Origin of the sequence: Micromonospora sp. A3M-1-15, from assembly GCF_024213425.1 — a bacterium.
Lineage (GTDB): Bacteria > Actinomycetota > Actinomycetes > Mycobacteriales > Micromonosporaceae > Micromonospora > Micromonospora chersina.
Window position 1 is genome coordinate 1,716,604 of the sequence record NZ_JANAVK010000001.1, and the last position, 56,061, is coordinate 1,772,664.

Annotated in this window: 53 protein-coding genes, 1 tRNA gene and 1 pseudogene (1 of these 55 only partly in view); 14 read left to right on the forward strand and 41 right to left on the reverse strand. The window is 72.7% G+C overall.

Annotated elements, in window-relative coordinates:
• A partial coding sequence (locus NLX85_RS07910; RefSeq protein WP_254332847.1) for a nitrate- and nitrite sensing domain-containing protein occupies positions 1-2,641 on the reverse strand: 2,641 nt, incomplete at its 3' end.
• A 342-nt stretch (positions 2,642-2,983) separates the two neighbouring features.
• Between NLX85_RS07910 and NLX85_RS07915 the strand changes: the two genes are divergently transcribed.
• A complete protein-coding gene (locus NLX85_RS07915) occupies positions 2,984-3,439 on the forward strand; it encodes an ATP-binding protein (RefSeq protein ID WP_254332848.1) in 456 nt (151 codons plus the stop codon).
• Here the strand turns inward: NLX85_RS07915 and NLX85_RS07920 are convergent, their stop codons facing one another.
• Genes NLX85_RS07920 through NLX85_RS07935 form a run of 4 tightly spaced genes read right to left on the reverse strand, consistent with a single transcriptional unit; the run spans position 3,440 to position 6,161 of the window.
• Positions 3,440-4,513, reverse strand: coding sequence for an adenosine deaminase (locus NLX85_RS07920; RefSeq protein WP_254332850.1), 1,074 nt, complete (start codon positions 4,511-4,513; stop codon positions 3,440-3,442).
• A gap of 51 nt (positions 4,514-4,564) precedes the next feature.
• On the reverse strand, positions 4,565-4,978 hold the full coding sequence (locus NLX85_RS07925) for a PPOX class F420-dependent oxidoreductase (protein WP_254332852.1): 414 nt from the start codon (positions 4,976-4,978) through the stop codon (positions 4,565-4,567).
• On the reverse strand, positions 4,975-5,544 hold the full coding sequence (locus tag NLX85_RS07930; RefSeq protein WP_254332854.1) for an NADPH-dependent FMN reductase: 570 nt from the start codon (positions 5,542-5,544) through the stop codon (positions 4,975-4,977). Before NLX85_RS07930 ends, NLX85_RS07925 begins: the two co-directional genes overlap by 4 nt.
• A complete protein-coding gene (locus NLX85_RS07935) occupies positions 5,532-6,161 on the reverse strand; it encodes a YitT family protein (protein WP_254332856.1) in 630 nt (209 codons plus the stop codon). The genes NLX85_RS07930 and NLX85_RS07935 overlap by 13 nt, the downstream gene beginning before the upstream one ends.
• 57 nt (positions 6,162-6,218) lie before the next feature.
• Between NLX85_RS07935 and NLX85_RS07940 the strand changes: the two genes are divergently transcribed.
• Entirely contained in the window at positions 6,219-6,695 is a 477-nt protein-coding gene (locus NLX85_RS07940; RefSeq protein ID WP_254332858.1) for a MarR family winged helix-turn-helix transcriptional regulator, read from the forward strand.
• A gap of 1 nt (position 6,696) precedes the next feature.
• Positions 6,697-7,608: a putative RNA methyltransferase gene (locus NLX85_RS07945; RefSeq protein WP_254332859.1), complete on the forward strand. Its 912-nt coding sequence runs from the start codon at positions 6,697-6,699 to the stop codon at positions 7,606-7,608.
• 10 nt (positions 7,609-7,618) lie between these two features.
• Here the strand turns inward: NLX85_RS07945 and NLX85_RS07950 are convergent, their stop codons facing one another.
• The 9 genes from NLX85_RS07950 to NLX85_RS07990 all read right to left on the reverse strand — a co-directional run bounded on the left by NLX85_RS07950 (position 7,619) and on the right by NLX85_RS07990 (position 17,676).
• On the reverse strand, positions 7,619-8,299 hold the full coding sequence (locus NLX85_RS07950; RefSeq protein WP_254332861.1) for a DUF4272 domain-containing protein: 681 nt from the start codon (positions 8,297-8,299) through the stop codon (positions 7,619-7,621).
• Positions 8,300-8,400: 101 nt separating this feature from the next.
• Positions 8,401-9,681: a thymidine phosphorylase gene (locus NLX85_RS07955; protein ID WP_254332863.1), complete on the reverse strand. Its 1,281-nt coding sequence runs from the start codon at positions 9,679-9,681 to the stop codon at positions 8,401-8,403.
• 41 nt (positions 9,682-9,722) lie between these two features.
• Positions 9,723-10,442 (reverse strand): cytidine deaminase, encoded by a 720-nt coding sequence (locus NLX85_RS07960; RefSeq protein ID WP_254332865.1) that lies wholly within the window; start codon positions 10,440-10,442, stop codon positions 9,723-9,725.
• 92 nt (positions 10,443-10,534) lie between these two features.
• Positions 10,535-11,815 (reverse strand): ABC transporter permease, encoded by a 1,281-nt coding sequence (locus NLX85_RS07965; protein ID WP_254332867.1) that lies wholly within the window; start codon positions 11,813-11,815, stop codon positions 10,535-10,537.
• Between the two features lie 2 nt (positions 11,816-11,817).
• Positions 11,818-13,176 (reverse strand): ABC transporter permease, encoded by a 1,359-nt coding sequence (locus NLX85_RS07970; protein WP_254332874.1) that lies wholly within the window; start codon positions 13,174-13,176, stop codon positions 11,818-11,820.
• Complete coding sequence (locus NLX85_RS07975; protein ID WP_254333702.1) at positions 13,173-14,726, reverse strand: ABC transporter ATP-binding protein; 1,554 nt, start codon at positions 14,724-14,726, stop codon at positions 13,173-13,175. Before NLX85_RS07975 ends, NLX85_RS07970 begins: the two co-directional genes overlap by 4 nt.
• 207 nt (positions 14,727-14,933) lie before the next feature.
• Entirely contained in the window at positions 14,934-16,004 is a 1,071-nt protein-coding gene (locus NLX85_RS07980; RefSeq protein ID WP_212838862.1) for a BMP family protein, read from the reverse strand.
• 277 nt (positions 16,005-16,281) lie between these two features.
• A complete protein-coding gene (locus tag NLX85_RS07985; RefSeq protein ID WP_091322005.1) occupies positions 16,282-16,623 on the reverse strand; it encodes a hypothetical protein in 342 nt (113 codons plus the stop codon).
• A 57-nt stretch (positions 16,624-16,680) separates the two neighbouring features.
• Positions 16,681-17,676, reverse strand: a complete 996-nt coding sequence (locus tag NLX85_RS07990) for a hypothetical protein (RefSeq protein ID WP_254332876.1) — start codon at positions 17,674-17,676, stop codon at positions 16,681-16,683.
• A 98-nt stretch (positions 17,677-17,774) separates the two neighbouring features.
• On the opposite strand from NLX85_RS07990, the gene NLX85_RS07995 reads away from it, so the two are divergent.
• Complete coding sequence (locus NLX85_RS07995; RefSeq protein ID WP_254332878.1) at positions 17,775-18,377, forward strand: TetR/AcrR family transcriptional regulator; 603 nt, start codon at positions 17,775-17,777, stop codon at positions 18,375-18,377.
• Between the two features lie 2 nt (positions 18,378-18,379).
• Here the strand turns inward: NLX85_RS07995 and NLX85_RS08000 are convergent, their stop codons facing one another.
• The 4 genes from NLX85_RS08000 to NLX85_RS08015 form a co-directional block, all read right to left on the reverse strand.
• Complete coding sequence (locus tag NLX85_RS08000; protein ID WP_254332880.1) at positions 18,380-20,191, reverse strand: glycoside hydrolase family 13 protein; 1,812 nt, start codon at positions 20,189-20,191, stop codon at positions 18,380-18,382.
• 140 nt (positions 20,192-20,331) lie between these two features.
• Positions 20,332-21,231, reverse strand: a complete 900-nt coding sequence (locus NLX85_RS08005; RefSeq protein ID WP_254332882.1) for a sugar ABC transporter permease — start codon at positions 21,229-21,231, stop codon at positions 20,332-20,334.
• On the reverse strand, positions 21,228-22,871 hold the full coding sequence (locus NLX85_RS08010; protein ID WP_254332884.1) for an ABC transporter permease subunit: 1,644 nt from the start codon (positions 22,869-22,871) through the stop codon (positions 21,228-21,230). The genes NLX85_RS08005 and NLX85_RS08010 overlap by 4 nt, the downstream gene beginning before the upstream one ends.
• Entirely contained in the window at positions 22,871-24,121 is a 1,251-nt protein-coding gene (locus tag NLX85_RS08015) for a maltose ABC transporter substrate-binding protein (protein WP_254332886.1), read from the reverse strand. Before NLX85_RS08015 ends, NLX85_RS08010 begins: the two co-directional genes overlap by 1 nt.
• A gap of 198 nt (positions 24,122-24,319) precedes the next feature.
• Between NLX85_RS08015 and NLX85_RS08020 the strand changes: the two genes are divergently transcribed.
• The 3 genes from NLX85_RS08020 to NLX85_RS08030 all read left to right on the forward strand — a co-directional run bounded on the left by NLX85_RS08020 (position 24,320) and on the right by NLX85_RS08030 (position 27,457).
• Entirely contained in the window at positions 24,320-25,399 is a 1,080-nt protein-coding gene (locus NLX85_RS08020; protein WP_254332888.1) for a LacI family DNA-binding transcriptional regulator, read from the forward strand.
• 145 nt (positions 25,400-25,544) lie between these two features.
• Positions 25,545-27,179 (forward strand): glycoside hydrolase family 13 protein, encoded by a 1,635-nt coding sequence (locus NLX85_RS08025; RefSeq protein ID WP_254332891.1) that lies wholly within the window; start codon positions 25,545-25,547, stop codon positions 27,177-27,179.
• Between the two features lie 161 nt (positions 27,180-27,340).
• Complete coding sequence (locus NLX85_RS08030) at positions 27,341-27,457, forward strand: VOC family protein (protein ID WP_254332893.1); 117 nt, start codon at positions 27,341-27,343, stop codon at positions 27,455-27,457.
• A gap of 3 nt (positions 27,458-27,460) precedes the next feature.
• Here the strand turns inward: NLX85_RS08030 and NLX85_RS08035 are convergent, their stop codons facing one another.
• The 6 genes from NLX85_RS08035 to NLX85_RS08060 form a co-directional block, all read right to left on the reverse strand.
• Positions 27,461-27,904: a hypothetical protein gene (locus NLX85_RS08035; RefSeq protein WP_254332895.1), complete on the reverse strand. Its 444-nt coding sequence runs from the start codon at positions 27,902-27,904 to the stop codon at positions 27,461-27,463.
• 74 nt (positions 27,905-27,978) lie between these two features.
• Positions 27,979-28,353 carry a GntR family transcriptional regulator gene (locus NLX85_RS08040; RefSeq protein ID WP_254332908.1) on the reverse strand — a complete coding sequence of 125 codons (375 nt, stop codon included), beginning with the start codon at positions 28,351-28,353 and terminating at the stop codon, positions 27,979-27,981.
• Positions 28,350-29,285 carry a YihY/virulence factor BrkB family protein gene (locus tag NLX85_RS08045; RefSeq protein ID WP_212838114.1) on the reverse strand — a complete coding sequence of 312 codons (936 nt, stop codon included), beginning with the start codon at positions 29,283-29,285 and terminating at the stop codon, positions 28,350-28,352. The genes NLX85_RS08040 and NLX85_RS08045 overlap by 4 nt, the downstream gene beginning before the upstream one ends.
• 61 nt (positions 29,286-29,346) lie before the next feature.
• The gene (locus tag NLX85_RS08050; RefSeq protein WP_254332910.1) at positions 29,347-29,928 is read right to left on the reverse strand and encodes a 2'-5' RNA ligase family protein; all 582 of its coding nucleotides are present in this window, start codon (positions 29,926-29,928) and stop codon (positions 29,347-29,349) included.
• Between the two features lie 24 nt (positions 29,929-29,952).
• Positions 29,953-30,978 (reverse strand): tryptophan--tRNA ligase, encoded by a 1,026-nt coding sequence (gene trpS / locus NLX85_RS08055; RefSeq protein WP_254332912.1) that lies wholly within the window; start codon positions 30,976-30,978, stop codon positions 29,953-29,955.
• A 33-nt stretch (positions 30,979-31,011) separates the two neighbouring features.
• A complete protein-coding gene (locus NLX85_RS08060) occupies positions 31,012-32,037 on the reverse strand; it encodes a hemolysin family protein (RefSeq protein ID WP_254332914.1) in 1,026 nt (341 codons plus the stop codon).
• 230 nt (positions 32,038-32,267) lie between these two features.
• Between NLX85_RS08060 and galE the strand changes: the two genes are divergently transcribed.
• Together galE and galK are read left to right on the forward strand one after the other, a co-directional pair.
• Positions 32,268-33,197: a UDP-glucose 4-epimerase GalE gene (gene galE / locus NLX85_RS08065; RefSeq protein WP_254333704.1), complete on the forward strand. Its 930-nt coding sequence runs from the start codon at positions 32,268-32,270 to the stop codon at positions 33,195-33,197.
• On the forward strand, positions 33,194-34,360 hold the full coding sequence (gene galK / locus NLX85_RS08070; RefSeq protein WP_254332916.1) for a galactokinase: 1,167 nt from the start codon (positions 33,194-33,196) through the stop codon (positions 34,358-34,360). The genes galE and galK overlap by 4 nt, the downstream gene beginning before the upstream one ends.
• Positions 34,361-34,415: 55 nt before the next feature.
• On the opposite strand, the gene cysN is transcribed toward galK, so the two are convergent.
• The 9 genes and pseudogenes from cysN to NLX85_RS08115 all read right to left on the reverse strand — a co-directional run bounded on the left by cysN (position 34,416) and on the right by NLX85_RS08115 (position 42,938).
• On the reverse strand, positions 34,416-35,720 hold the full coding sequence (cysN, locus tag NLX85_RS08075) for a sulfate adenylyltransferase subunit CysN (protein ID WP_254332918.1): 1,305 nt from the start codon (positions 35,718-35,720) through the stop codon (positions 34,416-34,418).
• Entirely contained in the window at positions 35,720-36,631 is a 912-nt protein-coding gene (cysD, locus tag NLX85_RS08080) for a sulfate adenylyltransferase subunit CysD (RefSeq protein ID WP_254332920.1), read from the reverse strand. The genes cysN and cysD overlap by 1 nt, the downstream gene beginning before the upstream one ends.
• An 80-nt stretch (positions 36,632-36,711) precedes the next feature.
• The gene (locus tag NLX85_RS08085; RefSeq protein ID WP_148426485.1) at positions 36,712-37,545 is read right to left on the reverse strand and encodes an inositol monophosphatase family protein; all 834 of its coding nucleotides are present in this window, start codon (positions 37,543-37,545) and stop codon (positions 36,712-36,714) included.
• A gap of 92 nt (positions 37,546-37,637) precedes the next feature.
• Complete coding sequence (gene pth / locus NLX85_RS08090; RefSeq protein ID WP_254332922.1) at positions 37,638-38,228, reverse strand: aminoacyl-tRNA hydrolase; 591 nt, start codon at positions 38,226-38,228, stop codon at positions 37,638-37,640.
• 96 nt (positions 38,229-38,324) lie between these two features.
• A complete protein-coding gene (locus tag NLX85_RS08095; RefSeq protein WP_254332924.1) occupies positions 38,325-39,017 on the reverse strand; it encodes a 50S ribosomal protein L25/general stress protein Ctc in 693 nt (230 codons plus the stop codon).
• A 296-nt stretch (positions 39,018-39,313) separates the two neighbouring features.
• Positions 39,314-40,294, reverse strand: coding sequence for a ribose-phosphate diphosphokinase (locus NLX85_RS08100; protein WP_091314326.1), 981 nt, complete (start codon positions 40,292-40,294; stop codon positions 39,314-39,316).
• A 52-nt stretch (positions 40,295-40,346) separates the two neighbouring features.
• A pseudogene (gene glmU, locus NLX85_RS08105) lies at positions 40,347-41,873 on the reverse strand (bifunctional UDP-N-acetylglucosamine diphosphorylase/glucosamine-1-phosphate N-acetyltransferase GlmU).
• A 117-nt stretch (positions 41,874-41,990) separates the two neighbouring features.
• Positions 41,991-42,062 (reverse strand) — tRNA-Gln (locus NLX85_RS08110).
• Positions 42,063-42,077: 15 nt separating this feature from the next.
• Positions 42,078-42,938 carry a helix-turn-helix domain-containing protein gene (locus tag NLX85_RS08115; RefSeq protein ID WP_254332932.1) on the reverse strand — a complete coding sequence of 287 codons (861 nt, stop codon included), beginning with the start codon at positions 42,936-42,938 and terminating at the stop codon, positions 42,078-42,080.
• 119 nt (positions 42,939-43,057) lie between these two features.
• On the opposite strand from NLX85_RS08115, the gene NLX85_RS08120 reads away from it, so the two are divergent.
• Positions 43,058-44,029: an acyl-CoA desaturase gene (locus NLX85_RS08120; protein WP_254332934.1), complete on the forward strand. Its 972-nt coding sequence runs from the start codon at positions 43,058-43,060 to the stop codon at positions 44,027-44,029.
• A 41-nt stretch (positions 44,030-44,070) separates the two neighbouring features.
• Positions 44,071-44,754: a TetR/AcrR family transcriptional regulator gene (locus NLX85_RS08125; RefSeq protein WP_189193007.1), complete on the forward strand. Its 684-nt coding sequence runs from the start codon at positions 44,071-44,073 to the stop codon at positions 44,752-44,754.
• Positions 44,755-44,760: 6 nt separating this feature from the next.
• Here the strand turns inward: NLX85_RS08125 and NLX85_RS08130 are convergent, their stop codons facing one another.
• The 6 genes from NLX85_RS08130 to NLX85_RS08155 form a co-directional block, all read right to left on the reverse strand.
• Complete coding sequence (locus tag NLX85_RS08130) at positions 44,761-45,234, reverse strand: DUF4383 domain-containing protein (RefSeq protein ID WP_254332935.1); 474 nt, start codon at positions 45,232-45,234, stop codon at positions 44,761-44,763.
• Positions 45,235-45,350: 116 nt separating this feature from the next.
• A complete protein-coding gene (locus NLX85_RS08135; RefSeq protein ID WP_254332937.1) occupies positions 45,351-45,806 on the reverse strand; it encodes a DUF4383 domain-containing protein in 456 nt (151 codons plus the stop codon).
• A 92-nt stretch (positions 45,807-45,898) separates the two neighbouring features.
• Positions 45,899-47,698 carry an ABC-F family ATP-binding cassette domain-containing protein gene (locus NLX85_RS08140; protein WP_254332939.1) on the reverse strand — a complete coding sequence of 600 codons (1,800 nt, stop codon included), beginning with the start codon at positions 47,696-47,698 and terminating at the stop codon, positions 45,899-45,901.
• An 87-nt stretch (positions 47,699-47,785) separates the two neighbouring features.
• Positions 47,786-48,739, reverse strand: a complete 954-nt coding sequence (locus NLX85_RS08145; RefSeq protein ID WP_254332941.1) for a 4-(cytidine 5'-diphospho)-2-C-methyl-D-erythritol kinase — start codon at positions 48,737-48,739, stop codon at positions 47,786-47,788.
• 83 nt (positions 48,740-48,822) lie between these two features.
• Positions 48,823-49,692, reverse strand: coding sequence for a 16S rRNA (adenine(1518)-N(6)/adenine(1519)-N(6))-dimethyltransferase RsmA (rsmA, locus tag NLX85_RS08150; protein WP_254332943.1), 870 nt, complete (start codon positions 49,690-49,692; stop codon positions 48,823-48,825).
• Positions 49,693-49,705: 13 nt separating this feature from the next.
• On the reverse strand, positions 49,706-50,602 hold the full coding sequence (locus NLX85_RS08155; RefSeq protein ID WP_254332945.1) for a TatD family hydrolase: 897 nt from the start codon (positions 50,600-50,602) through the stop codon (positions 49,706-49,708).
• Between the two features lie 82 nt (positions 50,603-50,684).
• On the opposite strand from NLX85_RS08155, the gene NLX85_RS08160 reads away from it, so the two are divergent.
• Both NLX85_RS08160 and NLX85_RS08165 read left to right on the forward strand, forming a co-directional pair.
• On the forward strand, positions 50,685-51,923 hold the full coding sequence (locus NLX85_RS08160) for a hypothetical protein (RefSeq protein WP_254332948.1): 1,239 nt from the start codon (positions 50,685-50,687) through the stop codon (positions 51,921-51,923).
• A 59-nt stretch (positions 51,924-51,982) separates the two neighbouring features.
• On the forward strand, positions 51,983-52,834 hold the full coding sequence (locus NLX85_RS08165) for an alpha/beta fold hydrolase (RefSeq protein ID WP_254332950.1): 852 nt from the start codon (positions 51,983-51,985) through the stop codon (positions 52,832-52,834).
• 57 nt (positions 52,835-52,891) lie between these two features.
• Here the strand turns inward: NLX85_RS08165 and metG are convergent, their stop codons facing one another.
• Entirely contained in the window at positions 52,892-54,694 is a 1,803-nt protein-coding gene (metG, locus tag NLX85_RS08170; RefSeq protein ID WP_254332952.1) for a methionine--tRNA ligase, read from the reverse strand.
• Between the two features lie 138 nt (positions 54,695-54,832).
• Between metG and NLX85_RS08175 the strand changes: the two genes are divergently transcribed.
• Entirely contained in the window at positions 54,833-55,693 is an 861-nt protein-coding gene (locus tag NLX85_RS08175) for a hypothetical protein (protein ID WP_254332954.1), read from the forward strand.
• Positions 55,694-55,700: 7 nt separating this feature from the next.
• Here NLX85_RS08175 and rsmI read toward each other — a convergent pair whose 3' ends face one another.
• Positions 55,701-56,061, reverse strand: partial view of a 16S rRNA (cytidine(1402)-2'-O)-methyltransferase gene (rsmI, locus tag NLX85_RS08180; protein WP_256566578.1) — the end only. 479 nt of this gene lie beyond the right edge of the window; the window shows 361 of its 840 coding nt (coding positions 480-840); its start codon lies off the right edge, out of view; it ends in the stop codon at positions 55,701-55,703.

Consider the following 56,061-nt stretch of genomic DNA (forward strand, 5'->3'; position numbering starts at 1 on the left):
AGACGGGGTAACCGGAGGCCGGCGCCCCGGAGACGGGGTAACCGGAAGCCGGCGCCCCCGACACGGGGTAACCGGAGGCCGGCGAGCCGGACACGGGGTAACCGGAGGCCGGCGAGCCGGACACGGGGTAACCGGAGACCGGGTGGCCGGAGACCGGCACACCGGAGACCGGCGGCAGCGGCGGCGCCGACAGCGGCGGGACCGGCGGAGCGGAGACCGGCGGCGGGTTGTACGGCCGGGCCTCCGGGCTGCTCGGCAGTTGCCGCGGGATGGCCGGCTGCTGACCGGTGGAGGCCGGGTCGGCCTCGGCCGGGTTGCGCCGCTGGGGCAGCGGGTCGATCTGCTGGCCGTTCGAGCTGCGCGGGGCGAAGCCGTCACCACCGGAGAGGGGGCCGGCGCCGGTCAGGTCGGACCAGGCCGGCATCGAGCGGCCGGCGCCGGCGTTGGCCGGGGTGCCGGAGCCGTTGCGCGGCGCCGGGTCGAAGGACCGCCCGCCCAGGGTGACCTGGTTGCCGGAGGCACCGGGGTGCGGAGCCGGCGGCGGGGTGTGCGGACCGTTGCCGAGCGCGGCCAGGGCGCCGAACGCCGGGGCGGGGCCGCCCTGCTGCGGGCCGGTGGCGGCCGGGAGGGCCGGCGCCGGCTGGCCGCGGCCGGAGAGGGCGCGCGGCACCAGGACCGAGGTGGGCAGCGTGACGTCGGCGACCGTGCCCCGGTCGCCGCCCGGCCGCAGCTCGACCTTGACGCCGTGCCGGGAGGCCAGCCGGGCGACCACGACGAGGCCCATCATCCGGGACACCGCCACGTCCACCTGCGGCGGCGTGGCCAGCCGCTCGTTCAGCTCGCGGAGCTGCTCGTGGCTGATGCCGATGCCCCGGTCCTCCACGTAGAGGGAGGCGCGGTCACCCACCCGCCGGGCCTCCACCATGACGTGCGAGTCCGGCGGGGAGAAGGCGGTGGCGTTGTCGAACAGCTCGGCGACCAGGTGCACGAGGTCGTTGACCGCGTGCGCGGCGACCTCGATGTCCCGGTCGATCACGCCGAACTCGATCCGGGTGTAGTGCTCGACCTCGGACTGGGCGGCGCGGAGTACGTCGATGAGGGCCGCCGGCTCGCGCTGCACGCGGGTGGAGTCCGCGCCGGCGAGGACCAGCAGGTTCTCGTCGTTGCGGCGCATCCGGGTGGCCAGGTGGTCGAGCTGGAACAGCTCGGCCAGCCGGTCCGGGTCCTCCTCGCCGCGCTCCAGCCGGTCGAGGTGGCCGATCAGCCGGTCGACCAGGATCTGCGACCGGCGGGCCAGGTTGACGAACATGGTCGCGACGGACGCCCGCAGGGCGGCCTGCTCGGCCGCGGTACGGACGGCCTCCAGGTGGACGGCGTTGAACGCCTCGGTCACCTGGCCGAACTCGTCCTTGCTGCGCACCGGCAGCGGCTCGGCGATCTGGTTGGCCAGCTGCACCGGGGAGAGCTGCCCGGTGACCTGCGGGTCGCGCAGCCGGGCCACCGCCTGCGGCAGGCCGTACTGGGCCACCGAGAGCGCGCCCTGACGCAGGTCGCGCAGCGAGCGGGCCATCGAGCGGGCCACCAGGTAGGCGAAGAGGATCGCCAGCAGCAGCATGCTGAGCAGCAGGCCGGTCTCCAGGAACACCTGGCGCTGGGTGTCGGACCGCAGCTCGTCGGCGTGGCGGACCACGGCGCCGTCCAGCCGCGTCTCCACGGTGCGCATCAGCTTCGCGTTGGCCACCATGGCCCCGTCCCACTGGTCCCGCGTGAAGGGCGGCTTCTTCATGTCGCCGGAGATGTTGCCCCGGACGAAGCTGGTGTAGTTGTCGGCCTCGCGCCTGTCGGGGCCGGAGACGGTCTGGTCGAAGTACTCCGAGTCGGCCTGGTTGGCGACCGCCTTGAAGCTCTCCAGCGCCTGCTCCCCGCCGGTCTCGCTTTTGGTGAACTGCTGGCGCAGGTTCTGGGTGAGGGTCCCCTGGGTGAGCGCCTCGTGGACGACCACCCGGCGCTGGGCCAGGTATTCCTTCTGCCGGGCGACCGCGGCCGCCGCGCGCATGCGGTCGCTCAGGTCGTTGTCGCCGGCGAGCTGGATGGCCGAGTCACGGATCGCCAGCAGGTCGTTGATCAGTGCGTCGTAGCTCTTCCGCGCCTCGTCGCCCTTGAACTTGCCGTTCAGGACCTGGCTGCGGGTGCCCGGCAGGTCGGCGAGACCGTCGTCGACGTCCTTCAGCCTGGCCTCGAAGCTGCGGGGCAGGTCCGCGATCGCGCGCCGCTGGTCGGAGTAGGGGCCCTTCGCCTGGTCCACCCGCTGGTTGGCCCTGTTGTAGGCCTCCTGGTACTGCGCCCGCGGCTGATCCCCTACCGCGCCGAGGAACAGCACCGAGGCCACCCGCTCGTCCTGCAGCCGGTCCGCCAGGTCGCCCGAGTAGGCGACCATGTTCGCCAGGTCGCCGGCCCGGTTGGCGTTGTTGAGCGTCTCCAGGTGGTCGACCAGACCGCTGGTGCCCACCACGACTGTGGCGATCGTCGGCACGATCATGATCAGGCCGAGCTTGGACCAGATCGGCATGTCGCGGAGCCGGCTGGCCGGCCGGCGCAGACGCGACAGGAAGGAGCCCGCCGTCGTTGGCCGTTTGCTCACGTCACCGCCCTCGCATTACCGCGTCCGGCGTGCCCTGTGGGCAACGCCGAGCGACCGACCCGGCGGGTCGGACCTCCGAGATTCCATCACGCCGCCCCGCAAAGAGAAAGCCCAGGTTGTCCCTCGCCGGAGGTGTGATGAGATGTTGATGCAATTTGATAGCAATCCGTCTGGCCGGAGTCACTCAAGGTAATGGAACACCCTCACCGCGTCGTCCTGCTCGCCGGGCCCTCCGGCTCCGGAAAGTCATACATTGCCCAACGAACCGGACTTCCCGTCCTCTGCCTGGACGACTTCTACAAGGACGGCGATGACCCTACGTTGCCGCGTCGGAACGGAGCGGTGGACTGGGAGTCCCCGCTGTCCTGGGACGCGGACACGGCGGTGGAAACAATCGCCCGACTGGCCCGGCACGGCAAGGCCGAAGTGCCGGTTTATGCGATCGGCGCGGACCGGCGGGTGGCCACCCGGCCATTCGACGTCGACGGATCGCCACTTTTCGTCGCCGAAGGGATCTTCGCCGCCGAGATCGTCGAGGAGTGCCGCCGCCGGGGCCTGCTCGCCGGGGCGTACGCGCTGCGCCGCCCCCGTGGCGCCACCTTCGTCCGCCGGCTCGCCCGCGACCTGGCCGAGCAGCGCAAGGCCCCGCGGGTGCTGATCCGGCGCGGGGTGACGCTGCTGCGCGCGGAGCCGGCGGTGCTGCGCCGGCAGACCGGGCTGGGCGCCGAGGCGGCCCGGGCCGGGCAGGTGCTGCGCCGGGTGGCCGCCCTGCTCGCCGGCCACCCGCGGCAGCCGTGATCAGCCGATCAGCTTGGCGTACGCCGGCTTGATCACCTCGTCGATGATCTTCAGCCGCTCGTCGAACGGGATGAAGGCGCTCTTCATCGCGTTGATGGTGAACCACTGGAGTTCCTTCCAGCCGTAGCCGAAGGCGTCCACCAGCAGGGCCATCTCCCGGGACATCGAGGTGCCGCTCATCAGCCGGTTGTCGGTGTTCACCGTCACCCGGAAGCGCAGGTCGCGCAGCAGCCCGATCGGGTGGTCGGCGATCGACGCGGCGGCCCCGGTCTGCACGTTCGAGGAGGGGCACAGCTCCAGCGGGATGCGCTTGTCCCGGACGTACGCGGCCAGCCGGCCCAGCGCCGGCGGGTTCCCGGGCGTGATGTCGTCGACGATCCGGACGCCGTGCCCCAGCCGGTCCGCGCCGCACCACTGGATCGCCTGCCAGATCGACGGCAGCCCGAACGCCTCGCCGGCGTGGATGGTGAAGTGGAAGTTCTCCCGCTGGAGGTACTCGAAGGCGTCCAGGTGCCGGGTGGGCGGGAAGCCCGCCTCCGCGCCGGCGATGTCGAAGCCGACCACCCCGGTGTCGCGGTGCCGCACGGCCAGCTCGGCGATCTCCTGCGACCGGGCCGCGTGCCGCATCGCGGTGAGCAGCGTGCCGACCCGGATGGGGGTGCCGGCCTCGGCGGCCAGGGCGCTGCCCTCCCGGAAGCCGGTGACCACCGCGTCGACAACCTCGTCCAGGGTCAGGTTCCGCTCCAGGTGCTGCTCGGGAGCAAACCGGACCTCGGCGTAGACCACCCCGTCGGCGGCCAGGTCGAGCGCGCACTCGCGGGCCACCCGGCGCAGCGCGGGCCCGGTCTGCATGACCGCCACGGTGTGCGCGAAGGTCTCCAGGTAGCGCTCCAGCGAACCGGAGTTGGCCGCCTCGGCGAACCAGCGGCCCAGCGCCTCGGGATCGGTGGTGGGCAGCTCGTGGCCCGCCTCGGCGGCCAGCTCGACGATCGTCGCGGGCCGCAGACCGCCGTCGAGGTGGTCGTGCAGCAGCGCCTTCGGGACCTTGACGATGTCCTCGTACGAGATTGCCATGCACCGACCCTAGTCACCGGCGGCCGGGGCGCGGCACCGGACCGGGGCGGCTCACGGCCGCCAGCCGTACACCCGCTCGACCGTGAGGCGGAGCACCAGCCGGCCGTCGGCCACCATGGCCGCCCGGTAGTCCGCCCAGTCCGGGTGCTCGCCCCGGATCCGCCGGTAGACCTCGACCAACTCCTCGACCGTGGCGTCGTCGGCCGCCGCGGCCGGCGGGGTGAGGTCCACCCGACCCTCGGCCACCGCGTACGCCCCGCCGTCGGGGGTGCTGACGTGGAAGCTGGCCCGTGGATCGCGCCGCAGGTTGCGCACCTTCGCCCGGTCCCCCGTGGTGGAGCAGCGGATCAGCCCCGGCTCGGCCAGGTAGTCGACGTTGGAGAGCTGCGGCCGCCCGTCCCGGCGCAGGGTCACCAGCACCCCGCGGCCCCGCTCGCCGAACAGCTCCCACAGCCGGGCGGTCAAGCCGGCACCCGCAGCGGCGCGAGCGCGACGGCCAGCCGGGCCAGCTGGTCGAGCATCTGGTCCGCGGCCGCCTCCCGGCCCGGATCCGGTCGCAGCTCACCGGCCTCGTCCAGCGCCTGCCGCAGAAAGACGGCCACCGCCTCGTTGACCGGCATCATGTTCAACGTGGTCACCACCTGCTTGATCATCTGGACCGCCCGCAGGCCGCCGGAGCTCATGCCGTAGCTCACGAAGCCCACGGGCTTGTGCCGCCACTCGTGGTAGAGGTAGTCGATCGCGTTCTTCAGCGGCGCGCTGAAGCCGTAGTTGTACTCCGGCATCACCAGCACGAAGGCGTCGGCGGCGGCGGTGGTCTCGCTCCACGACCGGGTGTGCTCGTGCAGGTAGATGCCCTCGGAGGGGTGGTGCGGCTCGTCGTGGAACGGCAGCCCGACCTCGGCGAGGTCGACCAGGCGCACCTCGTCGAAGGCGCCGTGGCGGACGGCGGCGGCGGTGAACCAGTCACCGATCCGCCTGCCCACCCGGCCGGGTCGGGTGCTGGCGACGATCACGTTCAGGCGGGGCATGGCGGGGTCACTCCTGTCGTGGTGGGCCGGCCCGGGGCGGGCACGGCGAGTCGGGGGATGAGGAACTGGGCGAGCGGCCCGATGGAGAGCGCGTACAGCAGGGTGCCGGGACCGACCGTCCCACCGAGCAGCCAGCCGACGGCGAGCACCGCCAGCTCGATCCCGGTGCGGACCCGGCCGACGGGCAGGCCGCGCGCGGCGAGGCCGGTCATCAGGCCGTCACGGGGCCCGGGCCCAAGACGGGCGCCGAGGTAGAGGCCGGTGGCGACCCCGTTGAGCAGGATGCCGAGGAGCAGCAGGCCGATCCGGGTGGGAAGCGCGGACGGCTGCGGCAGCACCGCCAGCACCGCGTCGAGCGCCAGGCCGACCAGCGCGACGTTGGCCACCGTCCCCACGCCCGGCCGCTGACGCAGCGGGAACCAGAGCAGCAGGACCAGCAGCGCCACGCCGTTGACGATCCACCCGAGCGGCAGACCGGTCCGGGTGGCGAGGCCCTGGTGCAGCACGTCCCAGGAGGACAGGCCGAGATCCGCCCGGACCATCAGCGCCACGCTGGCGCCGAAGAGGGCCAGGCCGGTGAGGAGCCGCACCAGCCGTGCCGGCAATGTGGTTGACATGTCATCGACCGTAGGGTGGGTTTGATGACATGTCAACAAGTAAGTTAGGCTCGGCACATGGACGCACCACCCTGGCTGGACGCGCGGGAGGCCCGCGCCTGGCGCGGGTACCGCCGGATGCGGCGCCTGCTCGACCTGGAGCTGGCCCGGGATCTGATGCAGGACGCCGGCCTCTCCGAGCCGGACTACGACGTCCTCTCCGACCTCTCCGAGACGCCCGACCAGCGGCTGCGACTCAGCGAGTTGGCCGACCGGATGCTCTGGTCCCGCAGCAGGCTGTCCCACCACCTGGCCCGGATGCAGCAGCGCGGCCTGGTCACCCGGGAGGAGCACCCCTCGGACGGCCGCGGCTCCATCGTGGTCTTGACGCCGGCCGGCCGGGCCGCCATCGAGGCCGCCGCCCCGGGCCACGTCGCCGCGGTCCGCCGGCACCTCATCGATCTGCTGACTCCGGAGGAGATCGACGCGCTGGGCGCGCTGACCCAGCGGGTGGTCGACCGACTGTCCGGCCGCCCGACCGCGCCGGAGGGCTGACGTGGACCACCGCATCCTGGCCCGGCTGCGCTGCCCGGTCTGCGCCGAGCCGCTGGCGGAGACCACCGCCGGCACCGCACGAGCGCTGCGCTGCCCGCGCCGGCACAGCTTCGACGTCGCCCGCCAGGGGTACGTCAACCTGCTCGCCGGCCGCGCCCCGCACACCGGGGACAGCGCCGAGATGGTCGCCGCCCGCGCCGACTTCCTGGCCGCCGGCCACTACGACCCGGTGGCCGCCGCGCTCGCCGCCGCCACGGTCCGGGCGCTCGACCGGGTACGCGCCGTCGGCCCGCCGGCCCGCTTCGCCCCCACCGACGTGCGGTCGGCCGACGCCGGCCCGTACCCCCTGGTGGTGGACGCCGGGGCCGGCACCGGCTGGTACCTCGCGGCGGTGCTGGCGGCGCTGCCGGACGCGGTCGGCCTGGCCCTCGACGTCGCCAAGCCGGCACTGCGCCGGGCGGCCCGGGCCCACCCGCGCGCCGCCGCCGCGCTGGCCGACACCTGGCAGCGGCTGCCGCTGGCCGACCGGTCCGCGGCCGTGCTGCTGAATGTCTTCGCGCCGCGCAACGGCGCCGAGTTCCACCGGGTGCTCGACCCGGCGGGCGCGCTGCTGGTGGTCACACCGGCCGGCGATCATCTCGCCGAACTGGTCGACGCGCTCGACCTGCTCCGGGTGGACCCGGCCAAGGCCGACCGGGTCGCCGGCAGCCTCAGCGGGCAGTTCACCGAGGAGTCGGCCGCCGAGCACCGGGCCCGGCTGGAGCTGAGCCGCACCGAGGTGGCCACCCTGGTCGGGATGGGGCCCAGCGCCTGGCACGCCGACCCGGCCCGGCTCGCCGAGCGGATCGCCGCGCTGCCCGAGCCGGTGCCTGTCACCCTTGCCGTCCGGCTCACCGTGCACCGGCCGCGCTGACCACCGCCGCTCAGGTGGACAGGTCGACCTCTTCCCAGCCCGGCGGCTCGTCGTGGTACGGCCCGCGCAGCACCACGGCCCACTCCAGCGCCCACCGGCGCTGCCCGATGGCGTTCGCGTCCACCAGCCCGGGCAGCGCCAGCCCGGCCTCCTCCGACTCCAGGTACGCCCAGTCCAGGCAGTAGTGCAGGTCGAGCAGGGCGGCCGCGTCCGCGGGGTGCTGCGGTGCGGCCAGGATCCGGGCCCGCCACTGGCCGAAGGTCTCCCCCGCCACCAGGTTCGGCATCCGCTCGACCAGCCGCTCGTCCACCGGCACCGTCGGGTCCAGTTCCTTGGCCAGCCCGAGCACCCAGGCCAGCGAGAACAGCGCGTCGTGGTGCAGCACGAACGACCGGTGGTCGCCCTTGCCGCCCATCACGAACTGCCACTCCGGCGGGGTCACCATCTCGACCAGGTGCGAATCCAGCAGCCAGCTCATCGCCGCCTGCGCGGGCATCCCGAAGCAGCGGGCCAGGATCACGTGCAGCACCGCGATGCGGGCCTCGACCTCCGGGGTGGGACGCAGCTCGATCTCGTCCCCCGGCTCCCAGACCAGCGGGAACTGCGGGGGCGGCAGCGGGAGGCCCAGCCGCGACAGCTCGTCGAGGCTCGCCTCACGGACGGCCCGGGGGTCGGGGGCGGGTACGCGCACGGCTCAGGTCCCTGTCTGCTCGCAACGGCTCATCGCCGGTCGGTCCCCCCTGGCCTGCGAGGATAGCGGCTCGGTGGGCACCGCACCATGACCGGAAAAGATCAGCCGATCCGCTCGATCACCAGCGGCGTCGCGGCGGGGGCGTCCGGCGCGATACGCACCGCCCGCTCCGCCTCGGCCAGCGCGGCCGGGATCCGCTCGGCGTGCTCCGCGCGCAGCTCGTACAGGGGCTCGCCGACGCGTACCCGGTCGCCGGGGCGCTTGTGCAGCACCACGCCGGCCGGGACGCTCACCGGGTCCTCCTTGCGGGCCCGGCCGGCGCCCAGCCGCCAGGCGGCCACGCCCATGGCGTACGCGTCGATCCCGGCGACGTAGCCGTCGTCGGTGGCGGTGACCACCTCGACCTCGCGGGCCGTGGGCATCGGGGCGTCCGGGTCGCCGCCCTGCGCCCGGATCATCGCGCGCCAGGCGTCCATGGCCCGGCCGTCCCGCAGCGCCGCCTCGGGGTCGGCGTCGGGCAGGCCGGCCGCGGCCAGCATCTCCCGGGCCAGCGCCAGGGTCAGCTCCACCACGTCGGCCGGGCCGCCGCCGGCCAGCACCTCGACCGACTCGGCCACCTCGACCGCGTTGCCGATGGCCAGGCCGAGCGGGGTCGACATGTCGGTGAGCAGGGCGACCGTCCGCACCCCGTGCGCGCCGCCCAGCTCCACCATGGTCCGGGCCAGCTCGCGGGCGTCGTCGACGTTCTTCATGAAGGCGCCGGAGCCGACCTTCACGTCGAGCACCAGCGCCCCGGTCCCCTCGGCGATCTTCTTGCTCATGATCGAGCTGGCGATCAGCGGGATGGCCTCGACGGTGCCGGTGACGTCGCGAAGCGCGTACAGCTTGCGGTCGGCCGGGGCCAGCCCGTCGCCGGCCGCGCAGATCACCGCGCCGACGTCGCGGAGCTGGGCGATGAACTCCTCGTTGGTCAGCGCGGCCCGCCAGCCGGGGATCGACTCCAACTTGTCCAGGGTGCCGCCGGTGTGGCCGAGGCCCCGGCCGCTGAGCTGCGGCACGGCCGCGCCACAGGCGGCGACCAGCGGGGTCAGCGGCAGGGTGATCTTGTCGCCGACGCCGCCGGTGGAGTGCTTGTCCACGGTCGGCCGGGCCACCGGCGACAGGTCCAGGCGCTCGCCGCTGGCGATCATGGCGGCGGTCCACCGGGCGATCTCCGGCCCGGTCATGCCGCGCAGCAGGATCGCCATGGCCAGCGCCGACATCTGCTCGTCGGCGACCAGGCCCTTGGTGTACGCGTCGACGACCCAGTCGATCTGGCCGTCGCTCAGCACGCCACCGTCGCGCTTGGCCCGGATGACGTCAACCGCCGTGAATGCACTCATCAGATGATCTTTCCTCGTTGTTCAGGAACCGGTCCGGCAGCTCAGGCAGGGGACCAGCGGACCGGGATCTCCAGGGGCGGCTCGCCCTCGCCGGCCCAGAAGATGGTGCCCGACGCGTCCACCACGACGACGCGCGGCGTCCGGGCCAGCCCCCAGGTGATCGCCTCGGCCGGGTCGTCCCAGGTCGGGCCCTCCTCCAGCACGCCGGTCTCGGCGCCCTCGGTGTCCCCGGCCGACCGCTCCCAGTACGCCGTCCAGACCTGCTGACCGGCGGAGAGGTCGGGGTGCACGAAGACCGAGCCCCGGCCCCGCCAGGCGGCCAGCCGCTCCGGCACCACGGGCACCGGCGTCTCGCCGGTCACCGCCTCCAGGTCCTCCACGCCGAACGCGTGCGGCAGCAGCTCGGCCATCCGCAGCGGCCGGCCCTTCGTCTCGATCAGGCACTCCGGGCCACCGTTCTCCCACAGCAGCTGCCGGCACCGGCCGCACGGCATCAGCGGCTCGCCCGTGGCGTCGACGCAGGACAGCGCCACGATCCGGCCGCCGCCGGTGGCGTGCAGCGAGGACACCACGCCGCACTCGGCGCAGAGGACCACGCCGTACGCGGCGTTCTCCACGTTGCAGCCGACCACCACCCGGCCGTCGTCGACCAGAGCGGCCGCCCCGACGGGGAACTTCGAGTAGGGCGCGTACGCGTGCCGCATGACCTCGGTGGCGGCGGCCCGCAGCCGCTCCCAGTCGATCTCCATCACGACTCCCATTCTGCCCAATTCACGCCGATCGGTCGCGGTGGCGGCCGGAGACGACGGTGCCCGGCGGGTCTTCCCCGCCGGGCACGGTGTGTCGCGGGCGGTCAGCCCTTGATGTACGGCTTGCCGTCGGCGGCCGGCGCCCGGACCCTGCCGACCAGCCCGGCCACCGCCAGGATCGTCGCCAGGTAGGGCAGCATCGCGAGGAACTGGCTCGGGATGCTGCTGCCGATCGCGCCCAGGTAGGTGGCGAGCTGGTCGGCGAAGCCGAAGAAGAGCGCCGCGAGCAGCGCTCCGGTCGGGCTCCACCGGCCGAAGATCAACGCGGCCAGGGCGATGAAGCCCTTACCGCCGATCATGTTCTTGGTGAACGAGTACAGCGCCAGGGTGTACGAGGCCCCACCCACGCCGGCCACCAGCCCGGCCATGAGCACGTTGCGGTAGCGCAGCAGCAGCACCTTCACGCCGAGCGTGTCCGCGGCCGTGGGGTGCTCACCCACCGACCGGGTCCGCAGGCCCCACCGGGTACGGAACAGCGCGATGTGGATGACCAGCACCAGCAGCAGCCCGACGTAGAGGAAGATGTTGCCCCGGAACAGCGCCGGACCCAGCAGCGGGATGTCCTTGAGCAGCGGGATCTCCCAGTTGCTGAACCGCGGCGCGCTGTTGTACTTCGTCGCGTCGGTCTGCATCAGCCGCTCGTAGAGGAAGCCGGTGACGCCGACCGCCAGCAGGTTGAGCACGATGCCCATGACCACCTGGTCGACCAGGTAGCGGATGGCGAAGACGGCCAGCAGCAGGGAGATCAGCGCACCGCCGATGGCGGCGGCGACCAGGCCCACCCAGACACTGCCTGAGATGCTGCCGAACAGCGCGCCGGAGAAGGCGCCCATCAGCAACTGGCCCTCGATCGCCACGTTCACCACGCCGGACCGCTCGCAGAGCACGCCGGCCAGCGCGCCGAAGATCAGCGGCAGGGCCAGGATGAACGTGCCCCGGATGACGTTGACCAGCGGCATGAAGTTGCGGCCCTCGGGGGCGGCGGACACCTGCCAGCACAGGAAGCTCAGCACGAAGGCGACCAGCCCGACCCCGAGCACCAGGGTGAACCAGCGCTTCGGCACCCCGGCGAGCAGGGCGGCACCGGCCGCGGCGGCGATGATCCCGAAGAGGATCGCGCCGACCGTACCGTTGATCTCCAGGGCGGCGCCGCCCTCGGTCTCGCTGAGCGTGAAGCGGGCCTGCTGGTCGGTGGCGAGCGCACCGAACAGCACCGTGGCGAGCACGCCCAGCCCCAGCAGGACGGCCCCGGCCTTGCGGGCGCGCGTCCAGAAGCCCTCGTCGACCGCGGTAACGGCGACCTCGGGGACAGCGGTGGTGGACATGCTCACCAGCCCTTCGCGAGGCTCGTCTGCAGCCGGGCCGCGCGGGCCGCCCGGAGCTGGAAGATCGCCTTCACCATGGCCGGCGCGGCGATGAAGATGACGATGAGCGCCTGGAGCACGGTGACCAGCTCCAGCGAGATCCCGGAGTACGACTGCATCCGGTTGCCGCCGGCCTGGAGCGCGCCGAACAGCAGCGCGGCCAGCAGCACGCCCCACGGCTTCACCCGGCCGAGCAGGGCGACCAGGATGCCGTCGAAGCCGATCTGCGCGATCACCAGCGGGGTCAGGGCGTTCGCCGTCGAGCCGAGCACCATGTTCGACCCGCCGAGACCGGCCAGCAGACCCGAGATCACCATGACCAGCACGTACGTCTTCGTGACGCTGATGCCGGCGGTCCGGGCGGCGTCCGGGTTCTCGCCGACCGCGCGCAGCTCGAAGCCGAGCGTCGAGCGGTTCAGCAGCCAGGCGATGAACCAGGTGGCCAGCACCGCGACCAGGATGCCGGCGTGCACCCGCAGGTTGTCGCCGAGCAGCCGGGGCAGCTGGGCGGAGGAGTCGACCGGCTTGCTGATCGCGTCCGACCGGTTCGGGTTCTGCACCCCGCTCTGGATGATGATCCAGGACAGGAAGTAGACCGCCACGTAGTTGAGCATGATCGTGTTGATCACCTCGTGGGCGCCGGTGCGCGCCTTGAGGATGCCCGGGACGAAGCCCCAGAGCGCGCCGCCCAGCGCGCCGGCGATCAGCGCGACGAGCAGGTGCACGCCGGGCGGCAGCGGCAGCGCGAAGCCGGCCACGGCGGACAGGATGACGCCGATGGTCGCCTGGCCCTGGGCGCCGATGTTGAACAGGCCGCCGCGGAAGGCCAGCGCGACCGCCAGGCCGGTGAAGACCAGCGGCGCGGTGTAGGTGAGCGTCTCCGAGATCGGGCCCATCGCGGCCGTGAAGCCGACCGCGTCCGGGTCGAAGATCGCGCCCTTGAACAGGTTGGCGTACGCCTCGCTCACCACGGTCCAGCTGGCGTTGAGCGCGTCCGCCGGCCGGGCGGTGATGTAGCCGTAGGTGGCCAGCACCTCCGGGTCGGAGACGATGATCAGCACCGCGCCGACCAGCATGGCCAGCAGCACGGCGAGCACGGTCACGGTGACCGTGTTGGCCGCCCAGAGGTTGTCCAGGAAGAGCCGGCCCAGCGTGGGGCGGGGCCCCTCGGCCGCGGGCTGCTTCGTCGCGGTGGCGGGCACCGCCCGCTCGGTGTCGCCGGCGGGCGCGGACGGCGTCGCCCGGGCCTCGCTGCGCGCCTCCTGCGCCTCGGTCGCCGGCTCCTTGTCCGGGGAGCCCGACACCGGGTTCGGGTTGGTCATGCCTCGTCCTCGTTGCCAGGGCCGTCAGCGGTCGTGGTGGCGGTGTCCGGCGTGATGCCGGCCATCAGCAGGCCGATCTCCTCGCGCGGGGTGTCCGGGCCGACCACGCCGATGACGCGGCCGCGGTACATCACGGCGATCCGGTCGGCCAGGCCGATCACCTCGTCCAGTTCGCTGGAGACCACCATGACGGCGGTGCCGATGTCCCGCTCGCGGATGACCCGGCTGTGGATGAACTCGATCGAGCCGACGTCCACGCCCCGGGTGGGCTGGGCGGCGATGAACAGCTTCAGCGGCCGGGACAGCTCCCGGGCCACGATCACCTTCTGCTGGTTGCCGCCGGAGAGGGTGCCGACCGCCGCGTCCGCCGAGGAGGTGCGGATGTCGAACTGCTCGACCCGCTCCTTCGCCGACTTCGCGATGGCGTCCGGCTTGAGCGAGAGGCCCTTGCCGAAGGGCGGCCGGTCGTAGATGTCCAGCACCAGGTTCTCCGCGACGGAGAACTCCTTGACCAGGCCGTCGACGCTGCGGTCCTCCGGGACGTACCCGACGCCGGCGCGGAGCACCTTCTTGGTCGACCAGCCGTGCACGGCCTGGCCGTCCAGGGTGACCGTGCCGGCCAGCACCGGGCGCAGCCCCATGATCGCCTCGATCAGCTCGGTCTGCCCGTTGCCCTGCACGCCCGCGACGCCGAGCACCTCACCGGCGTGCACGGTCAGGTCGACGCCGTCGACCGCGCGTACCTGCCGGTCGTCGTCGACGACCAGGCCGGCGACCTCGAGGATCGGCTTGCCCGGCTGGGCCGGCTTCTTGTCCACGGTCAGCCGGACGCTGCGGCCCACCATGAGCGCGGCCAGCTCGTCGCGGCTGGCGCTCGGCTCGGCGGTGCCGACCGTCTTCCCGCGCCGGATCACCGTGATCCGGTCGGCGATCGCCTTGACCTCACCCAGCTTGTGGGTGATGAACACGATCGACTTGCCGGCCTCCTTGAGCGACCGCATGACCGTGAGCAGTTCCTCGGTCTCCTGCGGGGTCAGCACGGCGGTCGGCTCGTCGAGGATGAGCAGGTCGACGTCGCGGGTCAGGGCCTTGACGATCTCCACCCGCTGCTGGATGCCGACCGGCAGGTCCTCGATCACCGCGTCCGGGTCGACCCGGAGGTTGTACCGCTCGGAGACCTCGGCGACCTCGCGGCGGGCCCGCCGGCGGTCGAGGAAACCGGTGAAGCCCCCCTTGACCTGTTCGGCGCCCAGCATCACGTTCTCGGCCACGGTGAATACCGGCACCAGCATGAAGTGCTGGTGCACCATGCCGATCCCGGCGGCGATCGCGTCGGACGGGCCCTTCAGCTTCAGCGGCTTGCCGTCGACCAGGATCTCGCCCTCGTCGGGCTGGTAGAGCCCGTAGAGCACGTTCATCAGGGTCGACTTGCCGGCGCCGTTCTCGCCGAGCAGGGCGTGGATCTCTCCAGGCTCCACCGTCAGGTCGATGTGGTCGTTGGCGACCAGATCACCGAACCGCTTGGTGATGCCGCGCAGTTCGAGTCTCAGCGCAACCTCCTGGAGTGCGAGCGATGGTGCAGCGTAGCGGCTACGCGCCGGCCACCGCGCCGGGTGGGGGTCAGTGGGGGATCAAGGTGACCGGCCGCCCCGACGTCGCGCGGGTCTTCCCCGCGTGCGCCGAGGCGGCCGGTCGTCAAACCTGGTGCCCGCCGGCCCCCGCTGCCGATGATCTCACCGCGGCGGCCGGCGGAGCGGTCACTTGGTCGGCTGGGCCTTCGAGGTGACCGTGATGGTGCCGGCGGCGATGTCCGCCTTGATCTTGTCGACCTCGGCCTTCAGGTCCGCGGGGACCTTGCTGTCGAAGTCGTGGTACGGCGCGATCGAGACGCCGTTGTTGGCCAGGGTGCCGACGAAGCCCGGCTTGGCCTGGAGCTTCTCGCCGTTGGCGGCCTTCAGCACGGCGTCCTTCACGGCGTCCGGGATGTTCTTGACGACGGTGGTGACCAGCGCCGGGCAGTTCGGGGTGCTCTCGCAGCCGTCGACGTCCACCCAGACGACCGAGTACTTGCCGTTCGAGGCCTGCGCGGCGGCGGTGGTGCCGAGGCCGGCGCCGCCGGCGACCGGCATGATGATGTCCGCGCCCTGGGCGACCAGCGCGTCGGAGACCTTCTTGCCCTCGTCCTGCTTGACGAAGTCGTTGGTGAAGGAGCCCTTCTGGGCGGCCTTGTCCCAGCCGATGACCTGGACGTTCTTGCCCTTGGCCTTGTTGTAGTACGCCACGCCGTCGGCGAAGCCGTCCATGAAGATGGTCACGGGCGGGATCGGCAGACCGCCGTAGGTGCCGACCTTGCCGGTCTTGCTCATGCCGGCGGCCAGGTAACCGGCCTGGAAGGCGGCCTGCGCGGTGTCGAACTGCATCGGGTAGATGTTGTCCACACCCGGGTTCGCGTCCACGATGGCGAACTGCTGGTTCTTGTTCGCCTCGGCGGCCTTCTTGGTGGCGTCCGACATCAGGCCACCGACGGCCAGGATGAAGTCGCACTTCTGGTTGACGAACCCGGTCAGGTTGACCTCGTAGTCCGCCTCGGCCTTCGACTGGACGTTCTTGATGTCGATGTTGTCGTTCTCCTTCTTCGCCTCCTGGAGGCCCTTCCAGGCCGAGGTGTTGAAGGACTTGTCATCGATGCCGCCGACGTCGGTCACCATGCAGGCGCTGAACTTCTTGCCGCCGTTGCCGCCGGCGTTGTTGTCGTCCTTGGGGGCCTCACCACACGCGGCGGCGCCCAGCACGAGGCCACCCGCCACGATGGCGGAGGCGATCCGCATCCCACGCACAGAGCGCAAGACGTCTCCTTCCCATTGCACACCGCGTCGTGCGCGGTGGCAGCCCTTGCGCCGGCCTGCGGTGTGCCGCCGGCGTCCCACGTTACGGACGGGAGCGTACGCCCGCGCCCACCCACCGGCCGACAATCGTGCACGACTGTTGAACGGTCGTTACCCCTACGTAACCCGCACGTGGGGCACATCACCTTTCGTGCCGACGGCCCTCCGGAGAGGTGTCGCGAACGTCCGTTTCCCGAGGTCTTCCCGCTGTGCCGGAGGGCTAACGCCAGAAGACCGCCACCGCCGCGTTGACCAGCGTCAACCCGATGATCGCCAGGAAGTGCCCGCGGTTCACGGACTCCCGCTTACGGGAGAAGAAGACCATGACAAAGATCAGCAGCGCGAGCACCAACTTGGTAACAAGCTTGGCCGGCGCCGGCTCGTCGCCGTCGCGCAGTGGGGCGGACAGACCGATTCCGGTCAGCAGCCCGATCACCGAGCCCCAGAGCATGGCCGCGTTGATCCGCAGCCGGCCGCTGACGAACTGGGCGATCGAACCGCCGAGCAGCAGCGCGAACCCGATCAGATGGACGTAGAGAAGGATCAGTCGAAGAGCTTCCACGCCGGCCATCCTCCCCCATCAACGACGCTTTGTAGTAGCCGGCCCGCCGAGGTGCCGTCATACCGTGACCTCGGCAGGCCGCGCGGCCGGTGTCGGGCTGCCCGCGCCGACCCGGGGGCTCCGGCTGCCGACGAGGACCAGGGCGAGGCCGACCAGCGCGTAGCCGGCCAGCACGGCCAGCGACCGGCCGGCGCCCGCCCCGTCGAAGAACGCGGCCGAGCGCAGCAGCGTGCCGCCCGCCCCGACCGGCAGGAACTGCCCGACCGCACCCCAGGGCTGCGGCAGCAGTTCGGGCGCGGCGGCGACCGCGGAGAGCGGGTTGCCGACCAGGAAGACGAGCAGCGCGCCGAGCCCGAGCCCGGCCCGGCCGAGCAGCGCGCCGAGGCCCGCCACGGTGGCCGCCGTGGCCAGCGCGAACAGCCCGATGGCGGCCGCCTCGGGCCACGGGTCCCCGGCGAGGACGCCGAGCCAGCCGTGCAGCACCGCGGTCCCGGCCAGGCCGGCCAGGACGGCGTAGCCGAGCAGGCCGGCCAGCCGCACGGCACGGCGGGCGACCAGCACGGTGAGCAGCACCCCGGCCAGCATGCCGGTCAGCGCGAGGGGCAGGAACCCGGCGGCGAAGCCGGCCCCGCGCGGGTCGTCCGGGTCGGCCGGCACGACCTGCACCACCGGCACCGGACGGCCGGCGGAGAGTTGCCCGGCGGCCTCGGTGAGCAGCGCGGCCACGGTCGGGCTCGCGGCCGGCGCGGTATGCAGGGCGACCCCGTCCGGGCCGACCACGAAGGCGGCGTACACCTCCCGGTCGCGCAGCGCCCGGTCGGCCGCCGCCGCGTCCGGCAGCGTGGTCACGGCGAAGCCGCCGGGCCGGGCGGCGGCGAGCCGGGCGGCCAGGTCGGCGGCGGCGGGCGGCGGCCCGGCGACGGCGACCGGCAGGTCGCGCGGCGCGAGGTGCGCGGCCGGCGCCGCGAAGAGGGGTACGAGCAGCGCCTGCACGACGACCACGAGGCTGGCGAGCAGCGCGGCGAGCGTCCAGGGCGAGCGGGACCGGAGCATCGTCGTCTCCTAAAAACGAATGTTCGTTCTCTTGCGTTGAGCGTGCGCCGACGACGCGAGATTCGTCAAGAACGAACGTTCGATTTAGAATGTGGGTCGTGCCACGCGTCTCCGAGCAACACCTGGCCGCCCGCCGTCAGCAGATCCTCGACGCGGCCCGCCGCTGCTTCGTGCGCGACGGCTTCCACAACACCTCGATGCAGGACGTGATCAAGGAAGCCGGGCTCTCGGTCGGCGCGGTCTACCGCTACTTCCCGAGCAAGAACGACCTGATCACGGCCATCGCCCAGGCGGTGATCGGCACCGCCGACGCGACCTTCGCCGACCTGGCCACGGCCGACCCGCCGCTGCCCCTGACCGGGGTGCTGGAGCGGGCGCTGACCTTCGTCGACACCCAGCTCGGCCCGGACGGCGTGCTGCCGCTGGCGCTTCAGGTGTGGAGCGAGGCGCAGCGTGACCCGGTGCTGGCCGAGTTCGTCGGGGCCACGTACACCCGGCTGCGTGGCCACTTCGTGGCCGCCGCCGAACGCGCGCGCGACGCCGGCGAGCTGCCCGCGGACGCCGACCCGGAGGCGGTCGGCACCGCGCTGTTCGGCCTGGTCCCCGGCTACTTCACCCAACGCATCCTGACCGGCTCCCCGGACCGCGCCACCTACCTCGAGGGCGTCCGCGCCCTGGTCCGGCCCGCCCCCCGCCCCTGACGTCAGGCGAGGCGCCAGACCTGGAAGCTGGGCCCGTCTCCGGGGAGGGTGACCGCGCCGTCGGCGTCCGGGCGTAAGGCGGGGGCGTCGCCGTAGACGTTCTCTCCGGAGGGGAGGCCGGTCAGGCGGACCGGGGTGCCGGGGGCGCGGCGGGCCAGCACCAGCACCGCGCCGGTCGGCGCCTCGCGGAGGAAGACCAGGGTGTCCGCGTCCGCGTGCACCCAGCGCAGGCCGCCGTGCCGCAGCGCCGGCTCGTTCCGGCGCAGCGCCAGCAGCGAGCGGTACGCCTCGAACGTGCCCCGGTCCCAGCTCTCCGGCCGGTGCCACGGCATCGGGGTACGCGAACCCTCCCCGTTGGTGCCGGTCAGGCCCAGCTCGTCACCCGCGAAGATCACCGGCGTTCCCGGCATGGTGGCGAGCAGGCCGGCGGCCACCTCCTGCCGGGCCGCGTCGCCGACCACGGTCCGGATCCGGGCGGAGTCGTGCGAGCCGAGCAGCTGCCACGAGTGCGTGTACGACCGCCAGGAGACCAGCGACCGGTAGGTGTTCATGGTGGCCAGCACCGCGCCCGCGTCCCGCCGCCGCACCCCGCCCGGTGTGCCGAGGAAGTTCGGCACCGGGCCGTCGCCCTGGCGCAGCCAGGACCAGACGGGATCGGTGAAGCCGACGTAGTTCATGGTGCCGTGCCAGCCGTCCCGGTCCAGGTCACCGGTGTGGTCGTGGCCGTGCTCGGCGAGCAGCAGCCCGTCGGCGCGGGTCTCGGCGACCACCTCGCGCAGCAGCCGGGCCACCTCGTGGGTGTACGCGTCCGCGCCCCGCCGGCCGGTCATGTTCGCCACGTCCACCCGCCAGCCGTCCAGCGCGTACGGCGGGCGCAGCCAGCGGCGCAGCAGCGAGTCCTCGGCGGTGGCGAAGCGCCGGCGCAGCTCGGCGCTGCCCCAGTTGAGCTTCGGCAGCGACTTGACGCCGTTCCACGACTCGTAGTCCCCGCCGGACAGGTCGAAGTAGTACAGGTCCCGCTCGGGCGCGTGCACGTCGGAGACCGCGGCGGTGAACCACTGGTGGGCGTCGCCGGTGTGGTTGCTGGTGATGTCGCCGAGCAGCCGCCAGCCCCGGGCGTGCACGGCGTCGGACAGCCGCGCCAGGGCGGCGTCCCCACCGAGCAGCGGGTCGACGGTGTCGAAGCTCGCCGCGTCGTACCGGTGGTTGGAGCGGGCCGGGAAGATCGGCGTCAGGTAGACGGTGTTCACCCCGAGACGGTCCAGGTGGTCCAGGCGCTCGGTGATCCCGTCCAGGTCGCCGCCGTAGAACTGGCGGGGCGTCTCCGGGCCGCGCCCGATCACCGGGGTGTCCCAGTCGCACGGGATGGCCCAGTCCGGCGCGGTCCGGCCGGCCGCGGCGGCCGAGCGGGCGAACCGGTCCGGGAAGATCTGGTAGATCACCGCGTCCCGCGCCCAGGCCGGCGGCGGCGCGTGGCTGACCAGCTTGAAGTCGCCGTTGTCCGGCACGTCGTGGTCCACCAGGCCGGCGGCGTTCAGCCAGCGGGCGCCCCGCGCGCCGTCGAGCAGGAAGCGGTAGTTGCTGACCGGGTTGCGGACCTCGACGTCGGCCCGCCACCACACGTCACCGCCCTCGGTGCGGTCGACCACCGCCTCGACGAAGCGCGGCTCGCCGTCGCCGGTGGTCCGGACGTGCACCTGGCGGACGTCGGAGCCGGCCGGCACCCGGACGAGGACCGGGACGGTCTGCCCCAGCGCGGGCTCCTGCTCGGGCACGTAGGTGGCGGATCCGTCGTGGTGCGGCTGGAGAGACATGGGGATGCCTTTCGCGTCGTTTCGACAGGGAGTCGGGCGGGCACCCGCCGCGATCGGTCACCCGACCGCGGCGGTCCGCCCGAAAACCGCTCCGGTGTACGTCGACACGACGCCCTTGCCGCAGCGTGAGCCGAGGAGGCTCAGCCCTTGACCGCCCCGGCCGTCAAGCCGGAGACGATGTAGCGCTGGAGCAGTTGGAACACCAGCACCGTCGGGATGGCGGTGAGCAGGGTGCCGGCCGCGAACATCCCGAAGTTGTTGTTGCGCTCGCCCGCCACCAGGCCGAACATGCCGACCGCCAGGGTCTTCGACTCGGTGTTGGTGAGGAACACGTTGGCGATCATGAACTCGTTGATCGTGCCGATGAACGACAGCAGCGCGGTCACCGCCAGGATCGGCGCCACCAGCGGCAGCATGATCCGGAAGAAGACCTGGGCGTGCGTGGCGCCGTCCATGGTCGCCGACTCGTCCAGCTCGCGCGGCAGGGTGTCGAAGAAGCCCTTCATGAGCCAGGTGTTCACGCCCAGCGCGCCGCCCATGTAGAGCAGGAACAGGCCCCACGGGGTGTTGAAGCCGAGCACCGGCCACAGGTCGGTGACCGTCGTGAAGATCAGGAAGATCGCCACGATGGCCAGGAACTGCGGGAACATCTGGATCAGCAGCAGCGTGAGCAGGCCGACCCGGCGACCGGCGAACCGCATCCGGGAGAACGCGTACGCCGCCAGCGCGGACAGGAAGATCGACACGAAGCTGGCCGTGCCGGCGATCAGCAGCGAGTTGAGGAACCAGTGCGCGTAGGCGGTCTTGTCGAACAGGTTGCTGAAGTTCTCGAAGGACGCGCCGGTCGGCACCAGTTCGGTCGAGGAGAGCGTGCCGAGCGGGTTGAGCGCCGCGGAGAGCACGAACAGGATCGGGAAGAGGCTGAACACCACCGCCAGCACCCCGACGAGGTGCCGCCAGCCCACCTGGGCGAACCAGCGGTTCCTCGACCTCCCCCTCGCGTTCCGGTTGGCGACGGGGGCGTCCGCGTAGGTCGTCACGAGTACACCTCCTCCTGCTTGCGGGTACGCCGGAAGCTGATCGCCGACACCGTCGCCACGATCGCGAAGATGAAGATCGAGACCGCGGCGGCCATGCCGAACTCCGCGCCCTGGGCGCCGAAGGCCAGCCGGTAGGTGTAGGTGATGAGCAGGTCGGTGGCGCCGTTTGTCGGGTTGTCCGGCGCGAACGGTCCGCCCTCGGTGGTCAGCCAGATCGCGTTGATGTTGTTGAAGTTGTACGCGAACGACGCGATCAGCAGCGGCGAGAGCGCGACCAGCAGCAGCGGCAGGGTGACCGCCCGGAAGGACTGCCACGGGCTGGCGCCGTCGACCGAGGTGGCCTCGGTCAGCTCGCGCGGGATCGCCTGGAGCGCGCCGGTGGCCACCAGGAACATGTACGGGTAGCCCAGCCAGAGCTGGACCAGCAGCACCGCGGCCCGGGCCGACCAGCTCTGGCCGAACCAGTCGACGTCCAGCCCGAACAGGTTGTTGACCAGGCCGAAGTCGGTGTTGAACATGTCCCGCCAGACCAGCAGCATGGCGAACGACGGCATGGCGTACGGCAGAATCAGCAGCACCCGGTAGAGGTTGGTCCCGCGCATCCGGGGCGAGTGCAGCGCGAGCGCGATGGCCATGCCGAGCAGGAAGGTGAGCCCGGTCGAGCCGATCGCGAAGGCGAAGTTCCACACCAGCGTGCCGAAGAACGGCCCGGAGATGTTCGGGTCGGTGAGCACCCGGCTGAAGTTCTTCAGCCCGACGTTCACCTTCCAGCCCTGGGTGAGCCGCTCGCCGTCGGCGGCCACGAACGCGCCGGTCGCCGGGTCGGCGGTCCAGGTCTTGCCGGTCTCGCCGTCCTTGACGCAGTCGCAGCCCTCGTCGTACGCCCGGACCGCCTTGCCCTCGTAGGCGCGGGTGAGGCCGTTGGACCGGATGGCGCCGCCGGAGGTCGGTACGACGAGGTCGGTGATCTCCTTGCTCCGGACGCTGGCCTGGCCGATGTTCAGGACGGTGTAGCCGTCGGCGGCGGTGACCTTGCCGGTGATGCTGCTGGCGTCCACCTGACCGGCGTCGAGCTTGCGCAGCCCGCCCGCGTCGCCCGCGAAGACGTCCTTGGTCCTGGGGTCGCTGAGCAGGAAGACCAGCGCGCCGGTGGCCGGGTCGCCCTTGGTGGCGATGGAGAGGGCGTACTCGGTGGAGCCGGGGACCTGCTTCACCGAGGAGGTCTGGATGGCGACGATCGCGTCGTCCTTGCTGCCGCGGTGGCCGTCGCCGAAGTTCGTGAACGCGGTGCTCGCCGTGTAGAGCACCGGGAAGACCTGGAAGGCGATGAGGAAGATCGTGCCGGGGACCAGGTACTTGGCCGGGATGTGCCGGCGGCCGAGGTAGAGGTAGAACAGGCCCGCGGTGGTGGCGGCGAGGATCGCCAGCCCGATCCAGTGCTCGGCCTCGATGAGCGGGAACGCCGCCCAGATCGCGATCCCGGCCACGAGGCCGAGCAGGACCACCTTGACGACGAGGCCGGTCGCGGTGATCGGCGCGTGGTTCCGCGCGGTACGGGATGTGCGCGGGAGCCCGCGGCGAACGGGCTCCCGGCCCGGGGCCTGCTGAGCAGACCCCGGGCCGGACAGCGACGTGCTCATTACTTGATCTGGCCCTGGATGGTCTTGCCAGCGGCGGTGATCGTCTTGGCCGGGTCGGCGCCGCCGATGATGGCGGCCTCCGCCTTGCCGAACGGGTCCCAGATCGCGGCCATGGCCGGGATCGCCGGGAGCACCTGGCCGTTCTTGCCGGCCTCCTGGAACTTGGCCAGGTCCGGGTCCTCGCCCTTGACCTGGTCGAAGGCGGCGGTCAGCGCCGGCGGGCGCGGCTCGGCCTTGTACAGCGCGACGGCCAGCTCGGGCTTGGTCACGTAGTTGGTGACGAACTCCTGGGCCAGGGCCTTGTTCTTGCCCTTGGCGGCGACGTAGAACGCCTGGACGCCCACGAACGGCTGGGCCTCCTTGCCACCGGCGAAGCCGGGGACCGGGGAGATGTCGTACTTGATGTTGGCCTTCTTGGCGTCGGCGATGGCCCACGGGCCGGAGACCAGGAAGGCGCACTTCTTGGCGCCGAAGGTGGCGATGGAGTTCTCGCCGGTGATGGAGCGCTTCAGCGCGCCGTCGCCCTTCTCACCGAGCTTCGCGATCTTCTGGAAGGCCGCGATCGACTCCGGCTTGCCGACGCCCAGGTCCTTCGGGTCGTAGTCGCCGTTGGCCCCGGTGCCGAACAGGTAGCCGCCGCCCGAGGTGTACAGCGGGTAGACGTGGTACGCGTCGCCGTTCTGGCCGGACTGGAGGCAGAGGATCTCGCTGGCCTTCTTCTCGGCCTTGAGCTTCTTGCCGGTGGCGACCAGCTCCTCGATCGTCTTCGGCGCCTCGGGGGCCAGCTCGGTGTTGCGGATCAGCGCGACGTTCTCGGTGGCGTAGGGGACGCCGTAGAGCTGGCCGTTGAAGGTGACGGCCTTGACGGCGGTCTCGTTGAACGCGCTCTTCTGCTCGGCGGCGAGCTGCACCGGGTCGATGGCGCCGTTCTGGACCAGGTTGCCGATCCAGTCGTGCGCGCCGACCACGACGTCCGGGCCGCTGCCCTGCTGCGAGGCGGTGACGAAGTTGGTCTGCAGGTCCTTGGAGACGGCCTGGACCTCGACGGTCACGCCGTTCTCCTTGCCGAACTCCTCGGCGAACGGCTTCAGGGCCGCGGTCCGCTTGTCGTCGGCCCAGATGACCAGCTTGCCGCCGGTGGCCTTGGCGGACTCCTTGGCGGCCGGCTTGTCGCTGTCACTGCCGCCGCAGCCGGACGCGGCGAGCGCCAGGCCGAGGACAGCGACCACACCCGCGGTACGGATGCGCATCGGTACTCCTGTCGTCATGGCGGCGCGCCGGGGGAAGGGCGGTCCGCCAGTGGAAACCTCGGTAATTTCTTGCTGACCGGCGCGGGGGTGCTGCGCCGCTGCTCTCGCATGTTGCGGGGACGTTAGCAAGAGGTTGCAGAGAATGGAAGGGCTTGCAGGCGTGTACGCAAGAAGTTGCCCGTGAGCTAAAGTGCCGCCATGCGCGCTCGACTGTCCGACATCGCCCAACAGGCCGAAGTCAGCGAGGCCACGGTGTCGCGGGTGCTCAACGACCGCCCCGGAGTGGCCCCGGAGACCCGGCAGGCCGTCCTCACCGCCCTCGACGTGCTCGGCTACGAGCGCCCCGCCCGGCTGCGCAAGCGCAGCGCCGGGCTGGTCGGCCTGGTCGTGCCCGAGCTGGACAACCCGATCTTCCCGGCCTTCGCCCAGGTCATCGAGTCGACGCTGGCGCAGAGCGGGTTCACCCCGGTGCTCTGCACGCAGACCCCCGGTGGGGTCACCGAGGACGAGTACGTCGAGATGCTGCTCGACCGGCAGGTCTCCGGGATCGTCTTCGTCTCCGGCCTGCACGCCGACACCGCCGCCAACCACGACCGCTACCGGGCGCTGATCGCCCGGCCGCTGCCGATCGTCATGATCAACGGGTACGCGCCCGGCATCGCGGCGCCCTTCGTCTCCTCCGACGACGGTGCGGCCACCGAGCTGGCCATCGCGCACCTGGTCGCGCTCGGCCACCGGCGGATCGGCCTGATCACCGGCCCGGACCGGTTCGTGCCCGTGCAGCGCCGCGTGGCCGGCTTCCGCGCCGCCATGAAGCGACTGGTCGGTGCCACCGAGGCGGAGGTGGGCGAGCTGGCCGAGCTCTCCCTGTTCGGCGTCGAGGGCGGCGAGGCCGCCGCGGGCCGACTCATCGAGCGCGGCGTGACCGGGCTGGTCTGCGGCTCCGACCTGATGGCCCTGGGCGCGATCCGGGCCGCCCGGCAGCGCGGCCTGGCCGTCCCCGGCGACGTCTCGGTGGTCGGCTACGACGACTCCCCGCTGATGGCCTTCACCGACCCGCCGCTGACCACCATGCGACAGCCGGTCGCCGCCATGGCGGTGGCCGCCGTGCGGGCCCTGGTCGACGAGATCAACGGGCACGCCGCCCCGAACTCCGAGTACGTGTTCCGCCCGGAGCTGGTGGTGCGCGGCTCGACCGCGGTGGCCCACCCGGGCGACGCGGGGAGCGGCGCGAAGCGGCACCGCACCACCCCGTCCACGCTCGCCGTTCCCGCGTGACCCCTCGCGGAGCCGTCATTTCTTGCGCAAGGAATGCTTGACTCTTGCAGCGGTCGGGCGGCATTCTGCTCAGACACCCTGCGCCCATCACCACGCCCGCGCCGGGGCGCCACCGTCCCGCGCCAGAGAACGGGGATCTGAACCGATGACCTCCGCCCCCCACCCCACGCCGCTGACCGCCGACGACGACTGGTGGCGGTCCGCCGTCGTCTACCAGGTCTACGTCCGCAGCTTCGCGGACTCGAACTCCGACGGCGTCGGTGACCTGGAGGGCATCCGGCAGCGCCTGCCGTACCTGCGCGACCTCGGGGTGGACGCGCTCTGGCTGACCCCGTTCTACACCTCGCCCCAGATCGACGCCGGCTACGACGTGGCCGACTACCGGGACGTGGACCCGCTCTTCGGCAACCTCGGTGACTTCGACGCGATGATCACCGACGCGCACGCCCTGGGCCTGCGGATCATCGTGGACCTGGTGCCCAACCACACCTCCAGTGCGCACCCGTGGTTCACCGCGGCCCTCGCCGCCGGCCCCGGCTCCCCCGAGCGCGAGCGCTACCTCTTCGCCGAGGGCAAGGGCGAGCGGGGCGAGCTGCCGCCGAACGACTGGGAGAGCATCTTCGGCGGCCCCGCCTGGACCCGGGTCCCCGACGGCCAGTGGTACCTGCACCTGTTCGACCCGGCCCAGCCCGACCTGAACTGGCGGCACCCGGAGGTCCGCGCCGAGTTCGAGGACGTCCTGCGGTTCTGGCTCGACCGCGGCGTGGACGGCTTCCGGATCGACGTGGCCCACGGGATGATCAAGGCCGAGGGGCTGCCGGACGTCGGCTTCAACTCGATGACCACCGGCCAACGCCAGTCGGAGCTGCTGGGCAAGGGCCGGCTGCCCTACTTCGACCAGGACGAGGTGCACGACATCTACCGCGCCTGGCGGCCGATCCTGGACAGCTACCCCGGCGGCCGGATGGCCGTGGCCGAGGCGTGGGCCGAGACCCCGCAGCGGCTGGCCCGCTACATCGGCCCGGACGAGCTGCACCAGGCGTTCAGCTTCGACTTCCTCGACGCCACCTGGTCGGCCGACTCGTTCCGCAAGGTGATCGACACGGCGCTCGCCGAGTCGGCCATCGTTGGCGCGCCGACCACCTGGGTGCTCTCCAACCACGACCGGCAGCGGCACGTCACCCGGTACGGCGACGGCGAGGTCGGCCTGCGCCGCGCCCGGGCCGCCGCCCTGCTGATGCTCTCCCTGCCCGGCTGCGCGTACGTCTACCAGGGCGAGGAGCTGGGCCTGCCCGAGGTGCTGGACCTCCCCGACGAGCTGCGCCAGGACCCGGCGTTCCTGCGCACCGGCGAGAGCCGGGACGGCTGCCGGGTGCCGATCCCGTGGAGCGGCGAGCTGGCCCCGTACGGCTTCGGCCCGGAGGGCAGCGAGCTGAGCTGGCTGCCGGCCCCGGCGACCTGGCGTGCCCTCTCGGTGGCCGCCCAGGCCGGGGTGACCGGCTCGACGCTGGAGCTCTACCGGACCGCGCTGCGGATCCGGCACGAACACCCGGCGCTGGCCGGCACCGACGGGATCACCTGGCTGGAGACCGAACCCGGAGTGCTGGCGTTCCGCCGCACCGCCGGTGGCGCGGAGCTGACCTGCGTGGTCAACCTCAGCGGCGCGGAGGTGACCGTCGCCGGCCACGGTCGGCCGGTCGTCGCCAGCGCCGACCTCACCGAGCGGGGCGACGGGCACGTCCTGCCGGTGGACGCGGCTGCGTGGTTCGAACGGCGCTGAGCCGGGTAACCCGCCATTGACCTGGTCGTCCGTTGTGCCCCGCGCCGACGGGCGGCTGGGCTACCGACCCCTTGTGGTGGGGGGTGAGGTGGCGCCGGCCCCTTGGGGACTCGTTCCCGAGGGGCCGGTGTCCATCTGGGACCGTGGGGTACCACGGGGTGATGACCGCACTCGGCGCCCGGCACGTCGACGTCGGGCAGACCGGCAGTGAGGGCTTCGTGGTGCTGGCCGACCCGGAGGACAACGAGTTCTGCGTGCTCGACGGGCCGCCGAGCTGAGCCTCAGTCGCCCTTGGCGGTGAGCAGCGCGGCGATCCGGGCGAGCCCGGCCCGCACCTCGTCCCGGCTGGGCGGGGTCACCGGCTCCGGCTCCGGCTGCCGCTCGGCGGCAAGCTCCAACTCCTCGTCGATGACGTCCTCGAAGTCACCGTAGAGGTCGGCCTCGTCGACCCGGGCCGCCTCGTCCTCGGCGGCGATCTGAGCGGCGGCGATCTCGCCGCGGATCTCCTCGGGGGTCAGCGCCGGCAGCAGCGGCTCCACCACCGCCATCAACTGTTCCTCGGCCACCACCGCCTCGGCCAGGGCGAGCGCGTGCGGCCGCTCGTACGGGCCGCAGACCACCGGCTCCCACTCGTCGTCGTCGCCGAGCGGGCCGAAGGTGATGATCCACGGCAGGCCCAGCATCGGCGAGTCGTCCGGCAGGTCCAGTGTCACGAGTGCGCCCACCGGCCCATCATGGTCCGTGGCCGCGCGGACGTGCGCCTCATTCACGCCAACTCCCCCCTCTCCGGCGGTCGCTCTCACCCGTGCGTACCGGCGTCCAGAGCCGCACGGACCAGGGCGACCGCGCGATCCGGCGGGACGCCCAGGCGCAGCGCCTCGGCCGCGTACGCCACGGCGGCCCGGTGCAGGCGGTCGGCGGCGTCGTCGCGCCCCGGCGCCACCACGGTGCCGTGCCGGCCGCGCGTCTCCACCAGCCCGGCGGACTCCAGCTCCCGATACGCGCGGGCCACGGTGTTCACGGCCAGGCCCAGGTCGGCGGCGAGCTGCCGGACGGCGGGCAGCCGGGTGCCGACCGCCAGCCGACCGTCGCCGACCATCGCGGCGAGCTGCCCGCGCACCTGCTCGTACGGGGGCACCGGCGAGTCCTGGTCGATCCGGATCCGGGTGCTCATCCCGCCCCTCCCGGCGTGCCCGGGTCGGTCTCCTCGTCGACCTCCACGTCCACCTCCCGCGCGGCGCCGCCCTCGGCCAGGTCCACCACCCGGCCGTAGCGGCTCGTGGCGGCCAGCGCGGCGCCGAAGAGCACCATCTGGTTGAGCAGGTAGAGGTAGAGCAGCAGCCCCACGGCCGTGGCCACCACGGTGTACGCCGGATTCCGCTCGGTGCGCACCACGTAGTAGCGCCCGACCGTGTTGAGCAGCGTGATGCCGACGGCGACCGCCAGCACGGCGGGGCGCAGCCGGCGCCGGCTCATCCGCAGCCGGGGCACCGCCACCAGCAGCGCGGTGGCCAGCACCGCGTTGACCAGCACGCTGAGCACCGCGCTGACCGTGGTCAGCCCGACCGACCCGGTGCTGCGCAGCAGGAAGCGCAGCAGCGACTCCAGGGCGTCGACGGCCGCCACCGAGACGCCCAGCAGCACGAAGACCGCGACCAGCACCCCCAGGTCGACCAGGCGGCGGACCACCAGGTTGCCGGGCTGCTGGTTGAACCCGTACATGAGCCGCTGCGAGGAGCGGATCGCCTCGACCCAGCCGATCCCCGTGAAGACCAGGATGACCAGGCCGACCACGCCGACGGTGTTGCTGCTCTCGGCGATCTGCTGGGGGTCGAGGAACGGCAGGTTCCCCTCCAGGAAGTCGGCCGCCGCCCGGCTGACCTCGCGGTTGTCCTGGAGGATCGTGCCGAAGATCCAGTATCCGACCAGGGCCAGCGCGAACACGGCGAAGAAGCCGTAGTAGGCGATCGCCGCGGCCAGCCGGCCGGCGAGCAGGTCGGCGTAGAGCGTCCCGGCCCGCCACACGTGGTCGAAGACCGACGACCGGTCGCGGGCCGCGTCGATGCGGCGTCCCAGCGCGGCCTCGATCCGGCCGATGACGTTCACCCCGCCATCCTCGCCGAATCCCCGGCCCGGTGGAGGCAGGCCGGCCGGCCGCGTGCTCAGCTCAGCCGCCGAGGCGGAAGTCGCGGCGGGGCTGCCACCGGGCGGCCCCGCTGTGCGAGAAGAGGGTGAACGCCTCCACCTCGAAGAGCGCCGAGAAGTCGGCCAGGTCCTCGTACGCCTTGTCGAGCACCTCGGGCGGCACGTCCTGGGCCACCGTGACGTGCGGGTGGTACGGGAAGCGCGCCTCGCGGTGCAGCTCGGGGGCCGCGTTGATGGCGGCGGCGAGCAGTTCGCACTCGCTGATCCCGGCGGCCACCGCCACGAAGACCACCTGGGTGACCGGCCGGAACGTGCCGGTGCCCCGCAGGTGCAGGGTGAACGGCAGGTGGGTGGCGGCCACCCGGGCCAGGTGCTCCTCGACGGCGGGCAGCGCGCGCACCGGGATCTCGGTGGGCCCGAGCAGCGTGACGTGCGCCGGGACGGCCTGCGGGTCACCGGCCTCGACCCGCCTGCGGGTGAGCATCCCGCCCCACGGCTCGGGGATGTCGACCGCGATCCCGATCTGGATGGTGTCACCGGCGTCCGGTGAACCGTCCCTGCCATCCACGCTGCGCGCCACCCCTCCGGCCACCGACCGCTTCACCCGTTCCCGCCGTGCCCCGGGCCGCTACTCGAACCGGACCGGCGGGAAGAAGCCGATCCGCTCGTACGCGGTGCGCAGCGTCGCGGCGGCCACGGCGCGGGCCTTCTCCGCGCCCTGCGCGAGCAGCTTGTCGAGCTGGGCCGGGTCGTCCAGGTAGGCGCGGGTGCGCTCCTGGATCGGGGTGACGAACTCCCGGACCACCTCGGCGAGATCCTTCTTCAGGTCGCCGTAGCCCTTGCCGTCGTAGGCGGCCACGAGGTCGTCGATGCTCCGGCCGGAGAGGGCCGAGTAGATGGTGAGCAGGTTGGAGATGCCCGGCTTGCCCTCAGCGTCGAAGACGATCTCGCGGCCGGTGTCGGTGACCGCCGAGCGGATCTTCTTGGCCGAGCGGGCCGGCTCCTCCAGCAGGTCGATGATGCCGGCCGGCGACGAGGACGACTTCGACATCTTGGCCGTCGGGTCCTGCAGGTCGGTGATCTTCGCGGTGTCCTTGACGATGTGCGGGGCGGGCACCGTGAAGGTCGGGCCGAACAGCGAGTTGAACCGCTGGGCCAGGTCGCGGGAGAGCTCCAGGTGCTGCCGCTGGTCCTCGCCGACCGGCACCGCGTGGGCCTGGTAGAGCAGGATGTCGGCGGCCTGCAGGATCGGGTAGGTGAACAGGCCGACGCTGGCCCGCTCGCTGCCCTGCTTCTGCGACTTGTCCTTGAACTGGGTCATCCGGCTCGCCTCGCCGAAGCCGGTGATGCAGCCGAGCACCCAGGCCAGCTGCGGGTGCTCGGGCACCTGCGACTGCACGAAGAGGGTGCTGCGCTCCGGGTCCAGGCCGACCGCGAAGAGCTGCGCGGCGGCGATCCGCGTGCGCTGCTTGAGCACCTTCGGGTCGTGCCCGGCCGTGATCGCGTGCAGGTCCACCACGCAGTAGAACGCGTCGTGGCTCTCCTGCAGGGCCACCCAGTGCCGTACCGCGCCCAGGTAGTTGCCGAGGTGGAACGAGTCGGCCGTCGGCTGGATGCCGGAGAAGACGCGCGGGCGGGCGGGTACGTCGGACATGACGGCAATTCTGTCAGCAAGCCCCGGCGTCCGTCATGACGGGCCGGCCGGTCGGGTGGGCACGGGCGGGAGCGGGGCGGTGACCTCGCGCCTCGGCTCGGGCAGGCGCGCCGTGGAGACCGCGAGGCGGGACACCCGCCGCCCGTCGAGCGCCACCACCCGCAGCAGCCAGCCGCCGGGCGGGTCGTCCGGATCGGGCCCGCCGGCCTCGTCCGCGTCGACGGCCACCGGCACCTCGTCGCCGGCCATGGGCAGCCGGCCGAGGGCGGCCATCACGAAGCCGCCGACCGTCTCGTACGGCCCGGCGGGCAGCGGCACCCCGGTCCGCTCGGCGAAGTCGGCCAGGTTGAGCCGGCCGTCGACCACGGCGGGCAGGCCGGCGTGGGCCGCGTCGGGCGGGGCGTCGTGCTCGTCGTGGATCTCCCCGACCAGCTCCTCGACCAGGTCCTCGCAGGTGACGATGCCGGCGGTGCCGCCGTACTCGTCGACCACCACGGCCAGGTGGTGGCCCTCGAGGCGCATCTCGGTGAGCGCGGCCAGCACCCGCTTGCTGCCGGGGAGGCGCTTCACCTTGCGGGCCAGCTCGCCGACCGTGGCGCGCGGGTCCCGTTCCGGGCGCAGCAGCACGTCCCGCAGGTGGACGAGGCCGACCACGTCGTCGTGGGTGCCGTCGACCACCGGGTAGCGGGTGTGCGGCTCGGCCCGGACCAGCCGCTCGGCCTCGGCCAGGGTGAGCCCGGTGGCGAGGAAGACCACCTCGGTGCGCGGCACCATCACCTCCCGGATCAGCCGCGCTCCGGCCGCCAGCACCTCGTCGATGATCCGTCGCTCGTCCGGGTCGAGCACCGTGTTGGCCGCGACGAGGTCGCGCAACTCGGCCTCGCTGATCCGCTCCCGGCCGGCGGTCGGACTGGCGCCGAGCAGGTCGGTGACCAGGCGGGTGGCGCCGTCGGCGGCCCGCACCACGAGGCGGGCGACGGTGCGGGCCACGGGTCCCGGTTCGCGTCTGGGCCGCCCCGGCGAACGCCGCCGGGGCCCGGGACCACCTCCCTCCCGCATGAGAAGGATGGTAGACAGCAGGCGCCGCACGCTCCGGGCAATGTTCGGATCTGTTCAATCATGAAGGATTATGGTGGAATGGTTGCCGGCCTCACCCGCAGCCGCGGCACAGCCCGCGGCCGTAGGGTGATCACGGACGGCCGCCGTGCCACGCGGCCAGGCAGAGGAGGACCGACGTGAAACTGCTCGTCACCGGCGGCGCCGGTTACATCGGCAGCGTGGTGACCCGGATGCTGCTGGACCACGGTCACGAGGTGACCGTGCTGGACGACCTGCGCACCGGCCACCGGGCGGCGCTCGCCCCCGAGGCGACCCACGTCGACCTGCCGATCCACGAGGCCGCCCGGGTGCTCACCCCCGACGCCGGCTTCGACGGCGTGCTGCACTTCGCAGCCCTGATCGCCGCCGGCGAGTCGATGGTCAAGCCGGAGCTCTACTGGCAGACCAACACCGTCGGCTCGCTCGCCCTCATCGACGCGGTCCGCGCCGCCCGGGTGCCCCGGCTGGTCTTCTCCTCCACCGCCGCCGTCTACGGCAACCCCACCGAACTGCCCATCCCGGAGACCGCCGTCAAGGCCCCCACCAACACCTACGGGGCGACCAAGCTGGCCGTCGACATGGCGCTCACCTCCGAGGCGGTCGCGCACGACCTGGCCGCCGTCTCGCTGCGCTACTTCAACGTGGCCGGGGCGTACCGGCACGACGGGCGGGTCATCGGCGAGCGGCACGACCCCGAGACCCACCTCATCCCGCTCGCCCTCGACGTGGCCGCCGGCCGGCGCGACAAGCTGCAGCTCTTCGGCGACGACTACCCGACCGTCGACGGCACCTGCGTCCGCGACTACATCCACGTCGAGGACCTGGCCCGCGCGCACCTGCTGGCCGTCGACGCCGCCACGGCGGGCCGGCACCGCATCTACAACCTGGGCAACGGCAACGGCTTCACCAACCGGCAGGTGATCGAGGTGGTCCGCGAGGTCACCGGCCACCCGGTGCCGGTCGAGGTGGCCCCGCGACGCGAGGGCGACCCGGCCGAGCTGGTCGCCTCCTCCGCGCTGGCCCGCGCGGAGCTGGGCTGGGTGCCGGAGAAGGCCACCCTCCAGGACATGGTCGGCGACGCCTGGGAGTTCTACCGCACGCATGTCCTGGGACAGCGATGAGCGTGGAGGGTGACGTCGCGGCCCGCGCCACCGCCGGCTTCCGGCAGCGGTACGGCGGGGAGCCCGCGGGCCGCTGGGCGGCTCCCGGCCGGGTCAACCTGATCGGCGAGCACACCGACTACAACGACGGCTTCGTGCTGCCCTTCGCGCTGCCGCTGCGTACCGTCGTCGCCGCGGCGGTCACCGACGACGGGCGCTGGAGCGTCTCGTCGGAGCTGGACGACGAGCCGGTGGAGTTCGGGCCGGCCGAGGCCGACGAGCCCGGCGGGGTCGACGGCTGGGCCGCCTACGTGGCCGGGGTGGTCTGGGCGCTGCGCGCTGCCGGCCACACCGTCCCCGGCGCCCGGCTGGCCATCGCCTCCGACGTGCCGGTCGGCTCCGGGCTCTCCTCGTCGGCGGCCATCGAGGCGGCGGTGCTCGCCGCCCTGGTCGAGCTGGGCGGCCTGGACCTGCCCGCCGACCGCTGGCCCCGGCTCGCCCAGCGGGCCGAGAACGACTACGTGGGCGCCCCCACCGGGATCATGGACCAGTCCGCGGTGATCCGCGGCCGGTCCGGGCACGCCCTCTTCCTGGACTGCCGCACCGAGGCGGTCGAGCAGATCCCGTTCGACCTGGAAGCCGCCGGGCTGGCCGTGCTGGTGGTCGACAGCCGCGCCCCGCACCGGCACGCCGACGGCGAGTACGCGGCCCGCCGCAAGTCCTGCGAGCGGGCCGCCGAGGCGCTCGGGGTGGCCGCGCTGCGCGACGTCGCCACCGGCGACCTGGACGTCGCGCTGGCCCGGCTGGACGACGCCGAGACCCGCCGCCGGGTCCGCCACGTGGTCACCGAGGACCAGCGGGTGCTCGACACCGTCGAGCTGCTGCGCGCCGGCCGGATCCGCGACATCGGCCCGCTGCTGACCGCCTCCCACGCCTCGATGCGGGACGACTTCGAGATCACCGTGCCGGAGATCGACACCGCGGTCGAGGCGGCGCTGGCCGCCGGGGCGTACGGGGCACGGATGACCGGCGGCGGCTTCGGCGGCTGCGTGCTCGCCCTGGTCGACGCGGACGCCGCCGACGCCGTGGCCGACGCTGTCACGGCCGCGTACGCCGACCGCGGTTTCGCCGCGCCCGGCACGCTCACCGTCCTCCCGGCCGGCGGCGTGACCGGCCTCGACTGACGACGAACGAAGGCCCCCGGTCGACCGACCGGGGGCCTTCGTCACGTGCGATCCGTCAGCCGGCCTCGACGATCATGCCGGCGCCGACGGTGCGGTTGGTGGCCTCGTCGATGATGACGAAACCGCCGGTGGTGCGGTTGCGCCTGTACTCGTCGGCCAGCAGCGGGACCGTGGTGCGCAGCCGCACCCGGCCGATCTCGTTGAGCTTCAGCTCGCCGGCCGTCTCGTCGCGGTGCAGCGAGTTGACGTCCAGCCGGTAGTGCAGCCCGCGCACGATCGCCCGGGCGGACCGGGTGGTGTGCTTGATGGCGTACCTGCCGCCGACCTGCAGCGGGCGGGTCTCGTCCATCCAGCAGATCATCGCCTCGATGTCCTGCGCGACGGTCGGGGCGTTGTTCGGCCGGCAGATCATGTCGCCGCGCGAGATGTCGATCTCGTCGGCCAGCCGGACGGTCACCGACATCGGCGGGAACGCCTCGTCCACCGGGCCGTCGGCGGTCTCCACGGCGGCGATCCGGCTGGTGAAGCCCGAGGGCAGCACCATCACCTCGTCACCGGCCTTGAGCACGCCCGAGGCCACCTGGCCCGCGTAGCCCCGGTAGTCGGTGACGGTGGTGGACTGCGGCCGGATCACGTACTGCACCGGGAAGCGGACGTCGACCAGGTTGCGGTCCGAGGCGATGTGCACCCGCTCCAGGTGGTGCAGCAGCGACGGGCCCTCGTACCAGGGCATGTTCTCCGAGCGGGTGACGATGTTGTCGCCCTGGAGCGCGGAGATCGGCACCACGGTCAGGTCCGGCACGTCGAGCTTCGCGGCGAACGCGGTGAACTCGTCGGCAATCTGCTCGAACACCTCCTGCGACCAGTCGACCAGGTCCATCTTGTTCACGCAGAGGACCAGGTGCGGCACCCGCAGCAGCGAGCAGAGGAACGCGTGCCGGCGGGACTGCTCCACCAGGCCCTTGCGCGCGTCCACGAGGATCAGCGCCAGGTCGGCCGTGGAGGCGCCGGTGACCATGTTCCGGGTGTACTGGATGTGCCCCGGGGTGTCGGCGATGATGAACTTCCGCCTCGGCGTGGCGAAGTAGCGGTACGCCACGTCGATGGTGATGCCCTGCTCCCGCTCGGCGCGCAGGCCGTCGGTGAGCAGCGCCAGGTTGGTGTACTCGTCGCCCCGGGCCGCGCTGACCGCCTCGACGGCGGCGAGCTGGTCGGTGAAGAGCGACTTCGTGTCGTACAGCAGCCGGCCGATCAGGGTCGACTTGCCGTCGTCGACGCTCCCGGCGGTGGCGAACCGCAGCAGGTCCATCGGCCGGGCCGACGCGTCGGCCTCGGCCGGCGCAACAGTCTCGACGCTCATCAGAAGTAGCCCTCCCGCTTGCGGTCCTCCATGGCGGCCTCGCTGACCCGGTCGTCGCCGCGGGTCGCGCCGCGCTCGGTGATCCGCGTGGCGGCCACCTCCTCGATCACCTTCTCCACCGTGTCGGCGTCCGAGCGGACCGCCGCGGTGCAGGAGGCGTCGCCCACGGTCCGGTACCGGACCTGGGCCTTGAACGGCTGCTCACCGGCGCGGCCCCGGAAGAACTCGTTGACCGCGTAGAACATGCCGTCGCGCTCGATCACCTCGCGCTGGTGCGCGTAGTAGATCGACGGCAGCGGGATCCGCTCCCGGGCGATGTAGTGCCAGACGTCCAGCTCGGTCCAGTTGGAGAGCGGGAACACCCGGATCGACTCGCCCGGGTGGTGCCGGCCGTTGTAGAGCGACCACAGCTCGGGGCGCTGGTTCTTCGGGTCCCACTGGCCGAACTCGTCGCGGAAGCTGAACACCCGCTCCTTGGCCCGGGCCTTCTCCTCGTCCCGGCGGGCGCCGCCGAACAGCGCGTCGAAGCGGTGCTTCTCCACCGCGTCGAGCAGCACCGGCGTCTGGATCCGGTTGCGCATGCCGTCGGCCGACTCGCGCACCAGCCCCTTGGCCAGGGCCTCCGGCACGCTGGCCACGATGAGCTGGAGACCCAGCTCCGCGACGCGCTGATCCCGGTACTCGAGAACCTCGGGGAAGTTGTGCCCGGTGTCGACGTGCATCACCGGGAAGGGAATGTTGGCCGGGGCGAACGCCTTCTGGGCCAACCGGAGCATCACGATCGAGTCCTTGCCGCCGGAGAAGAGCAGCACGGGCCGCTCCATCTCGGCGACGACCTCGCGCATCACGAAGATGCTCTCCGCCTCGAGGGCGTCCAGGTGGGACACCTGGTACGCGGCGGGGGCCGTCATGACACGAACTCGATTCGCTCGGATCCGCACATCGGGATTCCAGACCTTTCCGGTCGGACTCGTGAAGAAGAACGCTCAGGCTACCCGGAATGCCGCTGCAGCGCTGCAAGCAACCGGCTGGCGAGATCCTTGCGGCAGACCAGCAGGTCCGGCAGGCGCGGGTCGGCCTCGTTGTATTTCAGCGCAGATCCGTCGATCCGGGAAGCGTGCAGTCCGGTGGCCGTCGCCACAGCGACCGGAGCGGCCGAGTCCCACTCGTACTGACCGCCCGCGTGGATGTACGCGTCGACCTCACCGGTGACCACAGCGGCGATCTTCGCGCCCGCCGAGCCCATCGGAACCAGATGCGCGCCGATGTCCTCTGCCAGATCGGACAGGAAAACCGGCGGACGGCTACGACTGGCCGCCAACCGGATGGTCCTGCCACCGCCCGCCGTGGCCGCCTCCAGGGTCATGGGCGGGTACGCCGGCGGGTAGTCCGTGCCCAGCACCCGGTGCTGCGCCGGCAGCCCCACCGCGCCCGCGACCAGGCCGTGCGGCGTCGGCGCGCTGCGCGCCCAGAGCGCCACGTGCACCGCCCAGTCCGAGCGGCCCTCCTCGGCGAACTCCCGGGTGCCGTCCAGCGGGTCGATGATCCACACCCGGTCCGCGTTCAGCCGGGACACCGCGTCGCTGCTCACCTCGGCCGTCCAGGCCAGCCGGGAACCCTCGTCCTCCTCGGACAGCACCGCGTCCGCCGGCCGCCACTTCGCCAGCTCGGTGCGGATCAGGTCGTGCGAGACCTTGTCCCCGGCCGACTTCAGCGCCCCCGCGTCCGCGAAGCCCAGCTCCGCGCGCAGGCCCATCAGCGCCTGCCCCGCCCGCGCCGCCAACCACCGGGCGAACGCGCCGTCGATCATCGGAGGACTGCCCATGCTGTTCCCGCTCCCGTCGCCCGCCTTCGCACGCCAGAAAGGCGCAGACTACCGGGCCGAACGCGGCCGACCCGGCACGCCCCGCCCGCGCCTCAGGCGCCGTGGTAGAGGTTCTGCGTCGGCTCCACGCCCTTGGTGACCACCGACTCCACCACGTCCGCCGCCCGGTCCACCAGGAACTCCAACTCCTTGCGCTCGGCCGAGGAGAAGTCCGACAGCACGTAGTCCGCCGGATCCTGCCGACCCGGCGGCCGGCCGATCCCGAACCGCACCCGCACGTAGTCCTTGGTGCCCAGCGACTTCGACATCGAACGCAGGCCGTTGTGGCCACCCTCGCCGCCGCCGCACTTCACCCGCAGCTGGCCGTACGGGATGTCCAGCTCGTCGTGCACCGCGATCACCCGCTCCGGCGGGATCTTGTGGAACTGCGCCAGCGCGACCACCGGGCCGCCGGAGAGGTTCATGTAGGTCAGCGGCTTCAGCAGCACCAGCTTCGGGCCGCCGAAACCCAGCCGCCCCTCGGTCACCTCGGCCATCGCCCGCTTGTGCCGGCCGAACTTGCCGCCCACCCGGCCGGCCAGCAGCTCGGCCACCATGAAGCCGACGTTGTGCCGGTTGCCCGCGTACTCCCGACCGGGGTTGCCCAGGCCGACCACCAGCCACGGCCCCGCCTCGTCCGTCACGCCACGTCCCTTCCGCTCTCCCCCGCGACCCGCCTCCGATACGCCGACAGGCGCCCCCGGGAACCGGGGACGCCTGTCGCACAGCCTGCGGGCCGATCAGGCCTCGGTCTTCGGCTCCTCGGCAGCCGGCTCGCCCTCGGCCGGAGTGCCCTCTTCGCCCTCGGCGGTCTCCTCGCCGACCTCGGCCTCGGCCTCCTCCTCGGCGACCTCGATCTCCGGAAGGGTGGCCTCGAGCTGCTCGGCGGTCGGGGCGGCGGTCACCGAGGCGACCGGCATCTCCGCGTCCGCGACCAGCTCGACGCCGGCCGGCAGCTCGACGTCGGCGGCGGTGATCTGGGTGCCGGCCTCGGCGCCCTCGATCGACGCCTCCAGGTGGTCCGGCACCTTGGTGGCGTCGGCGGTCACCGAGAGGGTGTCGTGGTCGTGCACGATCAGGGTGTCCTTCGCGGCCTCACCGGTCAGCTGGACCGGGACCTCGACGGTGACCTTCTCGCCCCGGCGGACCAGCAGCAGGTCCACGTGCTCGAAGGTGTCCTTGATCGGGTCACGCTGGATCGCCTTCGGCAGCGCCAGCACCTGGGTGCCGTCGCTCACCTCGATCGCGAAGAGCTGGTTCGCGCCACCCTTGCGGATCGCGGCGGCGAACTCACGCGCCGGGAGCGCGATGTGCTTGGGCTTCTCGCCGTGGCCGTACAGCACGGCGGGCACCTTGCCGGCCCGGCGGGTACGACGGGCACCACCCTTGCCGAACTCGGTACGGGGCTCGGCGCTGATCTTTACCTCGGACACGGGGAAACTCCTGATGCTTCGCTGCGGCGGCTTGTCGTCTGGCGGTGCTGGGCGAGGGGCTCGCTGGGGCTCAAGGTCATGAACGACCGCCCGGAGCACCGCGTCGATGACGGCGCCTCCGTGCGGTGCTTTTCAGCAGCCCGCCGGGCACCCTCGCCGTGGCAACCGCACCAGTCTACCCGAGCGATTTCCGAGCCATCCGGCAGTCCCCGCATCTCCGCCGGCCACACCTCACCGGCCGACTTTCCCGCCGGGGGCGGCCGTCCGCGACGGCCGCCCCCGGCGGGCGCCGGAACTCAGCTCAGGCCACCGAAGAGGGTGGTCACGGAGCCGTCGTCGAAGACCTCCCGGATCGCCCGCGCCAACAGCGGGGCGATCGACAGCACCGTCAGCTTGTCGAGCTGCTTCTCGGGCGGCAGCGGCAGCGTGTTGGTCACCACGACCTCGCTGATCGGGCTGTTCTTCAGCCGCTCGGTCGCCGGGTCGGACAGCAGCGCGTGGGTGGAGGCCACCACGATCTCCGCCGCGCCCTGCTCCTTGAGGATGTCGGCGGCCTTCGTGATCGTGCCACCGGTGTCGATCATGTCGTCGACGATCAGGCAGACCCGGCCCTCGACCTCGCCGACCACCCGGTTCGCCACCACCTGGTTCGGCTTCAGCGGATCCCGGGTCTTGTGGATGAACGCCAGCGGGCAGCCACCCAGCCGGTCCGTCCACCGCTCGGCCACCCGCACCCGGCCCGAGTCCGGCGCCACTACCGTCATGGGCCGGCCCGCGTACTTGTGCTCCACGTACTCGGCCAGCACGTCCATGGCGAACAGGTGGTCCACCGGGCCGTCGAAGAAGCCCTGGATCTGCGCGGTGTGCAGGTCCACGGTCAGGATCCGGTTCGCGCCCGCCGTCTTCAGCAGGTCGGCCACCAGCCGGGCCGAGATCGGCTCCCGGCCGCGGTGCTTCTTGTCCTGCCGCGAGTACGGATAGAACGGCAGGACCACCGTGATCCGCTTGGCCGAACCACGCTTCAGCGCGTCGACCATGATCAGGGTCTCCATGACCCAGGTGTTGACCCCGTGCGTCACGGACTGCACCACGAAGGCGTCCGAACCGCGTACCGAGTCCTTGAAGCGCACGAAGATCTCGCCGTTGGCGAAATCGTACGAGTCGGAGGGCGTCGGCGCGACGCCGAGCACCTCACCGATCTCCTTGGCCAGCTCCGGAAAACCCCGTCCGGAGAAGAGCATCAGGCTCTTGCGGTTTTCGGCGACGATGCTGCCCATGGGCCCGTCTGCTCCCGTATGTCGGTGGTTCCCGGCGGCGGTGAGCCGGGGACTATTCGGTTGCAGTATCCCCCGCGTTCACCGGTCCTCCCACGGTCTCCGGCCCCCCGTGGATTCAGTCACCTTCGCTTGCGGCTCCGCCGGATTCCGACGCACCCTCGCGGGCCCGCTGCGCCGCCTCGGCGGCCGCCGTGCCGGACCGCTTGCGCAGCACCCAACCCTCGACGTTGCGCTGCTGACCCCGCGCTACCGCCATGGCGCCCGGCGGCACATCCGCGATGATCACCGAGCCGGCAGCCGTGTACGCCCCGTCGCCCACCCGCACCGGCGCCACGAACATGTTGTCCGCCCCGGTACGCGCGTGACTGCCGATCGTCGTGTGGTGCTTCTTCACCCCGTCGTAGTTCACGAAGACCGTCGCCGCGCCGATGTTGCTGTGCTCGCCGATCGTCGCGTCACCCACGTACGACAGGTGCGGCACCTTCGAGCCCTCACCGATCGCGGCCTTCTTCGTCTCCACGAACGTGCCGACCTTCGCCTTGCGGCCCAGCCGCGACTCCGGCCGCAGGTACGCGTACGGCCCGACGCTGGCCTCCGGACCCACCTCGGCGCCCACCGCGTGGCTGCGCACCACGCTCGCGCCCGCGCCGACCGTGGTGTCCACGAGCGTGGTGTCCGGGCCGACAAGCGCCCCGGCGCCGACCACCGTGACGCCCTGGAGCTGGGTGTTCTGGTCGATCACCGCGTCCCGCTCGACGGTCACCGTCACGTCGATCCAGGTGGTGTGCGGGTCCAGGATGCTCACCCCGGTCCGCATCCAGCCCTCGTTCACCCGGTCCCGCAGCAGCCGCCGCAGCGCCGCCAGCTCGACCCGGTCGTTGCAGCCCAGCGTCTCCACGTGGTCGGCGGCGCAGTGCACCGCCACCGGCTCCCCCGCGTCCCGGAGCAGGCCGAAGACGTCGGTGAGGTACTCCTCGCCCTGGTCGTTGTCGGTGGAGAGCTTGCCCAGCGCGTCCCGCAGCCGCACCACGTCGAACGCGTAGATGCCCGCGTTGATCTCCCGCAGCGCACGCTGCTCCGGGGTGGCGTCACGCTCCTCGACGATCTGCGCCAGCCGCCCCTGCGCGTCCCGCACGATCCGGCCCAGGCCCGTCGGGTCGGGCACCTCGGCGGCCAGCACGGTCGCCGCCGCGCCGGCGCCCTCGTGCGCCTCGACCAGGGTCGCCACGGTCTCCGGCCGCAGCAGCGGCACGTCCCCGTTGATCACCACGACCGTGCCGGCGGCCTCCGGGACCGCGTCCAGCGCGATCCGCACCGCGTGCCCCGTGCCGAGCTGCTGCGCCTGGAGCACCGGGGTGGCCCCCGGGGCGACCTCGGCGAGGTGCGCGCCCACCTGGTCGGCGCCGTGGCCGACCACGACCACCGTGCGGTCCGCGCCCAGCGGCGCGGCCGCGGCCAGCACGTGACCGAGCAGGGTACGACCGAGCAGCGGGTGCAGCACCTTGGGCAGGGCCGACTTCATCCGCTTGCCCTCACCGGCGGCGAGCACGACAACGGTGCGGAGGTGGGGCTGGGGCACGACGTGGCTCCCGTCGGGACGGCGACAGTCTCGCGGCCATGCTAACCACGCGGCTCGCTGCAATTCGCATCCGGCCACACAAATGCCGTCATCACGCGTGCGATCCGACAGGGCGAGCTGGGGTGCCTGGATTCGAACCAGGAGCTCAAGGCTCCAAAGGCCTGCGGGTTGCCGTTACCCCACACCCCATTGCCGTGTCAAGACCTACGGCCCGTCATTTCGGGTCCGCGCATCCTCCGCGATCCGGAACAGCTCGGCGATCATACCTTCGATCCGCCAGTAGAGCGCGCGGCTGCGCGGCACGGTGATCACGAGGCAGCCGTGGTAGTCGTCGCCGGTGTTCCGGCGCACCGTGGTCGGGTTGTGCCGCTTGAGCACCGAGCGCCGGAACCGGTCCGGGGGCAGCCGGAGCCGTTCCGCCCACCACCGGACCGCCGCCTCCGCGTCGGCCGACTCATGGATGCTCACCCGGTAGGTCGGCACCGTCGGGTCGATGCCGCACACCTCGAGGAACCGGAGGAAGAGCGCCAGCAGGCCGGGGTCGCTGTTGACGAACTGCACCGTCACGGCCCGGCGCCACGGTTTCGACTTCGCCCCCTCGCACCAGTAGATCGCCGCGCCCAGCACCAGCAGGTCGCGTTCGTCGAGCCCGCCGACCACACCGGCGGCCCGCTCGTGTTCGGCGGCCTGGTCCGCGTCGCGCGCCTCCCGGTACGCGCCCCACCGCGCGTCCGTCATCGCCTTCGAATGCGCCCGTCGCTGCCGGGCCGTCGCCTCGTCCGGATTCAACGGCAGGTGCCGGACCCACTGGTAGGCCGTCGACTTTGCGACGCCGAGCTGCTCCGCGATCTCGTTGACCGACCGTCCCGCCGCCCGTAGCCGCTCCGCCTCGGCGCGCGTCGCGTCCCGGGCCCGGGGCCGCCGGGTCCACTCCGGCGGTGGCACGCCGCGCAACAGCGCGTACGCCCGGTCCCGGCCGATGCCCAGACGGGCCCGGATCTGCTGGACGGAGAGCTGTTCCTCGACGCGCAGGCGGCGCGCCTCGGCGGCGAGCGGGTCGGTCACACCCGCAGGTTAGGACGGGCGTACGACAGGCCCCCATCGACGGATCCACGTGTCCGCTGCGATCTAGCACGCTCCTGGTTACGGTGACGTAGGCGTAGCCCGCACCACTGGGAGGTGCCATGTCGACCACCCTGACCGGCCCGGACAGCGGGCCGAAGCCACTGACCCAGGGCCACCAGTCCCCCGGCATCCTGATCGCCCTGTGGGCCTTCGTGGTCGTCCCGTTCCTCGCCCTGCTGGCCGCCGTGCCGGTGGCCTGGGGCGGCTGGTTGGGCTGGACCGACCTGCTGGTGGCCGGGTTCTGGTACGTGTTGTCCGGCCTCGGCATCACCGTCGGCTACCACCGCTACTTCACCCACGGCTCGTTCAAGGCGAAACCCTGGCTGCGGGCCGTCCTGGCGGTGGCGGGCTCGTTCGCCGTGCAGGGCGAGATCATCCAGTGGGTGGCCGATCACCGGCGGCATCACGCCTTCTCGGACCAGGAGGGCGACCCGCACTCGCCGTGGCGGTTCGGGGAGAGCATCGGTGGGCTGGCCAAGGGGCTGTTCCACGCGCACGTAGGCTGGCTGTTCAACCGGGAGTTGTCGAACCGGGAGCGGTTCGCCCCGGACCTGCTGGCCGATCCGATCACCCGTCGCGTCGACCGGCTCTTCCCGGTGCTGGTGGTGGTCTCGGTGCTCGGGCCGGCGGCGATGGGCGGGCTGCTCACCGGGTCGTGGCAGGGCGCGCTTACCGCGTTCTTCTGGGGCGGGCTGGTCCGGATCGCGCTGCTGCACCACGTCACCTGGTCGATCAACTCGGTCTGCCACGTCTACGGGGAGCGCCCGTTCGCGGTGCGGCAGGGCGATCGGGCGTCGAACTTCTGGCCGTTGGCGTTGCTGTCGTTCGGGGAGAGCTGGCACAACCTGCACCACGCGGAGCCGACCAGCGCGCGGCACGGGGTGCTGCGGGGGCAGGTCGATCCGTCGGCGCGGGTGATCTGGCTGCTGGAGAAGGCGGGCGCGGCCTGGTCGGTGCGGTGGCCGAAACCGGAGCGGATCACGGCGAAGCTGGTGAAGCCGGGGCGGGTGCGCGGCCGGCCGGCGCGGTAACCGGTCGATCGACGCGGGCCGGGTTTGGCAGGATGGGCCGGGTGACCGACGTTCCCGGCAGCGACGCCAGCCCCGCCCGCCGGCGGGCCGTCCCGGCGGCGAAGCCTTCCCGGGTACGGATGTCCGCGACCCAGCGGCGCGAGCAGTTGATCTCGATCGCCCGGCAGATCTTCGCCGAGCGCGGGTTCGACGCGACCTCGATCGAGGAGGTGGCGGCCCGGGCGAAGGTGTCCAAGCCGGTGGTCTACGAGCACTTCGGTGGCAAGGAGGGGCTCTACGCGGTGGTGGTGGACCGGGAGGTCCGTTCGCTGCTGGACCGGATCACCACGGCGTTGACGGCGGGGCATCCGCGGGAGTTGCTGGAGCAGGCGGCGTTGACCCTGCTGACGTACATCGAGGAGGAGACCAGCGGGTTCCGGGTGCTGGTCCGGGAGTCGCCGCTGATGTCGGCGACGGGCAACTTCAGCAGCGTGATGAACGACGTGGCGCATCAGGTGGAGCACATCCTGGGCGCGGAGTTCTCCAGCCGGGGTTACGACCCGAAGCTGGCGGAGCTGTACTCGCAGGCGCTGGTGGGCATGGTGGCGTTGACCGGGCGCTGGTGGCTGGAGGTGCGCAAGCCGCGGAAGGAGACGGTGGCGGCGCACCTGGTGAACCTGGCCTGGAACGGCCTGTCGCACCTGGAGGCGAAGCCGGGTCTGATCACGGTGCGCAAGCGGGGCTGAGCCGGCTCAGCGGTGGGCGTCGGCGACGGGGTGTTCGCGGCGGCGCCGCTCGTCGGCGGCGTGCTCGTCCGTGCCGACCTTGTCGTAGAGGCCGGTGGCGAGCAGGATCAGCCCGAACACCAGCGAGATGAGAACGGTGGACATCGAGAAGTTGAGGAAGTTCGCCGACGTCTGCAGCACGGCCATCATGAGGATGCCGGTGACCAGGAAGACCGCCCCGGCGGTCAGGTTCATGTAGTGGCCCAGGTTGCCGCGGCGGGACGCGCCGATCAGCAGGAAGGCGCCGAACACCACGGAGACCAGGGCGAACGCCAGGTTGGTGCGGAGGCCGAGGGCCGTGGTGTTCTCCCGGCTGAAGAGCCCGTTGCCCCAGGTCTCGAAGACCCCCCAGACGCCGAAGACCAGGATGTAGAGGCCGATGAGCCCGGACAGCACCCGGTAGAGCGGCCGTGCGGGGTGGTTCACCGGGAAGTGCGCCATGGGAGCCTCCGGTCGGCTGACTGATTTGGCGCAATTGTCCCCCGAGTTGCCGCTCCCGTCCCCGGAAAACGCCGAAGGCCCGGCGGACGCCGGGCCTTCGGGGGTGGACTCGCGGGTCAGAGCACCAGCCGGGCCTTCTGCCAGGCCTCGTGCTCGTCGTCGGTGCCGACCTTGCCGTACATGCCGACCATCAGGAGCACCAGCGAAAGGGTGAGCACCACGATGTCGGTCATGATCGAGAAGTTGAAGATGTTGGCGTCGGTGTGCAGGAACGCCAGCTCGGCCAGGCCGAGGACCATCAGGGCGTAGGCCAGCCACTGGTTGATCGCCACGTCGAGGTTGCGGCCGATCGCGGTGCCGACCAGGATCGCGGCGCCGAGCAGGATGGCGAGCATCGAGAAGCCGAGGTTGGTGCCCTGGCCGAGGATCTTGGTGTCGTCCTGGGCGAGGACGTCGTTGCCGGCGCTGGCGATGATGCCGAGCACGCCGAACACGACGAAGTACAGACCAACGAGCCCGCCGATCGCCCGGTAGACAGGCCGCGCGGGGTGGTTGACGGGGGTGTGGGCCATCTCTGCGTCTCCAAGACCGAACGGGAAAGGGGTCGCCTGCGATTGTCCCGTACGCCCGGAAGTGACGCCGCACACCCCCCACCCCGGTCGGGTCAGCCGGCCGGCAGCTCCTCGGCGAGGGCCAGCCAGGTCTCCTCGGTGCGGTCCCGCTCGGCGCGGACCTCCTTGAGCTGGGCGTCCAGCTCGGCGACCTTCGCGTAGTCGGTGGCGTTGGCGGCGAGCTGCTCGTGCAGCGTCGCCTCCTTCTGTTCCAGCTTGGCGATCTGGCGTTCCAGCCGGCTGAGTTCCTTCTTGGCGGTGCGTACCTCGGCGGCGGACAGACCCTCGCGGGCCGGGCCGGCCGTGGCCGGGGTGAGGTCGGCGGGCGCCGGGCCGCCGCCCGCGGCGGCACGGGCCAGGTACTCGTCGACCCCGCCGGGGAGGTGCACCAGCCGGCCGTCGCCGAACATCCCGTACGCGACGTCGGTGACCCGCTCGATCAGGTAGCGGTCGTGGCTGGCCACCACGATGGTGCCGGGCCAGGAGTCGAGCAGGTCCTCCAGCGCGGCGAGGGTGTCGGTGTCCAGGTCGTTGGTGGGCTCGTCGAGGAGGAGCACGTTGGGCTCGCCGGCGAGCAGCCGCAGCATCTGGAGCCGCCGGCGCTCGCCGCCGGAGAGGTCGCTGACCGGGGTCCAGAGCCGCCGGTCGTCGAACCCGAAGACCTCGGCGAGCTGGGCGGCGCTGATCTCGCGGTCACCGAGTTGCACGCGCCGGGCCACCTCCTCGACGGCTTCGAGGACGCGCAGCTGGCCGGGGAGTTCGGCGAGTTCCTGGGAGAGGAACGCGGGGCGTACGGTCTGCCCGGCGGCGAACCGGCCGCCGTCGGGGCGGGTCACCCCGGCCAGCATCCGCAGCAGGGTGGTCTTGCCGGCGCCGTTGCGGCCCAGGATGGCGACCCGGTCGCCGGGGCCGACCTGCCAGGTGACGTCGTGCAGGATCTCCTTCGGGCCGGCGTGCAGGGTGACCTGGTCGAGGTCGTACACCTGCTTGCCGAGCCGGGCGGTGGCGAGCCGTTGCAGCGACATGGTGTCGCGGGGTTCCGGCACGTCGGCGATCAGCGCGTTGGCGGCGTCGATCCGGAACTTCGGCTTGGAGGTCCGGGCGGGGGCGCCCCGGCGCAGCCAGGCGATCTCCTTGCGGAGCAGGTTCTGCCGGCGGGCCTCGGTGGCGGCGGCGACCCGCTGCCGCTCGACCCGGGCCAGGGTCCAGGCGGCGAAGCCGCCCTCGTAGGCCCGGACGGTCTGGTCGGCGACCTCCCAGGTGGTGGTGCAGACGGCGTCGAGGAACCAGCGGTCGTGGGTGACCACGACGAGCGCGCCCTTGCGGGTGACGAGGTGCCGGGCCAGCCAGTCGACGCCGCCGACGTCGAGGTGGTTGGTGGGCTCGTCGAGGATGAGCAGGTCGGCGTCGCGGACCAGCAGGGCGGCGAGGGCGACGCGGCGGCGTTCGCCGCCGGACATCGTCCCGACGGGCGCGTCGAGGCCGAGGTGGGGCATGCCGAGGCCGTCGAGGATGGCCCGGACACCGGCGTCGCCGGCCCACTCGTGCTCGGCGCCCATGCTCTCGCCGAGCCAGGCGGTGCCGAGCACCACGTCCCGGACGGTGGCCTCGGGGGCCAGGGTCAGGCTCTGCGGCAGCCAGGAGACGCGCAGGTCGCGGCGGTGGGTGACCCGGCCGTCGTCGGGGTCCTCCTGCTTGGTGAGCAGGCGCAGCAGGGTGGACTTGCCGGCGCCGTTGAGGCCGACCACGCCGACCCGGTCGGCGTCGTCGAGGCCGAGCGAGACGTCGGTGAGCAGTGGCCCGGCGGCGCCGTACCCCTTGGACACCCGGTCCAGGTTGACGATGTTGGCCACGGACCCACCTTTCATGATCAAGGGCGCCCCGGTGCCCGGGACGCCCACCTCAAGGGTACGCGGACCGGGCCGGCGGGCCGGCGGGGCTCAGACGACGCGGGCGCCGGCGACCGGGCCGTGCGCGACCCGGGCCTCCCGGCAGACGCCGGCGGCCGTGAGGTCGGCGGCGATCCGCCCGGCGTGTGCCTCGTCGGTGGCGAGGAAGACGCAGGTCGGGCCGGAGCCGGAGACGAGCCCGGCGAGCGCACCGGCCGCCTCCCCCGCCTTGAGCGTCTCGGCCAGCGACGGGCGCATGGTCAGCGCGGCGGCCTGGAGGTCGTTGCCGAGGGCGGCGGCGAGCACCCGGGGGTCGCGCTGGCGCAGCGCGCCGAGCAGCCCGTCGGTGCTGCCCAGCGGCTCGCCGGCGGTGCCGGCGTCGCGGAGCCGGTCCAGCTCCCGGTAGGCGGCCGGGGTGGAGAGGCCGCCGTCGGCGACGGCCACCACCCAGTGCCAGGAGGTGGGGCGGGCCAGCACCGGGCTGACCGCCTCGCCGCGGCCGGTGCCGAGCGCGGTGCCGCCGTGGATCAGGAACGGCACGTCGGAGCCCAGGTCGGCGGCGATGCCGGCCAGTTCGTCGCGGGACAGCCCGGTGCCCCAGAGCGCGTCGCAGGCGACCAGCGCGGCGGCCGCGTCGGCGCTGCCGCCGGCCAGCCCGCCGGCGAGCGGGATCTGCTTGCGGAGGTGCAGCCGGGCGTGCGGCAGGACACCCGCGTAGCCGGCGAGGGCGTGTGCGGCCCGGATCACCAGGTTGGTGTCGTCCAAGGCCAGCTCGCCGGCGCCCTCGCCCTCCATGGTGAGGGCGAGGGTGTCGCCCCGGCGGGCGGTCAGCTCGTCGTAGATGGAGATCGCGTGGTAGACGGTGTTCAGCTCGTGGTAGCCGTCCCGGCGCAGCGGCCCCACCCCGAGGTGCAGGTTGACCTTCGCCGGCACCCGCACCTTCACCGGGCCGCTGGCCCCGCGCCGCTGCCCGTCCTCGTCGTCCGGTCGCCAGGCCTCGGTCACGGGGCGATGTCCCGCGGGCGCAGGCGGATGTCGAACGGCTTCTGCACGGTCAGCTCCTCGGCGGGGTCGGCAACGGCGCCAGCCTAACGGGCGGCGGCCGGGGCGGCCGGGGCCGACGCGGCGATGGCGGCGAACTGCTCCACGGTGAGTGACTCGCCGCGGGCGCCGGGGTCGACGCCGGCGGCGGTGAGCGCCGCGGCGGCCCGGTCCGCGCCGCCGGCCCAGCCCGCGAGGGCGGCGCGCAGGGTCTTGCGGCGCTGCGCGAACGCCGCGTCGACCACGGCGAAGACGGCCTGCCGGGGTACGTCGGCGCGGGGCGGCTCACGCCGGGTGAAGGCGACCAGACCGGAGTCGACGTTCGGCACCGGCCAGAAGACGTTCGGCGGGACCTTGCCGGCGGCCCGGGACCGGGCGTACCAGGCGAGCTTGACCGACGGGATGCCGTACACCTTGGAGCCGGGACCGGCGACGAGCCGGTCGGCGACCTCCTTCTGCACCATCACGAGGCCGTGCCGCAGGGTGGGCAGTTCGGCGAGCAGGTGCAGCACCACCGGCACGGCCACGTTGTACGGCAGGTTCGCCACGAGTGCGGTCGGCGCCGGGTCGGCCAGTTCGCCGGCGGTGACCCGCAGGGCGTCGCCGGGGTGCACGGTGAGCCGGGCGGCGTCCGGGCCGGCGAACCGGGCGGCGGTCTCCGGCAGCGCGGCGGCCAGGGCGGGGTCGAGTTCCACGGCGTGCACGTGCGCGGCCACCGGCAGCAGGGCCAGGGTGAGCGAGCCGAGCCCGGGGCCGACCTCCAGCGCCACGTCGTCCGGGGCGAGCCCGGCGGTGGTGACGATCCGGCGGACCGTGTTCGGGTCGTGCACGAAGTTCTGGCCGAGCTTCTTGGTCGGCGACACGCCGAGCCGCGCGGCGAGTTCCCGGATCTCCGCCGGGCCGAGGAGACCGGTCACGCCGGGCATCCTTTCACCACGGCCCGAAGGCGCGCTCGCCGGTCGCGGAGATCGCCGCGCAGAGCTCGTCGAGGTCGGTCCCCGTGGTGTCGGCCAGGAACCGGACGGTCAGCGGGATCAGGTAGGAGGCGTTGGGCCGCCCCCGGTGCGGCATGGGGGTGAGGTACGGCGCGTCGGTCTCCACCAGCAGCTGCCCGGGCGGGGTGACCGCGGCGGCCTCGCGCAGGGCCGTCGCGCTGCCGAAGGTGACCGTGCCGGCGAAGCTGAGCAGGTAGCCGCGGCGGACGCACTCACGGGCGAAGTCGGCGTCGCCGGAGAAGCAGTGCAGGACCACGGTGTCCGGCGCGCCCTCGTCGTCGAGGATCCGCAGCACGTCGGCGTGTGCGTCCCGGTCGTGGATGACCAGCGCCTTGCCGTGGCGCTTGGCGATGGCGATGTGCGCCCGGAAGCTCTCCTCCTGCGCGGCCCGCCCCTCGTCGCCGGTGCGGAAGAAGTCCATCCCGGTCTCGCCGATGCCACGGACCCGGCTCCGGCCGGCGAGGGCCTCGATCTCGCGCAGCGCCTCGTCCAGCTCGGCCAGGCGGGGCGCCTCGTTCGGGTGCAGCGCCACGGTGGCCAGCACCGCGCCGTAGCGCTCGGCGACGTCGGCGCTCCACCGGGACGACTCGACGTCGACGCCGACCTGCACCAGCCGGTCGACGCCGACCCCGGCGGCCACCGCGATGGCCGCCGCCACCGGGTCGTCGGCGGGGCCGCCGGGAACCCCAGCCTCGCTGACCGTGATGTCCAGGTGGGTGTGGCTGTCCAGCACGGGCACCGCGAGCGCCTCCGGGGCGGGCGGGAACTCGCCGGCCCGGCGGGCGGCGCGCTGCTTGCGGGTTTCGGTCTGCTCACTCATCGCGGCCAGCATCACACACCCTGGGCGGCCGGCGTTTCCCGACCGCCATCGACTGTTCACGTGCGCAACATCTGCCGCGCCTACGGTCCGGGGCGTGACCGTCACTCCCCAGGCCAGCGGGGCCGCCTCCGAGCGGACCGGGCTGCGCGTGACGTACGACGGCCGCGTCCACCCGGCGGAGGAGATCGCCCGGGGCGCGGCGTACGAGCTGTTCAGCGCCGAGGAGGCGCCCGGCTTCGAGTGGGCGCCCCGGCCCGGGGTGGCGTACCCGTGGCGGAGGTTCGTGCACGTCACCGAGGTGAGTGCCGTGCACGGCGCGGCCGAGCCGACCGAGGACCTCGACCCGCCGCTGCTGATGCCGCTGCACCGCGAGCACGGCTGGGCGTACCTGCACCAGCTCAGCCAGCAGCCGGGCGCGGCCGGCGACCCGATGCTCACGGCGGTGCGCGGCTCGGCGCTGATCCGGCCGGGCACCCGGATGGTGAAGGTGCTCTCCGCCCGCCAGCTCGCCGGCTACGTGCGGGGCTGGCTGCCGCACGGCTTCTGCCACCGGGAGCACGACGTGGCGCACCTGCGCACCCCGGCGGGGATGGCGGTGCTGCGCGGCGACTCCGAGGGCGGCGACGTGGCGTACGCGCTGCGCTGGCGCGCCACCGACCCGGCCGACTACGACGTGCCGGTCGGCCCGGCGCACCAGGGGCTGACCGCGCTGCCGCCGCGGGACCGGCTCGGGCCGCCGGTGCTGGGCACCGGCTTCGTGCCGAGCAACGCCCAGCTGATCCCGGAGTTCGTGACCCGCGACTTCGCCGACCTGCCGATGCCGGCGAACGCCGCCCTGCTCGCCTACCCGGCGGAGGGCGTGGAGGTGGTGCTCTACACCTACCAGGCCGAGCAGCGGGGCTGGCTGCGCATGGTCGGCCCGCAGTGGCGGCACCTGCTCGCCGCGGTGCCCGGCCTCTCCCCCGACCAGGAGTACGTGCCGACCGGCGACGCGCCCCGCTCGACCCAGCTCGTCGGCGCGTACGGGGGCGCCGACTACGAGGCGGTGGCCGACCTGCCCGGCGGGTTCCGCGTCCTCGCCATGACCCGGGCGGCCCGCTACCCGGTGGAGTCGGCGGCCCGCCGGCTGCGCTACGCGAACTGGCGCGGGGTGCCCTGCCTGGTGCTCCGGGAGGAGGCGGGCTGGCTGCGGCTGCGGCTGTGCCGGCCGGATCCGGACGCGGTGGTCGCGACCGGGGCGCAGTGCCACGAGCGGGGCGTCTACGAGACCTGGGCGCCGGGCGCGGAACTGACCGACGACCGGGTCGTGGACCTGCCGTACCGGACGGCATAACCGGGGCCGGGCCGGGAAAGCGCGGGCGTCCTAGACGCACCGCAAGGGGAGAGCCCGACATGCCTTTCGTCACCGTCGGTACGGAGAATTCCGCGCCCATCGACCTCTACTACGAGGATCACGGTTCCGGCCAGCCGATCGTCCTGATCCACGGCTTCCCGTTCAACGGGGCGACCTGGGAGAAGATGTCCGGCCCGCTGCTCGCGGCCGGCTACCGGGTGATCACGTACGACCGGCGCGGGTTCGGCAACTCCGCCCAACCGGCGTTCGGCTACGACTACAACACCTTCGCGGCCGACCTCGACGTGCTGATGACCGAGCTGGACCTGCGCAACGCGATCCTCATCGGGCATTCGATGGGCACCGGTGAGGTGACCCGCTACCTGGGCGCGTACGGGTCGGACCGGGTGGACCGGGCGGTGCTGATGGCCCCGCTGGCGCCGTTCCTGCTGAAGACGGCCGACAATCCGGAAGGGGTCGACAAGAGCCTGTTCGACGGGTTCCAGAAGGCGATCATCCAGGACCGGTTCGCGTACCTGACCCAGTTCTGCGACGCGTTCTTCAACTACAGCGAGAACAAGGGCAGATGGGTGAGCGAGGAGGCGTACCGGGCGCACTGGCAGATCGGCGCGCAGGCGTCGGCGAAGGGCACCTACGACAGCGTCGACGCGTGGCTCACCGACTTCCGGGGCGACCTGCCGAACATCAACATTCCGGTGCTGATCATCCAGGGCGACAAGGACAACGTGCTGCCGTACCCGGTGACGGGCCAGCGGTTGCAGCACATGCTGCCCGACTGCCGGATGATCACTTTGAAGGGTGCGCCGCACGGCACGCCGTGGACCCACCCCACCGAGGTCAACCAGGCGATCATGGAGTTCATCGGCGCGCCGAAGATGGCCCGCGCCTGACCCACCGACGACGGCGGCCCCGGGGACACCCCGGGGCCGCGTCGTGCGTCGGGCAGCTCAGCCGGCCAGCCGGGCCAGCTCCTCGTCGACGATGGACGGGTCGAGCTTGCGGAACACCGGCTTCGGCGCCGCGAGCGGCCGGCCCGCCTCCAGCGGTACGGACTCCCAGCGCGCCCCGACCGTGTAGTCGCCGGTCAGCACCGGGTACGCCGGCCCGCCGTCGAGGTCCTCGACCTCCTCGAGCACCGGCATCGGGGCGTGCACACCGGTGCCGCCGAGCAGCTCGTGGACCTTCTGCGCGGAGTGCGGCAGGAACGGGGTGAGCAGCGTGTTGGCGTCGCTGACCACCTGGAGGGCGACGTGCAGGATGGTGCCCATCCGGGGCTTGTCGTCCTCGCCCTTGAGCTTCCAGGGCGCCTGATCGGACAGGTACTTGTTGGCCTCGGCGACGACCTTCATGGCCTCGCCGATGGCCTGCTTCTGCCGGTGCCGGGCGATGAGGTCGCCGACGGTGCCGAAGCCCGCCTTCGCGGTCTCCAGCAGGGCCCGGTCGGCCTCGGTGAGCCCGGCCGGGTCGACCGGCGGGATCGCGCCGAAGTTCTTCGCGGCCATCGACACCGAGCGGTTGACCAGGTTGCCCCAGCCGGCGACCAGCTCGTCGTTGTTGCGGCGGAGGAACTCCGACCAGGTGAAGTCGGTGTCGTTGCTCTCCGGGCCGGCCGCGGCGATGAAGTAGCGCAGGGCGTCGGCGTCGTACCGCTCCAGGAAGTCCCGCACGTAGATGACCACCTTGCGGGAGGAGGAGAACTTCCGCCCCTCGATGGTCAGGTACTCGCTGGACACCACCTCGGTGGGCAGGTTGAGCCGGCCGAGCGCGCCCGGCTCGCCGTCCCGGGAGCCCTCGCCGGAGTAGCCGCCGAGCAGCGCCGGCCAGATCACCGAGTGGAAGACGATGTTGTCCTTGCCCATGAAGTAGTAGCCGCGGGCGTCCTTCCCCTCGGCGTCGGCGGACCACCACTTCCGCCAGGCCTCCGGGTCGCCGGTGCGGCGGGCCCACTCGATGGACGCGGACAGGTAGCCGATGACCGCGTCGAACCAGACGTAGATCCGCTTGTCGGGCCGGTCGCGCCAGCCGTCGAGCGGGATGGGCACGCCCCACTCCAGGTCCCGGGTGATGGCCCGGGGCTGGAGGTCGTCGAGCAGGTTGCGCGAGAACCGGAGCACGTTGGGGCGCCAGCCCTCCCGGCTGTCCAGCCACTGCCGCAGCGCGTCGGCCAGGGCGGGCAGGTCCAGGAAGAAGTGCTCGGTCTCCACGAACTCCGGCGTCTCGCCGTTGATCTTCGACTTGGGGTTGATCAGGTCGATCGGGTCGAGCTGGTTGCCGCAGTTGTCGCACTGGTCGCCGCGGGCGCTGTCGTAGCCGCAGATCGGGCAGGTGCCCTCGATGTAGCGGTCGGGCAGGGTCCGGCCGGTGGACGGGGAGATCGCCCCCGTGGTGACCTTGGGGACGATGTAGCCGTTGCGGTGCAGACCCTCGAACAGCTCCTGCACCACGGCGTAGTGGTTGCGGGTGGTGGTCCGGGTGAACAGGTCGTACGACAGCCCCAGCGCCCGCAGGTCCTCGGCGATCACCCGGTTGTACCGGTCGGCCAGCTCGCGCGGGGTGACCCCCTCGGCGTCGGCCTGCACCTGGATCGGGGTGCCGTGCTCGTCGGTGCCGGAGACCATGAGCACGTCGTGACCGGCCATCCGCATGTACCGGGCGAAGACGTCGGAGGGAACGCCGAATCCGGATACGTGGCCGATGTGGCGCGGGCCGTTGGCGTAGGGCCAGGCGACCGCGGCGAGAACGTGACTCATGAGCGCCAAGCCTAGTGATTGCTCCGGGCCACCCGCGAACCAATAGGGCGCGTCCCACCGGCCGCACCCGGCCGCACGTCCGATTTGTCGCCGACACGCGGCCTGAGCTGCCCGGCTGGCCCGGCCCACCGGTGTCAAATGAACGGCGTGACCAGCAGACCAGCGGCGCCCGGGCCGGGCGGGTCCTCCGCGCCGGCGGCCGGGGAGACCGCGCGGCGCATCCCGGCGCGCGGCGCGTCGGTCGCCCCCCAGCCCCGGCAGGACCCGGCCGACCCGCCGGTGGAGGTGGAGCCGACCACCGGGGCGCCGGTGGACACCGTCCCGCGCCGGGTGCCGGTCCGGCAGCCGCGCTGGCACCGGCGTTCCGCGTCGGCGGACGGCGGCGCCGCCTGGGCGCCGATCGAGGAGGTGCACTGGGACGGCACCCCGCTGCGGGAGGAGCCGCAGCGGCGGGCCGCCCGCTGGCCGCGCCGCCGGGCGGCGTCCCGGCGCGAGCGGCCGGTCCGTCCCCCGGACCCGGTCACCGGCCTGTCCGTGCTGCTGTCGCTGACCCTGCTTGCCGCGTTCTTCGCCTGGGTGAGCGCCGGGCCGTTCTGGCTGGCCGTGGGACACGGGACGAGCGGCACGGCGGTGATCACCGACTGCACCGGCGGCGGGCTGACCCAGCGCTGCCGGGGGCTCTTCCTGGCCGACGGCCAGCGCTTCCTGGCCCACGGTGTCCGGGTCAGCGGGGTCCCGGCCGAGCGCAGCGCCACCGGCTCGGTGCTGCCCGCCCGGATGACCGGGCCGGCCGGCCGCACCGCCTACGCCGACGCCGGCGCCGGCCGGCACCTGCGCTGGCTGCTCGGGCTGCTGCTGGTGACCGGCTGCGCCGCGGGCATCGCCCGGTGGACCGGCGCGACCCGGCTGCCGGACCCCCGGCAACGCCGTTGGGCGGTGGGCGTGGCGCTGGCCGGCCCGCTGCTGATCACCGTCGGCTTCCTGGGCGCGGCCTGGTAGCCCGCGGTCAGCTGTGCACGACCGTGTAGACCTCGCGGCGGCGCAGCCCGAACTCGGTGGCGACCTCGGTGACGGCGTCGCGCCGGGACAGCCCGGCCGCCTCCCGCGCGGCGACCGCGGCGCGCAGCGTGTCGTCGTCGGGCCGGACGGCCGCGGCCGGCGGCGCCCCGGCCACGACCAGGGTGATCTCGCCGCGCGGCTCGCCCGCCGCGGCCCACTCGGCCAGCTCGCCGAGCGGCCGGCGGACCACCTCCTCGTACGTCTTGGTCAGCTCGCGGCAGAGCGCGGCGGGCCGGTCCGGGCCGAACGCCTCGGCCAGGTCGGCCAGCGCCCCGGCGATCCGGTGCGGCGCCTCGAAGAGCACCAGG

Excerpts from the sequence above, each read along its gene's own strand:
- NLX85_RS08040 (WP_254332908.1), bottom strand. The coding sequence starts at position 28,353 with ATGAGCACCCGGATCCGGATCGACCAGGACTCGCCGGTGCCCCCGTAC.
- NLX85_RS07960 (WP_254332865.1), bottom strand. The coding sequence starts at position 10,442 with ATGGGAGTCGTGATGGAGATCGACTGGGAGCGGCTGCGGGCCGCCGCC.
- NLX85_RS07990 (WP_254332876.1), bottom strand. The coding sequence starts at position 17,676 with ATGCTCCGGTCCCGCTCGCCCTGGACGCTCGCCGCGCTGCTCGCCAGC.
- NLX85_RS08030 (WP_254332893.1), top strand. The coding sequence starts at position 27,341 with ATGACCGCACTCGGCGCCCGGCACGTCGACGTCGGGCAGACCGGCAGT.
- cysN (WP_254332918.1), bottom strand. The coding sequence starts at position 35,720 with ATGAGCGTCGAGACTGTTGCGCCGGCCGAGGCCGACGCGTCGGCCCGG.
- NLX85_RS07920 (WP_254332850.1), bottom strand. The coding sequence starts at position 4,513 with ATGGCAATCTCGTACGAGGACATCGTCAAGGTCCCGAAGGCGCTGCTG.
- NLX85_RS07970 (WP_254332874.1), bottom strand. The coding sequence starts at position 13,176 with ATGACCAACCCGAACCCGGTGTCGGGCTCCCCGGACAAGGAGCCGGCG.
- NLX85_RS08015 (WP_254332886.1), bottom strand. The coding sequence starts at position 24,121 with ATGCGCATCCGTACCGCGGGTGTGGTCGCTGTCCTCGGCCTGGCGCTC.
- NLX85_RS08175 (WP_254332954.1), top strand. The coding sequence starts at position 54,833 with ATGAACGGCGTGACCAGCAGACCAGCGGCGCCCGGGCCGGGCGGGTCC.
- galE (WP_254333704.1), top strand. The coding sequence starts at position 32,268 with ATGCTGCTGGACCACGGTCACGAGGTGACCGTGCTGGACGACCTGCGC.
- cysD (WP_254332920.1), bottom strand. The coding sequence starts at position 36,631 with ATGACGGCCCCCGCCGCGTACCAGGTGTCCCACCTGGACGCCCTCGAG.
- NLX85_RS08010 (WP_254332884.1), bottom strand. The coding sequence starts at position 22,871 with ATGAGCACGTCGCTGTCCGGCCCGGGGTCTGCTCAGCAGGCCCCGGGC.
- galK (WP_254332916.1), top strand. The coding sequence starts at position 33,194 with ATGAGCGTGGAGGGTGACGTCGCGGCCCGCGCCACCGCCGGCTTCCGG.
- NLX85_RS08135 (WP_254332937.1), bottom strand. The coding sequence starts at position 45,806 with ATGGCCCACACCCCCGTCAACCACCCCGCGCGGCCTGTCTACCGGGCG.
- NLX85_RS07980 (WP_212838862.1), bottom strand. The coding sequence starts at position 16,004 with ATGCGGATCGCCTCCGCCATCGTGGCGGGTGGCCTCGTGCTGGGCGCC.
- trpS (WP_254332912.1), bottom strand. The coding sequence starts at position 30,978 with ATGTCCGACGTACCCGCCCGCCCGCGCGTCTTCTCCGGCATCCAGCCG.
- NLX85_RS08120 (WP_254332934.1), top strand. The coding sequence starts at position 43,058 with ATGTCGACCACCCTGACCGGCCCGGACAGCGGGCCGAAGCCACTGACC.
- NLX85_RS07940 (WP_254332858.1), top strand. The coding sequence starts at position 6,219 with ATGGACGCACCACCCTGGCTGGACGCGCGGGAGGCCCGCGCCTGGCGC.
- NLX85_RS08060 (WP_254332914.1), bottom strand. The coding sequence starts at position 32,037 with ATGCGGGAGGGAGGTGGTCCCGGGCCCCGGCGGCGTTCGCCGGGGCGG.
- NLX85_RS07930 (WP_254332854.1), bottom strand. The coding sequence starts at position 5,544 with ATGCCCCGCCTGAACGTGATCGTCGCCAGCACCCGACCCGGCCGGGTG.
- NLX85_RS08025 (WP_254332891.1), top strand. The coding sequence starts at position 25,545 with ATGACCTCCGCCCCCCACCCCACGCCGCTGACCGCCGACGACGACTGG.
- NLX85_RS08085 (WP_148426485.1), bottom strand. The coding sequence starts at position 37,545 with ATGGGCAGTCCTCCGATGATCGACGGCGCGTTCGCCCGGTGGTTGGCG.
- metG (WP_254332952.1), bottom strand. The coding sequence starts at position 54,694 with ATGAGTCACGTTCTCGCCGCGGTCGCCTGGCCCTACGCCAACGGCCCG.
- NLX85_RS08000 (WP_254332880.1), bottom strand. The coding sequence starts at position 20,191 with ATGTCTCTCCAGCCGCACCACGACGGATCCGCCACCTACGTGCCCGAG.
- NLX85_RS07955 (WP_254332863.1), bottom strand. The coding sequence starts at position 9,681 with ATGAGTGCATTCACGGCGGTTGACGTCATCCGGGCCAAGCGCGACGGT.
- NLX85_RS08020 (WP_254332888.1), top strand. The coding sequence starts at position 24,320 with ATGCGCGCTCGACTGTCCGACATCGCCCAACAGGCCGAAGTCAGCGAG.
- NLX85_RS07965 (WP_254332867.1), bottom strand. The coding sequence starts at position 11,815 with ATGTCCACCACCGCTGTCCCCGAGGTCGCCGTTACCGCGGTCGACGAG.
- NLX85_RS08155 (WP_254332945.1), bottom strand. The coding sequence starts at position 50,602 with ATGCTGGCCGCGATGAGTGAGCAGACCGAAACCCGCAAGCAGCGCGCC.
- NLX85_RS08165 (WP_254332950.1), top strand. The coding sequence starts at position 51,983 with ATGCCTTTCGTCACCGTCGGTACGGAGAATTCCGCGCCCATCGACCTC.
- NLX85_RS08130 (WP_254332935.1), bottom strand. The coding sequence starts at position 45,234 with ATGGCGCACTTCCCGGTGAACCACCCCGCACGGCCGCTCTACCGGGTG.
- NLX85_RS07935 (WP_254332856.1), bottom strand. The coding sequence starts at position 6,161 with ATGTCAACCACATTGCCGGCACGGCTGGTGCGGCTCCTCACCGGCCTG.
- NLX85_RS08100 (WP_091314326.1), bottom strand. The coding sequence starts at position 40,294 with ATGGGCAGCATCGTCGCCGAAAACCGCAAGAGCCTGATGCTCTTCTCC.